54 protein-coding genes, 1 tRNA gene and 2 pseudogenes (2 of these 57 only partly in view) are annotated in these 55,302 nt (G+C 67.8%); 36 read left to right on the top strand and 21 right to left on the bottom strand.

The features are described from left to right. Nucleotides 1–754 carry the 3' portion of an SDR family oxidoreductase gene (locus J7528_RS12485; RefSeq protein WP_291874665.1) on the top strand. The gene continues 47 nt to the left of window position 1, outside the view, so 754 of the gene's 801 nt are visible here — the last part of the coding sequence; its start codon lies beyond the left edge, outside the window; it ends in the stop codon at nt 752–754. An 84-nt stretch (nt 755–838) separates the two neighbouring features. After that, nucleotides 839–2,068 carry a 23S rRNA (adenine(2503)-C(2))-methyltransferase RlmN gene (rlmN, locus tag J7528_RS12490; protein ID WP_291874921.1) on the top strand — a complete coding sequence of 410 codons (1,230 nt, stop codon included), beginning with the start codon at nt 839–841 and terminating at the stop codon, nt 2,066–2,068. 87 nt (nt 2,069–2,155) lie between these two features. On the opposite strand, the gene J7528_RS12495 is transcribed toward rlmN, so the two are convergent. Then, nucleotides 2,156–2,533, bottom strand: coding sequence for a helix-turn-helix domain-containing protein (locus J7528_RS12495; RefSeq protein ID WP_291874668.1), 378 nt, complete (start codon nt 2,531–2,533; stop codon nt 2,156–2,158). 51 nt (nt 2,534–2,584) lie between these two features. Here J7528_RS12495 and J7528_RS12500 point away from each other — a divergent pair, with 51 nt between their 5' ends. From J7528_RS12500 to J7528_RS12510, 3 genes are all read left to right on the top strand, one after another. Further along, nucleotides 2,585–3,034, top strand: a complete 450-nt coding sequence (locus tag J7528_RS12500; protein WP_291874671.1) for an SRPBCC domain-containing protein — start codon at nt 2,585–2,587, stop codon at nt 3,032–3,034. A gap of 93 nt (nt 3,035–3,127) precedes the next feature. Beyond that, nucleotides 3,128–3,556: a DUF350 domain-containing protein gene (locus J7528_RS12505; protein ID WP_291874673.1), complete on the top strand. Its 429-nt coding sequence runs from the start codon at nt 3,128–3,130 to the stop codon at nt 3,554–3,556. A 25-nt stretch (nt 3,557–3,581) separates the two neighbouring features. Further along, on the top strand, nt 3,582–4,415 hold the full coding sequence (locus tag J7528_RS12510; protein WP_291874675.1) for a serine protease: 834 nt from the start codon (nt 3,582–3,584) through the stop codon (nt 4,413–4,415). On the opposite strand, the gene J7528_RS12515 is transcribed toward J7528_RS12510, so the two are convergent. Together J7528_RS12515 and J7528_RS12520 are read right to left on the bottom strand one after the other, a co-directional pair. Beyond that, nucleotides 4,412–6,100 (bottom strand): MFS transporter, encoded by a 1,689-nt coding sequence (locus J7528_RS12515; RefSeq protein WP_291874678.1) that lies wholly within the window; start codon nt 6,098–6,100, stop codon nt 4,412–4,414. The two genes, J7528_RS12510 and J7528_RS12515, sit on opposite strands and share 4 nt — an antisense overlap. A gap of 35 nt (nt 6,101–6,135) precedes the next feature. Next, nucleotides 6,136–7,665 (bottom strand): response regulator, encoded by a 1,530-nt coding sequence (locus J7528_RS12520; protein ID WP_291874681.1) that lies wholly within the window; start codon nt 7,663–7,665, stop codon nt 6,136–6,138. Nucleotides 7,666–7,864: 199 nt separating this feature from the next. Here J7528_RS12520 and J7528_RS12525 point away from each other — a divergent pair, with 199 nt between their 5' ends. Then, a complete protein-coding gene (locus J7528_RS12525) occupies nt 7,865–8,437 on the top strand; it encodes a hypothetical protein (RefSeq protein WP_291874683.1) in 573 nt (190 codons plus the stop codon). Here J7528_RS12525 and J7528_RS12530 read toward each other — a convergent pair. The 10 genes from J7528_RS12530 to rdgB form a co-directional block, all read right to left on the bottom strand. Then, a complete protein-coding gene (locus tag J7528_RS12530; RefSeq protein WP_291874685.1) occupies nt 8,434–9,966 on the bottom strand; it encodes a YifB family Mg chelatase-like AAA ATPase in 1,533 nt (510 codons plus the stop codon). The genes J7528_RS12525 and J7528_RS12530 overlap by 4 nt on opposite strands. A gap of 109 nt (nt 9,967–10,075) precedes the next feature. Continuing rightward, nucleotides 10,076–11,029: a glutathione synthase gene (gshB, locus tag J7528_RS12535; protein ID WP_291874688.1), complete on the bottom strand. Its 954-nt coding sequence runs from the start codon at nt 11,027–11,029 to the stop codon at nt 10,076–10,078. Nucleotides 11,030–11,220: 191 nt separating this feature from the next. Next, nucleotides 11,221–12,690 (bottom strand): porin, encoded by a 1,470-nt coding sequence (locus J7528_RS12540; protein WP_291874689.1) that lies wholly within the window; start codon nt 12,688–12,690, stop codon nt 11,221–11,223. A 107-nt stretch (nt 12,691–12,797) separates the two neighbouring features. Further along, nucleotides 12,798–13,796 (bottom strand): alpha/beta hydrolase, encoded by a 999-nt coding sequence (locus J7528_RS12545; protein WP_291874693.1) that lies wholly within the window; start codon nt 13,794–13,796, stop codon nt 12,798–12,800. A 38-nt stretch (nt 13,797–13,834) separates the two neighbouring features. Beyond that, nucleotides 13,835–15,652: a methyl-accepting chemotaxis protein gene (locus J7528_RS12550; protein WP_291874695.1), complete on the bottom strand. Its 1,818-nt coding sequence runs from the start codon at nt 15,650–15,652 to the stop codon at nt 13,835–13,837. A gap of 485 nt (nt 15,653–16,137) precedes the next feature. Beyond that, on the bottom strand, nt 16,138–16,953 hold the full coding sequence (locus J7528_RS12555) for a transglutaminase family protein (protein WP_291874697.1): 816 nt from the start codon (nt 16,951–16,953) through the stop codon (nt 16,138–16,140). Between the two features lie 2 nt (nt 16,954–16,955). Beyond that, a complete protein-coding gene (locus J7528_RS12560; protein ID WP_291874699.1) occupies nt 16,956–17,333 on the bottom strand; it encodes a YraN family protein in 378 nt (125 codons plus the stop codon). Continuing rightward, the gene (gene rsmI / locus J7528_RS12565) at nt 17,333–18,205 is read right to left on the bottom strand and encodes a 16S rRNA (cytidine(1402)-2'-O)-methyltransferase (RefSeq protein ID WP_291874701.1); all 873 of its coding nucleotides are present in this window, start codon (nt 18,203–18,205) and stop codon (nt 17,333–17,335) included. The genes J7528_RS12560 and rsmI overlap by 1 nt, the downstream gene beginning before the upstream one ends. A 36-nt stretch (nt 18,206–18,241) precedes the next feature. Beyond that, nucleotides 18,242–19,384 (bottom strand): radical SAM family heme chaperone HemW, encoded by a 1,143-nt coding sequence (gene hemW / locus J7528_RS12570; RefSeq protein ID WP_291874703.1) that lies wholly within the window; start codon nt 19,382–19,384, stop codon nt 18,242–18,244. A gap of 151 nt (nt 19,385–19,535) precedes the next feature. After that, on the bottom strand, nt 19,536–20,138 hold the full coding sequence (gene rdgB / locus J7528_RS12575; RefSeq protein WP_291874706.1) for an RdgB/HAM1 family non-canonical purine NTP pyrophosphatase: 603 nt from the start codon (nt 20,136–20,138) through the stop codon (nt 19,536–19,538). A gap of 28 nt (nt 20,139–20,166) precedes the next feature. Here rdgB and J7528_RS12580 point away from each other — a divergent pair, with 28 nt between their 5' ends. From J7528_RS12580 to J7528_RS12600, 5 genes are all read left to right on the top strand, one after another. Further along, the gene (locus tag J7528_RS12580; protein WP_291874709.1) at nt 20,167–20,772 is read left to right on the top strand and encodes a glutathione S-transferase N-terminal domain-containing protein; all 606 of its coding nucleotides are present in this window, start codon (nt 20,167–20,169) and stop codon (nt 20,770–20,772) included. Between the two features lie 156 nt (nt 20,773–20,928). Beyond that, a complete protein-coding gene (locus J7528_RS12585; RefSeq protein WP_291874710.1) occupies nt 20,929–21,045 on the top strand; it encodes a hypothetical protein in 117 nt (38 codons plus the stop codon). 94 nt (nt 21,046–21,139) lie between these two features. Continuing rightward, nucleotides 21,140–21,673 (top strand): DUF2975 domain-containing protein, encoded by a 534-nt coding sequence (locus J7528_RS12590; protein WP_291874712.1) that lies wholly within the window; start codon nt 21,140–21,142, stop codon nt 21,671–21,673. A gap of 17 nt (nt 21,674–21,690) precedes the next feature. Beyond that, a complete protein-coding gene (locus J7528_RS12595; RefSeq protein WP_291874714.1) occupies nt 21,691–21,927 on the top strand; it encodes a helix-turn-helix transcriptional regulator in 237 nt (78 codons plus the stop codon). Between the two features lie 83 nt (nt 21,928–22,010). Further along, complete coding sequence (locus J7528_RS12600; RefSeq protein ID WP_291874715.1) at nt 22,011–22,328, top strand: hypothetical protein; 318 nt, start codon at nt 22,011–22,013, stop codon at nt 22,326–22,328. 20 nt (nt 22,329–22,348) lie between these two features. Here J7528_RS12600 and J7528_RS12605 read toward each other — a convergent pair whose 3' ends face one another. Together J7528_RS12605 and rph are read right to left on the bottom strand one after the other, a co-directional pair. Next, nucleotides 22,349–23,326 carry a S1C family serine protease gene (locus J7528_RS12605; protein WP_291874719.1) on the bottom strand — a complete coding sequence of 326 codons (978 nt, stop codon included), beginning with the start codon at nt 23,324–23,326 and terminating at the stop codon, nt 22,349–22,351. 68 nt (nt 23,327–23,394) lie between these two features. After that, nucleotides 23,395–24,111 (bottom strand): ribonuclease PH, encoded by a 717-nt coding sequence (rph, locus tag J7528_RS12610; RefSeq protein WP_291874722.1) that lies wholly within the window; start codon nt 24,109–24,111, stop codon nt 23,395–23,397. A 114-nt stretch (nt 24,112–24,225) separates the two neighbouring features. Between rph and hrcA the strand changes: the two genes are divergently transcribed. From hrcA to J7528_RS12680, 14 genes and pseudogenes are all read left to right on the top strand, one after another. Next, a complete protein-coding gene (hrcA, locus tag J7528_RS12615; protein WP_291874724.1) occupies nt 24,226–25,302 on the top strand; it encodes a heat-inducible transcriptional repressor HrcA in 1,077 nt (358 codons plus the stop codon). A 12-nt stretch (nt 25,303–25,314) separates the two neighbouring features. Beyond that, nucleotides 25,315–25,941: a nucleotide exchange factor GrpE gene (grpE, locus tag J7528_RS12620; RefSeq protein ID WP_291874726.1), complete on the top strand. Its 627-nt coding sequence runs from the start codon at nt 25,315–25,317 to the stop codon at nt 25,939–25,941. A 134-nt stretch (nt 25,942–26,075) separates the two neighbouring features. After that, the gene (gene dnaN, locus J7528_RS12625) at nt 26,076–27,194 is read left to right on the top strand and encodes a DNA polymerase III subunit beta (RefSeq protein WP_291874728.1); all 1,119 of its coding nucleotides are present in this window, start codon (nt 26,076–26,078) and stop codon (nt 27,192–27,194) included. Between the two features lie 147 nt (nt 27,195–27,341). Continuing rightward, nucleotides 27,342–29,273, top strand: a complete 1,932-nt coding sequence (locus J7528_RS12630; protein ID WP_291874730.1) for a S9 family peptidase — start codon at nt 27,342–27,344, stop codon at nt 29,271–29,273. 25 nt (nt 29,274–29,298) lie between these two features. Next, on the top strand, nt 29,299–29,586 hold the full coding sequence (locus J7528_RS12635) for a metalloregulator ArsR/SmtB family transcription factor (RefSeq protein WP_291874925.1): 288 nt from the start codon (nt 29,299–29,301) through the stop codon (nt 29,584–29,586). A 76-nt stretch (nt 29,587–29,662) separates the two neighbouring features. Continuing rightward, nucleotides 29,663–30,034, top strand: a complete 372-nt coding sequence (locus J7528_RS12640; protein ID WP_291874733.1) for a VOC family protein — start codon at nt 29,663–29,665, stop codon at nt 30,032–30,034. A gap of 89 nt (nt 30,035–30,123) precedes the next feature. After that, nucleotides 30,124–30,279 (top strand): hypothetical protein, encoded by a 156-nt coding sequence (locus tag J7528_RS12645; protein ID WP_291874736.1) that lies wholly within the window; start codon nt 30,124–30,126, stop codon nt 30,277–30,279. 43 nt (nt 30,280–30,322) lie between these two features. Further along, the gene (gene recF, locus J7528_RS12650) at nt 30,323–31,486 is read left to right on the top strand and encodes a DNA replication/repair protein RecF (RefSeq protein WP_291874738.1); all 1,164 of its coding nucleotides are present in this window, start codon (nt 30,323–30,325) and stop codon (nt 31,484–31,486) included. Then, nucleotides 31,483–33,924 carry a DNA topoisomerase (ATP-hydrolyzing) subunit B gene (gyrB, locus tag J7528_RS12655; RefSeq protein ID WP_291874741.1) on the top strand — a complete coding sequence of 814 codons (2,442 nt, stop codon included), beginning with the start codon at nt 31,483–31,485 and terminating at the stop codon, nt 33,922–33,924. The genes recF and gyrB overlap by 4 nt, the downstream gene beginning before the upstream one ends. Before the next feature lie 121 nt (nt 33,925–34,045). After that, nucleotides 34,046–35,195 (top strand): annotated as a pseudogene (locus tag J7528_RS12660) (methyl-accepting chemotaxis protein). Between the two features lie 373 nt (nt 35,196–35,568). After that, nucleotides 35,569–36,174 (top strand): hypothetical protein, encoded by a 606-nt coding sequence (locus tag J7528_RS12665; protein WP_291874743.1) that lies wholly within the window; start codon nt 35,569–35,571, stop codon nt 36,172–36,174. A gap of 71 nt (nt 36,175–36,245) precedes the next feature. After that, the gene (locus J7528_RS12670) at nt 36,246–37,511 is read left to right on the top strand and encodes an outer membrane beta-barrel protein (protein ID WP_291874746.1); all 1,266 of its coding nucleotides are present in this window, start codon (nt 36,246–36,248) and stop codon (nt 37,509–37,511) included. A gap of 56 nt (nt 37,512–37,567) precedes the next feature. Then, nucleotides 37,568–39,787: a polysaccharide biosynthesis tyrosine autokinase gene (locus J7528_RS12675; RefSeq protein ID WP_291874749.1), complete on the top strand. Its 2,220-nt coding sequence runs from the start codon at nt 37,568–37,570 to the stop codon at nt 39,785–39,787. Between the two features lie 52 nt (nt 39,788–39,839). Next, nucleotides 39,840–41,720 (top strand): O-antigen ligase, encoded by a 1,881-nt coding sequence (locus J7528_RS12680; protein WP_291874751.1) that lies wholly within the window; start codon nt 39,840–39,842, stop codon nt 41,718–41,720. Nucleotides 41,721–41,733: 13 nt separating this feature from the next. Here the strand turns inward: J7528_RS12680 and J7528_RS12685 are convergent, their stop codons facing one another. Beyond that, nucleotides 41,734–42,387 (bottom strand): sugar transferase, encoded by a 654-nt coding sequence (locus J7528_RS12685; RefSeq protein ID WP_291874753.1) that lies wholly within the window; start codon nt 42,385–42,387, stop codon nt 41,734–41,736. A 199-nt stretch (nt 42,388–42,586) separates the two neighbouring features. On the opposite strand from J7528_RS12685, the gene J7528_RS12690 reads away from it, so the two are divergent. Further along, nucleotides 42,587–42,739 (top strand): hypothetical protein, encoded by a 153-nt coding sequence (locus J7528_RS12690; protein WP_291874755.1) that lies wholly within the window; start codon nt 42,587–42,589, stop codon nt 42,737–42,739. 188 nt (nt 42,740–42,927) lie between these two features. Here the strand turns inward: J7528_RS12690 and J7528_RS12695 are convergent, their stop codons facing one another. Then, on the bottom strand, nt 42,928–43,767 hold the full coding sequence (locus J7528_RS12695) for a transglutaminase-like cysteine peptidase (RefSeq protein ID WP_291874757.1): 840 nt from the start codon (nt 43,765–43,767) through the stop codon (nt 42,928–42,930). A 261-nt stretch (nt 43,768–44,028) separates the two neighbouring features. Between J7528_RS12695 and J7528_RS12700 the strand changes: the two genes are divergently transcribed. Both J7528_RS12700 and J7528_RS12705 read left to right on the top strand, forming a co-directional pair. Next, nucleotides 44,029–44,817 carry a metallophosphoesterase family protein gene (locus J7528_RS12700; RefSeq protein ID WP_291874759.1) on the top strand — a complete coding sequence of 263 codons (789 nt, stop codon included), beginning with the start codon at nt 44,029–44,031 and terminating at the stop codon, nt 44,815–44,817. Nucleotides 44,818–44,904: 87 nt separating this feature from the next. Continuing rightward, nucleotides 44,905–45,504, top strand: coding sequence for a polysaccharide biosynthesis/export family protein (locus J7528_RS12705; protein WP_291874761.1), 600 nt, complete (start codon nt 44,905–44,907; stop codon nt 45,502–45,504). 116 nt (nt 45,505–45,620) lie between these two features. On the opposite strand, the gene J7528_RS12710 is transcribed toward J7528_RS12705, so the two are convergent. The 3 genes from J7528_RS12710 to J7528_RS12720 form a co-directional block, all read right to left on the bottom strand. After that, a tRNA-Arg gene (locus tag J7528_RS12710) sits at nt 45,621–45,697 on the bottom strand. A gap of 66 nt (nt 45,698–45,763) precedes the next feature. After that, nucleotides 45,764–47,086 (bottom strand): NCS2 family permease, encoded by a 1,323-nt coding sequence (locus J7528_RS12715; protein WP_291874764.1) that lies wholly within the window; start codon nt 47,084–47,086, stop codon nt 45,764–45,766. A 70-nt stretch (nt 47,087–47,156) separates the two neighbouring features. Continuing rightward, nucleotides 47,157–48,119 carry an ABC transporter ATP-binding protein gene (locus tag J7528_RS12720; RefSeq protein ID WP_291874766.1) on the bottom strand — a complete coding sequence of 321 codons (963 nt, stop codon included), beginning with the start codon at nt 48,117–48,119 and terminating at the stop codon, nt 47,157–47,159. Between the two features lie 130 nt (nt 48,120–48,249). On the opposite strand from J7528_RS12720, the gene J7528_RS12725 reads away from it, so the two are divergent. The 7 genes and pseudogenes from J7528_RS12725 to J7528_RS12755 all read left to right on the top strand — a co-directional run bounded on the left by J7528_RS12725 (nt 48,250) and on the right by J7528_RS12755 (nt 52,967). Then, nucleotides 48,250–48,519: a zinc-finger domain-containing protein gene (locus J7528_RS12725; protein ID WP_291874768.1), complete on the top strand. Its 270-nt coding sequence runs from the start codon at nt 48,250–48,252 to the stop codon at nt 48,517–48,519. 1 nt (nt 48,520) lies between these two features. Further along, the gene (locus J7528_RS12730) at nt 48,521–48,958 is read left to right on the top strand and encodes an acyl-CoA thioesterase (protein ID WP_291874772.1); all 438 of its coding nucleotides are present in this window, start codon (nt 48,521–48,523) and stop codon (nt 48,956–48,958) included. 231 nt (nt 48,959–49,189) lie between these two features. Next, nucleotides 49,190–49,344: pseudogene (locus tag J7528_RS12735) on the top strand (hypothetical protein); the annotation flags it as partial. Between the two features lie 380 nt (nt 49,345–49,724). After that, nucleotides 49,725–50,987: a polyhydroxyalkanoate depolymerase gene (gene phaZ / locus J7528_RS12740; RefSeq protein WP_291874775.1), complete on the top strand. Its 1,263-nt coding sequence runs from the start codon at nt 49,725–49,727 to the stop codon at nt 50,985–50,987. Between the two features lie 168 nt (nt 50,988–51,155). After that, complete coding sequence (locus tag J7528_RS12745; RefSeq protein WP_291874778.1) at nt 51,156–51,890, top strand: M48 family metallopeptidase; 735 nt, start codon at nt 51,156–51,158, stop codon at nt 51,888–51,890. 73 nt (nt 51,891–51,963) lie between these two features. Further along, entirely contained in the window at nt 51,964–52,611 is a 648-nt protein-coding gene (locus J7528_RS12750; protein ID WP_291874780.1) for a hypothetical protein, read from the top strand. Beyond that, a complete protein-coding gene (locus tag J7528_RS12755; RefSeq protein ID WP_291874782.1) occupies nt 52,608–52,967 on the top strand; it encodes a hypothetical protein in 360 nt (119 codons plus the stop codon). Before J7528_RS12750 ends, J7528_RS12755 begins: the two co-directional genes overlap by 4 nt. On the opposite strand, the gene J7528_RS12760 is transcribed toward J7528_RS12755, so the two are convergent. Then, the gene (locus tag J7528_RS12760) at nt 52,964–54,925 is read right to left on the bottom strand and encodes a penicillin-binding protein 1A (protein WP_291874783.1); all 1,962 of its coding nucleotides are present in this window, start codon (nt 54,923–54,925) and stop codon (nt 52,964–52,966) included. The genes J7528_RS12755 and J7528_RS12760 overlap by 4 nt on opposite strands. A gap of 260 nt (nt 54,926–55,185) precedes the next feature. Here J7528_RS12760 and recQ point away from each other — a divergent pair, with 260 nt between their 5' ends. Next, on the top strand, nt 55,186–55,302 hold the beginning of the coding sequence (gene recQ, locus J7528_RS12765) for a DNA helicase RecQ (protein ID WP_291874785.1). Its footprint extends 1,725 nt past the window's final position; 117 of the gene's 1,842 nt are visible here — the first part of the coding sequence; it begins with the start codon at nt 55,186–55,188; the stop codon falls past the right edge of the window.

Raw genomic sequence — 55,302 nt, forward strand, 5'->3', positions numbered from 1 at the left:
GGCCGCCTCCGCCCGCATCTATGCCAGCCACGGCTATGACGTGGCCCTGACCGCGCGCCGGGTCGACCGCCTTGAGGGTCTGGCCGCCGAGATCAAGCTGCGCTCGGGCGTCGAGGCCTATGCCATTCCCGCCGACCTGGCCGAGCCGACCGGCGTGGATGCCGTGCTGGCCGCCATCGCCGAGCAGGGCCGCGTCGTCGACGCCCTGGTCAACAACGCCGGCTACGGCCTGCCGGGGACCTACGATTCCACCAGCTGGGCCGACCAGGCCAAGTTCCTGCAACTGATGCTGACCAGCGTCACCGAGATGACCCACAAGGTCCTGCCGGGCATGGTCGAGCGCAGGTTCGGCCGCATCGTCAACGTCTCGTCCCTGGCGGGCCTGGTCCCCGGCGCGGCCGGCCACACCCTGTACGCGGCGACCAAGGGCTTCCTCGTGAAGTTCTCCCAGAGCCTGCACCTGGAGAACCTGGCCACCGGCGTCCACGTCTCGGCCCTGTGCCCCGGCTTCACCTATTCGGAGTTCCACGACGTCAACGGCACCCGCGCCCAGGTCACCCAGGGCGTGCCCGAATGGCTGTGGCTGGGCGCTGACGAGGTCGCCGCCGCCGGCTACGAGGCGGCCGAGGCCAACCGCTCGATCTGCGTCCCCGGCGCCCCGAACAAGGCCATCGCCGCCATCGCCAAGATCGTCCCCGACGACTGGGCATTGGCGCTGATCGCCAACCAGGGTGGGAAGTTCCGGAAGGTGTGACGAGAGGTCCCCGGCGGGGTTTTTGGAAAACCGCCTCGGACCTGCTATATGTCCGCCTCGACCCCCGAGCATCCGGAAACCCCCTTGAGCGTCACCCTCGACCTGTCGCGCGTCTCCACCGACGCCGCGTCTTCCCTTAGTGCTTCTGGCACCCCCGTCGCCAAACCCATGGTCAACCTCTCGGGCCTCACGCGCCCGCAGCTGGTCGCGGCCTTGGTCGAGAGCGGTGTGGTCGAGCACGGCAAGGCCAAGATGCGCGCCACCCAGATCTTCCGCTGGATGCACCATCGCGGCGTCACCGACTTCGCCCATATGAGCGACGTCGCCAAGGAAACCCGCGCACGCCTGGCCGAGACCTTCACCATCGCCCGCCCCGAGATCGTCGAGCGCCAGGTGTCCAAGGACGGCACCCGCAAGTGGCTGATCCGCATGGCCCCGGGCATCGAGGTCGAGAGCGTCTATATCCCCGGCGTCGGTCGCGCCGGCGCCCTGTGCGTGTCCAGCCAGGTCGGCTGCACGCTCAATTGCAGCTTCTGCCACACGGGCACCCAGCCGCTGGTCCGCAACCTGACCACGGCCGAGATCGTCGCCCAGGTGCAGGTGGCCAAGGACGACCTGGCCGAATGGCCGTCGGACAAGGAAGACCGCGTGCTCTCGAACATCGTGTTCATGGGCATGGGCGAGCCGCTGTACAATCTGGGCCAGGTGGCCGACGCCATCGAGATCATCAGCGACAACGAGGGTATTGGCATCTCGCGTCGCCGGATCACGGTCTCGACCTCGGGCGTCGTGCCGATGCTGGAAAAGCTGGGCAACACGACCCAGGCCATGCTGGCGATCAGCCTGCACGCCACCAATGACGAATTGCGCGACGTCCTGGTGCCGCTGAACAAGAAGTACCCGATCGCCGAGCTGATGGCCGGCATCCGCGCCTATCCGGGCCTGAGCAACGCTCGTCGCGTGACCTTCGAGTACGTGATGCTGAAGGGCGTCAACGACAGCCCAGAAGAGGCTCGCGCCCTCGTTAAGCTGATCAAGGGCATTCCGGCCAAGATCAACCTGATCCCGTTCAATCCGTGGCCGGGCAGCGACTATCTGTGCTCGGACTGGTCGACGATCGAGGCCTTCGCCGCGATCCTCAACAAGGCCGGCTATTCCTCGCCGATCCGCACCCCGCGCGGGCGGGATATCCTGGCGGCCTGCGGTCAGCTGAAGAGCGAGAGCGAGAAGGTCCGGGCGTCGGCGCTGAGGAAGCTGTCGCTGGCGGCGATGGCCGGCGTGCTGTCGGATGATGACGAAGACGAGGCGGCTTAGGTCCTCTTCCTCCGCCGCACCCCAATCCGACTATCCCCGCGAAGGCGGGGATCCAAGCAGACTTTCGTGGTGTGGCGCGGCGTTAGACTAATCCGCCGACTCGGCTTGGGTCCCCGCTTTCGCGGGGATGATCGGTGTTTGGGGTTTCTCCACCACCTTCTTCAGCCGGCTCAGCATCCCTGCCGCATAGGCCGCGTACGGCCCGATCCACCGCTCGTGTATCGCGTGCACCGGCAGGGCGTCCAGGTGGTTCCAGCGTTCGCGGCCGCGCCGTTCGGCCACGACCAGGCCGGCCTCTTCCAGCACGCCCAGGTGCTGCATCACCGTGCAGCGATCCAGTTCCGGGAAGCGCGCGCATAGCATGCCGGTCGTCAGCGACTCGGCCTTCAGCAGATCCAGAATGCTCCGCCGCACCCGGTGGCCCAGGGCCTTGAAGATCAGGTCCGCTTCGTCCTCGCTTGACATGTTATAAGATTATAACACATGGTCGCCTCCAGCAAGTGAGGAGAGTGTCCCATGGCGCACGAATTCACCGTCAGTGGCCGGATCGGCAAGCCCGTGTCCGAGGTCTTCGAGGCCGTCGCCGATCCCAAGAAGCTGTCCGGCTATTTCACCACCGGCGGGGCGCAGGGGCGGCTGGAGACCGGCGCGACCGTCACCTGGGATTTCCACGACTTCCCCGGCGCCTTCCCGGTCGAGGTGGTCGAGGTCGTCCAGAACGAGAAGATCGTCCTGCGCTGGGGCTCGGCCGAGCCGAACGCCACCCACAACACCGAGGTGACCATGACCTTCGCCGACACCGGCGATGGCCGCACCCTGGTCAAGATCCACGAGGCCGGCTGGACCGACAGTGCGGCGGGCGAGAAGGCCGCCTTCGGTAATTGCGAGGGCTGGACCGGCATGCTGTGCGCCATGAAGGTCTTCGTCGAGCACGGCCTGAACCTGCGCGAAGGCTTCTACAAGTAGGCGCGTTTTCGCCAGGTGCGGGCGCCCCCTACGCAAATCTCGCCGACCCGTGTTAGTCAGGTCGACGAACACTTCCCAGGGTAGTCCGCGTCCATGCCGTCCCAGCTCCAGTCGCCCGAGGTCCAGGCCTTCGCCACCGGCTTCCCGGTCACCCTGCTGCACGCCAGCGTGACCCTGGTCATGCTGATCCTGGGCACGACGCTGTACGCCCTGCTGACCCCGCACAAGGAAATCGCCCTGATCCGCGAGGGCAATTCGGCCGCGGCGCTGTCGCTGGGCGGGGTGATGGTCGGCCTGTCGATTCCGCTGGCCATCTCGCTGACCGCCTCGACCTCGGTGATCGAGATCGGCATCTGGGGCGCGGCGACCATCGCCGTGCAGCTCTTGGTGTTCCGGGTCACCGACATGGTGCTGAAGGGCCTGCCCGAGCGGATCCAGGACGGCGAGATCTCGGCCGCGGTCCTGCTGGTCGGCGCCAAGCTGGCCACCGCCCTGATCCTCGCCGCCGCCGTGGCCGGCTGATCCGGCGCGGTCGGGGGACCTCCCAGTGCATTTCCCCAAGCTTCCCGATTGGCTGGTCTATGCCGCGGCGGTCAGCGCCCTGGTGATCGTCGCCGTTGGCCGCCAGGAGCGTTCCGACGCCCCGCCGCCCCCGCCGCCGGTGCCGGGCGAGGAAGGTTTGCCTTTGGGGCCGTCCTCGCCGTTCGATCCGTCGATCGTGGTCCAAGTGCCCGACCGTCCCGAGCCTGGCTCGGGCACGGCCTTCTCGGTCGGGGATGACGGCACCTGGCTGACCGCCCGCCACGTGGTCGACGGCTGCAAGTCCGCCGCCATCGTCGTCGCGGACGGCCGCGGCGTGGCGGCCAAGGTGCATGTCGATCCCAAGGCCGACGCCGCCATCCTGACCACCGAGGGCGGCGCGCCGTCGGTGCCGCTGGGCCTGGACATTCCGCTGCGCCGGGGTGCGCGGGCTTATCATCCGGGCTTCCCGCAGGGCCATCCGGGCGAGGCCGCCTCGCGCCTTTTGGGCCGCGAGAACCTGGTCGTTCACGGGCGCGGGGCGCGCACCGAGCCGGTGCTGGTCTGGGCCGAGGTCGGTCGCACCGACACCCTGAAAGGCACGCTGTCGGGCCTGTCGGGCGCGCCGGCCCTGGACGCCGCCGGCCGGGTGATCGGCGTGACCGTCGCCGAGGCCCCGCGTCGCGGCCGCATCTACACGACCGCGCCTGAGACCTTGAAGGTCCTGCTGGGCCCGCACCGCCGGCCCTCGCCTTCGGAGTTCGCGCCCAGCGAACCGATCACCACCGAGAACTACGGCCGGGTGGCCGATGGACTGCGGCGCGACCTGCGGGTGGCGCAGGTGGTGTGTTTGGCGGTCTAAGCCGCCGCCGCTTCCTCGACCTTCTCCTGCCGCGCCGCCACCATGAACGACAGCACGATCGCCACCACGCCGATCAGCGCCGTGTAGATGAAGAAGGTCGTGTAGCCCGCCGCCATGGCCTGGGCGCTGACGCCCAGCTTGGCGCCGGCGGCGGTGAAGCTTTCGGGCGGCAGACGGGTGAAGAGGCCCTTGAGCAGGCCGATCGGTCCGCCGTGCTCGGCGGCCTGGGCCGAGGCCTCGACGATCCGCCCCGACTGCGAGGCCACCAGCTTGCCGGGCAGGGCGTACAGCGATGAGAAGAGGGCGTACTGGGTGGCCGTGAAGCCCGCCGAGGTCAGGCTGGACATGTAGGCGATCAGCGCCGTGCCGGCGATGCCGCCGGCGATGTTGTCCAGGCAGATCGAGGTGAACAGCATCGGGATGCTGTGGCCGCTCATGGCCAGCAGGGCGAACATCAGGTTGCTGATCGGCTGAGCGAAGGCGCCGATGACCAGCGCCTTCATCAGGCCCAGGCGCGAGACGACCACGCCGCCCAGGAATACCCCGATCATCGAGGCGATGATGCCGAACACCTTGCGGATCTCGGCGATCTCGGTGAGCGAGAAGCCCATGTCCCGGTAGAACGGGTTCATGATGTTCAGCACGAAGTCCGAGACGCGATAGACGCAGATCGCCGCCAGGATCAGGCCGGCCACGCCGTGGAAGCGGGTCAGGAACTCGCCCAGCGGCTCGCCGAACGCCTTGGACATGTAGACGCCGGGCTTGGTGCGGACCTTGGGGATCGGCCAGGCGGCGACGACCACGATGGCCAGGCCGATGATCACGCCCAGCAGCTGCAGCCAGACGCCGTTGGGCTTGGCGGTCCAGGCGTCGGCCAGGGCTTCCCCGCCGACCAGCTTGGAGAGCAGGGACGCATCGCCCGCCAGGCCCGAGCCCAGCACCAGGGCGCCCAGCACCAGCACGGCCAGGCGGACCAGCCATTCGAAGACCTCGAGGGCTTTCGGCTGGTTGACGTCGTCGGTCGGGATCGGGCGGATGGTGTGCTCGGCCTCGCGCGGGGCCCACAGGGTGGCCAGCACGCCGATCCCGACGACCGCGCCCATCACCGCGTACGAGAAGTTCCAGCCGAAGCGCTCGGCCAGCAGCAGCGGGCCGGCGCCGGCCGCGATCATGGCGACGCGGTAGCCCCACTGGTAGGCCACGACCATCGGGCCCTGGTCTTCCTTGTCGGCCACCTCGATGCGCCAGGCGTCCAGGACGATGTCGTGCGAGGCGGTGGCGAAGCCGACGGCCACGGCGGCGGCGGCCAGCACGCCCAGCTGGTTGACCGGGTTCATGGTCGAGATCGCCCACAGGCCCAGGATCATCGCGCACTGGAACACCAGCAGCCAGGCGCGGCGATGGCCCAGGATGTTGTGCAGCACCGGCACCTTGGTGCGGTCGATCAGCGGGGCCCACAGGAACTTGAACGAGAACGACAGGGTGGCCAGGCTGAAGAAGCCGATCACCGCCAGCGACAGGCCCGCATCCCGCAGCCACAGCGACAGGGTGTCGAAGATCAGCATGAACGGCAGGCCGGACGCGAAGCCCAGGCCCAGCATCACCAGGCTGCGGCGCTCCAGGAAGAAGGCCAGGGTCTGGAGAAGGGTCTTCTTCTCGGGCGCGGCTTTCGCGTCGTCGGTCATGGCGGTTCCCCCTGCGGGGAAACCGACCCCGCCTGCTAGCCGGCGACCTTGGCTCGCGTCGCGGTTTTCGTCCAGCCGGAGCTGGCGCCGCCCGTGGTCCAGCGCTTGAGGGCGTCGCGCAGGGCTTCTTGCGTGAGGGGCTTCACCAGGAAGTCGTCCATGCCGGCGGCCAGGCAGGCGCGCTTGTCCTCGTCGAAGGCGTCGGCGGTCAGGGCGGCGATCGGGGCGGCGACGCCCTTGGCGCGAAGGGCCTTGGCCGCCTGCACGCCGGACAGGCCGGGCATGCGCAGGTCCATCAGGATCAGGTCGTAGGCCCCGGCCACGGCGGCGGCCACGGCCTGCTCGCCGTCGGCGACGCGGTCGACCTTGCAGCCCTCGCGCTCCAGCAGGGTGCGGGCCAAGAGGGCGTTGATCGGATTGTCCTCGGCCAGCAGCACACGCACGCCCTGGGCCACGGCCCCGGCGATGCGGTCGTCGTGGATGGGCGCTTCAGTCTGGGCGGTTTCGGTCTCGCCGGCCCGCAGCACTTGCTCGACCAGCGAAGCGGCGCGCAGCGGCTTGATCAGATAGCCCGAGAAGCCGGCGTTCTTCAGGCGGTCGATGCGGTCGCGCTGCTCGGGGGTGAGCAGCACCACGGCCTTGCGGCCCGCCGGGGGCTTGAAGGCGCCGCGGCCGGACAGGGCCTTGTCGATCAGCAGCACGGCGTCGGCCGGCGCGCCCGACAGGGCCGAGGCGATATCGACGGCGGCGAAGGCGCGGCCGCCGGCGGCCTCGATCTGGCGCACGGTGGCGGCGCGGACAATGGCGTTGGGCGAGGCGATGGCGACGCTCTTGCCTTCGAGGGGCGCCGCGCGAACGGCGGGAGCGGCGATCTCGAACGGCGCCTCGAACCAGAACTCGGCGCCCTGGCCCAGCTCCCCGCCGACCCCAACCTCGCCGTCCATGGCGTTGGCGAGGCGGGCGACGATGGCCAGGCCCAGGCCCGCGCCGCCCAGCTGGGTGGCGTGGGTGATGTCGGTCTGGACGAAGGCCTCGAAGATCCGCTGGCGAGCCTCGGGCGCGACACCCGGCCCGGTGTCGGCCACCGAGAAGCGGATGCGGCCGTCGGCGGTGGCCGTGGCGGTCAGCAGCACGCCGCCGGCCTCGGTGAACTTCACGGCGTTGCCGGCGAAGTTCAGCAGAATCTGGCGCAGGCGGCCCTCGTCGGCCTGGATGGTCGGCAGGGTATGGGGCACGGCCCAGGCGATCTCGACGCCCTTCTCATGGGCGCGGGGGCTCATCAGTTCGGCGACCTGGCGCAGCAGGCCCTCGATATCGACCGGGGCCAGCGACAGCTCGATCGAGGCCGCGCCCAGGCGGGCGAAGTGCAGGACGTCATTGACCAGCGACAGCAGGTGGTCGCCGCTCTCGCGCAGGGCGGTGACATAGGACCGCTGCTCGGCCGTCAGCTTGGTGTTCTCGAGCAGGCGCGCCATGCCCAGCACGCCGTTCAGCGGGGTGCGGAACTCGTGGCTCAGGGTGGCCAGCTGCTCGGGCGTGACGCCGGGTCTCTTTTGGTCGCTCATGGAGATCAAGGTTACCCGGCGCGGCTTAACGGGCAGTCAAACCCGGAACCCGCGTCGAGCGGCGCCGTTTTGCGTGGACAAGCTCAAATAGGGAAGCTCACGCCATGCGATCGATCCTTCTGATGCTCCTCGGAGTGCCGCTGCCGATCATCCTGCTGCTCGCCTTCTGCACTCACCATTTCTGAGAAAGGGGACCGCCATGGCTCTTTCCCCTGATATCGTCGCCGTCGACATCGGCGAGGAAAACCAGTCGGCCGTCAGCTGGGACGCGGTCCTGGCCGGCGCCGTCGCCACGATCGCCCTGCTGTTCGTGCTGCTGTCGCTGGGCGCGGGCTTTGGCCTGAAGATGTCGCCGCGTTGGCCAACTGGGCTGACGGCTAGCGACTTCACCCCGATGCTGGGCGCGGCCTTTGTCGCCTGCCAGGTCGTGGCCAGCATGCTGGGCGGCTATGTCGCCGGGCGGATGCGCACCAAGTGGCTGAACGTTCACGACCACGAGGTCCATTTCCGCGACACCGCCCATGGCCTTCTGGCCTGGGCCGCCAGCGTGGTGGGCCTGCTGGTTCTGGGCGCGCTCGCCGCGCCGGCCGCGCCCGCGCCGGTCGGTGAGCTGTCGCCGGCCGAGGTCATCCGCGCCGCCCAGATCGGCGCGCAGCTGTCGCTATTCCTCGGCATCGGAGCCCTGACCAGCGCCTTCGCCGCCAGCGTCGCCGCCGCCATCGGCGGGATGCGTCGCGACGACATGCACCGGCTGCACCGCACGAAGGCCTAGGCTGGAACGCCTTCTTCGCCGGGCGCATTGGCCCGCCGATAGGCCAGGGCCTCGGCGACGTGGACGCGCTGCACGCGATCCGCACCCTCCAGGTCGGCGATGGTGCGGGCCAGGCGCAGGGTGCGGGTCCAGCCCCGGGCGCTGATCCGGCGCGCCTCCGCCGCCTGGGTCAGCAGGGCGCGGCCGCGATCGTCCAGGGCGGTGATCTTCTCCAGGAAGGCGCCTTCCGCACGGCCGTTCAGGCCGTCCTCGGCGTCGAGCGCCTCGGCCCGCGCCTGCTGCAGCGTCCGCGCCCTGGCCACCCGCGCGGCGACCTCTGTCGAGCCCTCGACCGGCGGCGGCAGGGAGAGGTCGGCGGCGGTGACGGCGGGCATGTCGACGGCCAGGTCGATGCGGTCCAGCATCGGCCCCGACACCCGACCCTGATAGTCCAGCTGGCATCGTGGAGCCTTGCCGCACGCCCCGCGCCCGGCCCCGCCGTGGCCGCAGCGACAGGGATTCATAGCGGCGACCAGTTGCACCCGCGCCGGATAACGGATGTGGAAGTTGGCCCGCGCCACCATCACCTCGCCGGTCTCCAGCGGCGCGCGCAGGCTGTCCAGGGCCTGGCGACTGAATTCGGGCAGTTCATCCAAGAACAGCACCCCATTGTGCGCCAAGGAGACCTCGCCCGGCTTGGCCTTCAGTCCGCCGCCGGTCAGCGCGGCCATCGAGGCGCTGTGGTGCGGAGCGCGATAGGGCCGGGCGCGGGTCAGGGCGCCACGGGCAATGAGCCCCGCTACCGAATGGACCATCGAGGTCTCCAGCAGTTCGGACGAGGTCAGCGGCGGCAGCAAGCCCGGCAGCCGCTGGGCCAGCATCGACTTGCCCGAGCCGGGCGGGCCGACGAACAGCAGGTTGTGGCCGCCGGCCGCGGCGATCTCCAGGGCGCGCTTGGCGTGTTCCTGGCCCTTCACGTCGCGCAGGTCCTTGGCCGCCTCGCCCTCAACGATGGGGCCGGGCGCTGGAGCTGACAGGATCTGGCTGCCCCGGAAATGGTTGATCAGCGACACTAGCGAGCGCGGGGCCAGGATTCGGGTGTCGCCAGCCCAGGCCGCCTCGGGACCGGAAGCTTCCGGGCAGATCAGGCCCAGGCCCATCGCGCCGGCCGCCATGGCCGCCGGCAGGGCTCCAGCGACAGGCATGATGCGACCATCCAGTGAGAGCTCACCGATCGCGGCCCAGCCATCCAGCGCGTCCATAGGAATGACGCCCAGCGCCGCCATCACCGCCAGGGCGATCGGCAGGTCGAAATGGGCGCCTTCCTTGGGCAGGTCAGCCGGCGCCAGGTTGGCGACGATGCGCTTGCCGGGCAGCGAGAGGCCCAGGCCCGCGAATGCGCCGCGCACCCGCTCGCGACTTTCGGCCACCGCCTTGTCCGCGAGGCCTACAATGACGAACACCTGGGCGCCGGTCGTCAGCTGGACCTCGACGTCGACACGTCGAGCTTCCACGCCCTCGAACGCGACGGTGACCACGCTGGCGGCCATCGCAAACCCTCATGGACAATGAACTTTATCCACAAGTCACAGCATAGCTTGCGAAATGGAGCAAGAACAAAAAACGAACGTTTCGCGAAACGCTCGACTTTACGCAGAGTTACCCACCGTTCCGGCGAATGTCCTCGATACGATCCCAGAGTACGGCCGCGGCGTTGATACCGGTAAAGCGCTTCAGCTGTTGTGCGCCGGTGGGCGACGTAACGTTGATCTCGGTCAAGTACTCGCCAATGACGTCGATGCCGACAAAGATCAGTCCACGGCGCTTGAGTTCGGGGCCGATGATCTTGCACAGCTCCATGTCGCGGGCGGTCAGGGCCACGGCTTCGGCGCGACCGCCGACCCGCAGGTTCGAGCGCACCTGACCGGCCGCCGGCACACGATTGATCGCGCCCACCGGCTCGCCGTCGACCAGCAGGACGCGCTTGTCGCCCTTGCTGACGGCCGGCACGAACTTCTGGGCGATGACCTGCTCGCGGCCGATCATGGCGTGCAGCTCCAGCAGGGCGTCCAGATTGGGATCGTCCGCCAGCAGACGGGCCACGCCCGAGCCGCCGCCGCCATAGAGGGGCTTCAGGACGATGTCGCCGTGGCGGGCGCGGAAGTCATAGATCGCCTCGTGGTCCGAGGTGATCAGGGTCGGCGGCTGCACGCCGGGGAAGTCGGTGACGAACAGCTTTTCGGGCGCGTTGCGCACCTCGGTCGGGTTGTTCACCACCAGGGTGTGGGGGTGGATCTTGTCCAGGAAGTGGGTGGCCGTGATGTAGGCCATGTCGAACGGCGGGTCCTGGCGCATCAGGACGACGTCGATATCGTCCTTCATGTCCAGCACGACGGTCTCGCCCAGCTTGGCGTGGGCGCCCTTCTCGGCGAAGACTTCCAGCGGCCGGGCGCGGGCGAACACCCGGCCGTCTTCCTGCGACAGCTTGTCGGGCGTGTAGAACCACAGCTTATGGCCGCGCTCCTGCGCCTCCATCATCATCAGGAAGGTCGTGTCGGTGTCGATGTTGATCCCCAGCACGGGGTCCATCTGGACGGCGACTCTCAGCGACATGGGGCTCGATCCTTCGGCGTGTCTGTGCGCCGTCTAGTTAAGGCGATTTCCGGCGATTGCGAGGGGCTGAAAAGGCGACGCCCGCCCCGAGGGATGGGGCGGGCGTCTATACGCGGCGAAAAGAAGGGCGGCCGGTGGGGCAAGCCGCCCTCCTTCTTGTCCCTTTTTGGGGGGAGGAAACGCGTGTCCGGTTAGAACGCGATTTCGCCGCGAACGCTGAGGCTGTCGCCCGTGTCCAGGCCCTTGAACGAGCCGACCTTGTTCTGGGTCTTCCAGTGCACGAAGTTGGTCATCACCCGCGCCCAGTCGTTCAGATACCAGTTCAGGCCGACCGTGTAGGCGTCGCCCTCGCCGCCGTTGGCGACGTTGGTGAAGTCGATCTTGTCGTAGCGGGTGGCGATTTCGAACGCGCCCGTGCCGCCGCTGGTGACCGGGTGGTTGACCTTCACGCCGCTCCAGATGCCCGAGCGGGTCGAGAAGCCGGGGCGCTCGCCGGTCAGCAGGTAGCCGGCGTAAACCGACCTGGCCTTCTGCTTCACGTTCGGGCCGACCTGCAGGCTGATGTCGCGCGTGCCTTGCTCGCCGAAGATCCAGAACGAGCGATAGGCGCCGCCCAGCTCGAAGCCGTAGCCATTGTCATGCTCGGGATTGGCCAGCGAGCTGGCCGAGACCTTCAGGTTGTCGTTGAAGCCCGGGCCGATATAGCTGGTCTTGTTGATCGTGGCGGTGGCCGGGGCGAGGTCTTCCGAGAAGCCCCAGACGCCCAGGTGAACGAAGCCGTCCTTGGTCTTGACCGGGTTCCAGTGGGCGCGGCCGGCCAGGGTCAGCGGGCTGCGGTTGTCGCCGACCTGACCGATCGGGCCGCCGGTCAGCGAGACGCTGGCGTGCCAGTTGCCGCCATAGATCTTGGCCATGGCGCCCAGGCCAAAGAAGCCCTTCTGCGGGGCGGCCACATTGGCCACCACATTGCGCTCCATGAACGGCAGCGACACGCCCGAGGTCGAGCCGTCGATCGTGCGGTCGTTCAGCTTGTTGCCCAGATAGTACTCGACCACGTGGCCGGCGATGCTGGAGTCGTAGGAGATGTAGACCTCCTTCAGCGACACGGCCTCGTCGGCGAAGTCGGCTTCGATCTTGTAGCCCAGCTTGCCCATCATGCCCTCGGCGCCCAGGCGGACCGCCGGCGCCTCCGTGCCGCTGATGTTGCGGGCGTCGAAGTTGGAGCCATGGGTCGTCGAGGCGTCGATCTGGACGCGGCCGCGCGGGTGGAAGGTGAAGAAGCCGTTCGAGCTGACGAACTCGGGACCGCCGTCGGCCCACTTCACCTTGAGGGTGTCTTGCTGGGCGTCCTGCAGCTGGACGATCTGGGCCTGGGCGGCTTGCAGCTCGGCGGTGGTGGTCTCCAGGGCCTGGGTGTTGGCCTGGACGGCGGCCTGCGTCTCGGCCGGGACGGCCGGGGTCTGGGCCTTGGCCTCGACGGCCGACAGGCGCTGTTCCAGGGCCTCGATCTTGGCCTGCTGGTCCTTGACCAGCTGGATCAGGGCGGCGTTGGCGTCGGCCTTCTTGGTCGGGGCGGCCGAGGCGACGCCGCCGGTGGCGAGGGTGAGCGCGAGAGCGCTGATGGTCACGGCCAGGCCGGTCTTGAAGCTACGCTTAGGCATGAGTTTTCCCTTCGCGTCGGGCAGCCCCCCTGGGCCCGCCGGTACGCGTTCGTTTCGATTGGATGGATGGGTTTGAAGGCGGGGGCTGTTGGACCAGCCCGCTCGGTTTAGTCCGTGGTCGCGGCGCGGGCCGCGATGGCCTTGCCGCCGAAGAAGCCGTGCGACTTGGCCCAGTTGGCGAACAGGGCGGGCCAGCCGGAGGTCGGACCGCCGGGCACGCCCATGTTGAAGCTGTGGCCGCCCTGCTCGAACACGTGGAGCTCGACCGGGGCCTTGGCCGCCCGCAGCGCGCTGAACATGATCAGGCTGTTGTCGATGGCCGAGACGCCGTCATCGACGCACTGGGCCAGGAAGGTCGGCGGGGTTTTATTGCTGACGTGGGTCTCGACCGACATGGCCGCGCTCTCTTCGGGCGTCGGCTTCTCGCCGGCCATCATGCGGCGGGTCTGGGTGTTGTCGAACGGCGGCTTGACCGTGATGACGGGGTAGATCAGGCCGGCGAAGTCCGGGCGGGCCGAGACCTTATCGGCGGCGTCGATCGGGGCGTAGAAGGCCTCGTCCGAACGGCTGGAGATCATGCCGACCAGGTGGCCGCCGGCCGAGGCGCCGACCGCGCCGATCTTGGCCGGATCCACCGCGAACTCGGCGGCGCGGGCGCGCACCACGCGCACGGCGCGCTGCATGTCCTGCAACGGGGCCTGCGGGGCCCAGCCATCGACCGGCATGCGGTAATAGAGGACGAAGGCGGTGACCCCCATCATGTTCAGCCAGCGGGCCATGGCCTCGCTGGTGGCGCGGATGTTGATGCGGCGATAGCCGCCGCCGGCCACCACGATCACGGCCGTGCCGTTCGGCTTGGCGGCGCGGAAGACGCGCAGGCGGGGCTGGCTGACATTGGTCACCGAGCCGTCGTGCGAGCCGTCCTGCAGGACGATCTCGGCGCCGCCCTTGCCCTTGCCGGCGGCCGGCATGGCGCCGTTCCACAGGTCGATGACTTCAGGTTCGGCAGGCGGGGTAGTGGGGGCGGGGGTCTGGGCGGCGGCGACGCCGGCGGTCGAGGCGACAAGCGCCGCGCCGCCGAGCAGGGCTCTGCGATCGAGTTGCATGGGAGGTCTCTGAGCAGTGGGAGGAGGGGAGAGCGCCGCTAGGCGGCGCGTTGACCGGGGCGGGAAACGCTCGGTCTTGAGACCGATGGCGCGTCGCCGACCTGGAACTGGTTCATCAGGCGGGAAAGATCCTCGGCCTCGCGGGCCAGGGCGTGGCTGGCGGCCGTGCTTTCCTCGACCATGGCGGCGTTCTGCTGGGTCACCTGATCCATCTGGTTCACGGCGACATTGACCTGCTGCAGGCTGGCGGCCTGCTCCTGGGCCGAGGCGGCGATCTCGGCGACCAGGGTGTTGACCTCCAGCACCTGCCTGACGATGCGCTGGAGCGCTTCACCGGTCCGGCCGACCAGGGCGACGCCGGCGCCGACCTGCTCGGTCGAGCCGGCGATCAGCTGCTTGATCTCCTTGGCGGCTTCGGCGGAGCGCTGGGCCAGGGCGCGGACCTCTTGCGCGACGACCGCGAAGCCCTTGCCGGCCTCGCCCGCGCGGGCGGCTTCGACGCCGGCGTTCAGGGCCAGTAGGTTGGTCTGGAAGGCGATCTCGTCGATGACGCCGATGATCTGGGCGATCTGGGTCGAGCTGCCTTCGATCTGGGTCATGGCTGCCACCGCTTCGGCGGCGATGGTCCCACCCTGTTCGGCGTCGGTCTTGGCGGCCGAGACGATCTGGCGGGCGTGCAGGGCGCCCTCTGCGGTGCGCTTGACGGTGGCGGTGATCTCTTCCAGCGCCGCGGCGGTCTCTTCCAGGCTGGCGGCCTGCTGTTCGGTGCGCTTGGAGAGGTCGTCCGAGGCCTGGCTGATCTCGTGGCTGCCCGACTTGATGCCGCTGGTGTTGCCCGAGATCACCGACATGGCTTGGCGCAGGCGGGCGATGGCGGCGTTGAAGTCGTCCTTCAGCTGGCGGTAGTCGGCCGCGAACGGGGCCTCGATGCGGTGGGTCAGGTCGCCCTCGGCCAGGCGCGACAGGCCGCCGGCCAGCTGCTCGACCACCATGGCCTGCTCGCGGGCGGCCTCGGCGCGGGCGGCTTCGTTGCGGGCGCGCTCGGCCTCGACGTGGCGGCGGGTCTCGGCGGCTTCCGCCTCCATCCGCACCTTCTCGATGGCGGCGTCCTTGAAGGTCAGCACGGCGTTGGCCATCAGGCCGACCTCGTCGCGGCGCGCGGCGCCCGGAACCTCGACGGCGTGGTCGCCCTGGGCCAGGCGGGTCATGGCGGTGGTCATGCCCAGGATCGGACGGGCGATGACGCGCGACAGCATCCAGGCCATGCCGATGGCGATCAGGATGGCGGCCGCGCCGCCGATCGCTAGAGCCCAGGTCGCGCTGGCCAGGGCCTCGTCGCGCTCGGCCAGGCGGACGGCCGAGCGCTTGTCGGCGGCGTCGTTGATCTCGCGTTGCAGGGCGCGGATGCCGTCCAGGCCGCCGCGGCCGATCATGGCCAGGGCCTGCGGACGGGTGGCCGGATCGCGAGCCAGTTCGATCTGGCGATCGGCGCGGGTCGTCCGCCACTCTTGGGCCAGGGCCTGTAGATGCCTGGCGCGCTCGATCTGGTCGGCGCGGGTGCTGCGGCTGATGAAGGTGTCCAGGTCGCGGTCGAAGTTCGCCGCGCTCTCGCGATAGGCGCGGACAAAGCGCTCGTCGCCGGTGACCAGGAAGCCGCGCACGGCCGACTGCTGTTCCAGGACCAGGGTCTCGGTGTGGGCGGCGTACTTGGCCAGCTTGAAGCTGCGCTCCACGGCCACCGCGTTGTCGCGGATGACGCCCAGGCTGACGAACACGACCGTGCTGGCGACGGCGAACGCCCCGATCAAGGCGACGAAGGCCAGGACGATCTTCCCGGTGATTTTCAAGCGAAGCATAACGCCCCCATAGCGTTGAACGGCCGAGGCCGAGCAAGTGCAATCGAGGTTTCGTTTAAGCTGTACCTTATTACCTATTGGTTACTCGCCAAATCATCAAAAGTAATGGTCGAAATGAGCTAAAATATAGATCGAAAAATAGCTGTCGCATCCGCAAGGTAAATCGAGCGGATGTTCAATTTCGATTTGATTGATTGCCGCGCCAATTCTCTTCGTGGATCGCGAGGCGACCCGTGTCGGCGTCGAGCGAAATCCAACACGGACACGACCGGTCGAAAACGCCTTCAGTCGAAATCGTGAAGGGCGTTGATATTGTTGGATTAAACGAGATTTCGGCGCGTCACGGCGCGGGATGTTCGCGCGGACCGTCGCTCTCTCGAGGGGCATTTTGTGCGGAAAGCCGCTCAGATGCGGCTCAATCTGCGTCGAATCGATTCGATCAGCTGCTCTTCGTGCGTGGTCTCGCGCTGAAGGGCAGTTTTTTATCAGTTGAGGCGAAGGCGCATCCGCTCGCGGGCCGCGCGGGCGGCGATCGCGGCGCCGCCGTCGAGCGTCTGAGCGCGCGAAAGCGCCTGTAGCGCCCCCGCGAGCGCCCCCTGACCCTCGCGGGCGGCGGCGACGTCCAGCCAGGGGCGGTGGTCGGCGGGGTTGAGCAGGGCGCGGCGCAGGGCCGAGCGCTCGGCGCGGACCCAGTCCTTGGCCTGCTGGGCGCGGGCGAAGATGTTGTTCTGCAGGCGGATCAGCACGGCGCGATCCGAGATCGGCGCCATGAGCAGCTCCAGCCGCGAGGCGACGTCGGGCATCAGGCCGGTGCGCAGGGCCCGGCGCGACAGCTCGGACGGCAGCACCACCCGGCCTTCGCTGAACGGGTCCAGGGCCAGCGGGCCTTCCTCGGTCTCGATGCGCAGCAGGAAGTGGCCGGGGAAGTCGACGCCGTGCAGTTCCAGCCCCACCTGGCGGGCGGCGTGCAGGTAGAAGACGCCCAGCGCCACCGGCAGGCCCTTGCGGCGCTCGGCGATGGCGATGACGTCGGCGTTGTCGGGGTGGTCGTAGGTCAGGACGTCGCCGGTCAGGCGCAGGTCGCCGGCCAGGGTCTCGGCCACGGCCTCCTCGGGCGATTCGGCTTCGGCGCGGCGGCGCAGGCGCTCGACGGCGTCGCGGGCCAGGTTGATGGCCGGCGCGGTGTCGCGGCTGGGATCGTCGTGGACGGCGCAGGCCAGGGCCGCCTCGAACAGCGGGAAGTCCTGGTCGGTCCCTTCGCCGGCTTTCGTCAGGATCTCTTCGGCGTCCTCGCGGGTCATCGTCAGATCCCCCGCCAAGCGTCGGGGAGGTGGCGCGGCGCGCGGCCGGGGGCCAGGGCGATCAGGTCCAGGCGCACCAACAGATCGCGCAGGCTGGCGCGGTGCGCGCTGACATGGGCGGCGGCGCGGCGCAGGCGGTCGCGCTGAGTGGGCGTCACGGCGTCCAGGGCGTCCTCGATCGTCGTCCGTTGCTTGACCTCCACAACGGCCAGCACCTTGCCGCGTTGCGCCAGAAGGTCGATTTCGCCCAGCGGGGTGGCCAGGCGGAAGCCGATGATCCGATACCCCTTGGCCATCAGCCACAGCGCCGCCCACACCTCGGCCCGCCGTCCGACCTTGCGCGCGGTCGCGCCTCGGATCTGACGAGCTCCAATCGCCATCAGGCCTGCTCCTTCAGGGCCAGGGCCTGGCGGTAGAGGTCCTTGCGCGACAGGCCCAGGGCCTTGGCCACTTCCGAAGCGGCCTCGCCCAGGGGCAGGCGGGTCATGGCTTCGCGCAGGGCGGCCTCGGCGTCGTCGGCGGTGGCGACCTTCTCGGCGCCCGGGCCGACCAGGATGACGATCTCGCCCTTGGGGGCCTCGAAGCGCGGGTCGGCGGCGAGGTCGCTCAAGGGGCCGCGCACGCAGGTCTCGTACAGCTTGGTCAGCTCGCGGCACACCGCCGCCGGGCGGTCGGCGCCGAACACCGCGGCCATGTCGGCCAGGCAATCGGCGACGCGCGAGGCGCCTTCGTAGAAGATCAGCGTGGCGCGGGTGGTGGCGAATTCCTCGAAGAAGGTCCGGCGCGCGGCGCTCTTGGGCGGCGGGAAGCCGGCGAACAGGAAGCGATCGGTCGGCAGGCCGGCCAGGGTCAGCGCCGCGAGGGCGGCCGAGGCGCCGGGGATCGGAATCACGGCATGGCCCGCCGCGATGGCCTCCTTGGCCAGGCGATAGCCGGGGTCGGAGACCATCGGCGTGCCGGCGTCCGAGACCAGGGCCACGCGCTCGCCGGCCTCCAGCCGTTCCAGGATGCCGGGGATGGCGCGCTCGGCCACATGCTCGTCGTGGCGTTCCAGCTTGGTCTTGATCCCGTAGGCCGACAGCAGCTTGCCGGTCACCCGGGTGTCCTCGGCGAGCAAGAGGTCGCAAGCGGCCAGCACATCCAGGGCCCGCAGGGTGATGTCGCGCAGGTTGCCGATCGGCGTCGCCACCAGATAGAGGCCGGGCGCCAGGGGCGCATCGGACAGGGCTGGCGGAGGAAGCTGGCGGCTCAACGTGTGGATGTCCCTAGTGCTCGAATTGAAGGCATATCAGGTCGCGAGCGTTCCTGTCAGCCGGTCGAGGAGCAGGCGCCCCGCGCGAGTGACGCGCAAACGATTGGGGTCGTTAACCAGCAGGCCCGTATCCACCAGATCGCGCACCTTTGGCGCGTCAGGGGTCAGGCCCAGCGGCGTCATCTCGTCGAATCGCACGCCGTCGTCGATGCGCAGGCCCAGCACCAGGCGCTCCTCGGCGGCCTCTTCGGGGGTCAGGATCTCGCGCTCGAAGCCGACGCCGGTCGCGTTGACGGCGGCGATGTAGTCCTTGATGGCCCGGTGGGCGACCGTGGCGGCGCGGCCTTCGGGCAGGGCGAGGCGCCCATGCGCGCCCGGACCGACGCCAATATAGTCGACGCCCCGCCAGTAGACGAGATTGTGTCGCGACCGCGCGGCCTCGCCTTTGGCATGATTGGAGACCTCGTAGGCGTCGAAGCCGGCGGCCTCCAGCAGTTCCTGGGTGGTCTCGAACAGCGTCGCGGCCAGGTCCTCGTCGGGCACGACCAGGGTTCCGCGACCCACCGCCCGGTCGAAGGCGGTGCCGTGCTCGATGGTCAGCTGGTAGGGCGAGACGTGCTCGGGGCCCAGCGCGATGGCTTCGGCCAGCTCGGCGCGCCAGGCCGCGTCGGTCTGGCCGGGGCGGGCGTAGATCAGGTCGATCGACAGGCGCGGAAAGGCCTTGGTCGCCGCCGCGATCGCCCGCCGCGCCGCGCCGGCGTCGTGGTTGCGGCCCAGGGCTTTCAGGGACTCGTCATCGAGCGCCTGAACGCCCAGCGACAGCCGTTGCACCCCGGCGTCGGCCAGGGCGGCGAAGCGGTCGGCCTCGGCGTCGGTGGGATTGGCCTCGAGACTGATCTCCAGGTCGGCGACGGGCGACCACAGGCGCTTGGCCGTGTCGATCACCCGCGCGACCTGCGCCGGATCCATCAACGAAGGCGTGCCGCCGCCGAAGAAGATCGACAGCAGCTCGCGTTCGCCCGTCAGTTCGCGTTGGGCCTCCAGGTCGGCGACGATGGCGTCGGCCAGGGCCTGCTGCTCGGCGATCTTGCCCCGATCACGCACGACGTTGAAGTCGCAATAGGGGCAGATGCGCGAGCAGTAGGGCCAGTGGACGTAGATACCGAGGGGAGAGAGCATCTATCGACCTCCCCCATACCGCTCATCCCCGCGAAAGCGGGGACCCAAGCCGAGTTGGCCGATAGAAGCGCAGTTCTTTCGCGCTCGCCCGAGCTTCATCTCGAGAGTCAGCTTGGGTCCCCGCTTTCGCGGGGATGAGCGGATTTTATATTCAGTCAAACAGCGCCGCCTTCAGCTTGGCGAAGGCGCGGGCGCGGTGGCTCATGGCGTCCTTGGCGGTCGGTTCCATCTCGCCGAAGGTCGTGTCGTGGCCCTCCGGGACGAAGATCGGGTCGTAGCCGAAGCCGCGCGTGCCGCGACCGGGGAACACCAGGGTCCCGTCGACCCGGCCCTCGACCACCACGGCCGGACCGTTGGGCCAGGCGACGGCCAGGGCCGAGGTGAACCAGGCCGAATAGTCCTCGGTCCCGGTGGCCTCGATGCGCTCGGCGACCTTGTCCATGGCCATGGCGAAGTCCTTGCCCGGGCCGGCCCAGCGGGCGGAATAGATGCCGGGCGCGCCGTCCAGCGCCTTGACCGACAGGCCGCTGTCGTCGGCGATCGCCGGCAGGCCGGAGAGGTCGGCGGCGTGGCGGGCCTTCAGCAGGGCGTTGCCGACGAAGGTGCTCTCGGTCTCGTCCGGCTCGGGCAGGCCGAGCTGGCCGGCGGTGACGATCTCGAAACGGCCGTCCAGCAGGGCGGTGATCTCGGGCACCTTGCCGGGATTGTGGGTGGCAGCGACGAGCTTCGATCCCATTTCAAGCTTCAGCGCCATGTCATCACACTCCGGGGGAAATCACCTGATGCGGCTTCTTTACGCTCCAATTTCGCCGTTTGCCCGCAAGGTTCGTGTGCTGGCCTTCGAAAAAGGTCTGTTCGACCTGTTTTCCCTGGAGATCGCCATGCCGTTCCAGGACGAGACCCTTCGCGCTCAGAACCCGCTGTGCAAGGTGCCGGCCCTGATCCTGGAGGACGGCGAGGTCATCTTCGATTCCAGCGTCGTCGCCGACTATGTCGACGGCCTGGCCGAGCCGCGCCTGATCCCGGCGCAGCAGCCGGCCCGCCGCCGCGCCCTGACCTTCGAGGCCGCCGCCGACGGCATGGGCGACGCCTCGGTGCTGGTCGTGCGCGAGCGCATGCGGCCGCCGGAGGAGCATCGCCAGGACCTGTTCGAGCGCCAGCTGCGGGCGGTCAATGCGGCGCTGGATCTGTTCGAGGCGGCGGTCGCCGACGGCAGCCTGTCATCCGATCGGTTCGAGATCGGCGAGATCGCGGTGGCGGTGCAGCTGGCCTATCAGGACGTGCGCCAGGTCAGCGACTGGAGGACCGGTCGCCCGGCGCTTTCGGCCTGGTTTGAAAAGGTCTCGAAGCGCACCTCAATGGTCTCGACCCACGCCAGTGTGACCTAAGGGCAACTGTTCCAAACCCCTGTGCATCATTACGGTAGTTTAATATCGTTTTTCGATAATCGAGATTGGCGGAACGGAAAGCGGCTCCTATTTGTTGACTGTGGCGAGGGGTCGAATGGCTCGGCCCCAACCACGTCTCTCAAACTGGAAAACAAGATGTCCGCCGCCCGCCTGTTCCGCATCGCCGATAAGGTCGTCATGACCGCCATCACCGCCGCCCTGATCGTGGGTGTCCCGGTGTCGGCCGTGGCGTTCGTGGTGCAGACGCTTTAAGGCGAGCCAAGAGTTTCCAGGGTTTTCAAGCCCGAGCTTTTGACGTCTCCTCGCGACGCGGGGCATGTTTGAGCGTCGCTGTTGGGGAGCAGCCATGCGCGCGTTGGGGCCCGGCTCCGTATCGAGTTTCCTGAAGATCATCCTGGACGTCATCTACGTCGGGCTGTGGATCTTCGTGAGCCTTTTGTCGCTGTTCACGCTGGTCGCCCTGCTGTTCAGCTTCAATCCTGAACTCCTGGCCTCGATGTTGCCGATCAGCGACGCCGTCGAGGCCATCAGCCGCAACGGCGCCCTGTTCGCCGGGGCCCTGGCGGCCTACGCCCTGCTGCTGGGCGGCTGGATGATCATCGTCGAGCGGCTGCGTAAGATCTTCGCCACCCTGACGGCCGGCGACCCCTTCCATCCCGACAATGTGGTGCGCCTGCGCCTGATCGGCCTGGTCCTGGCCGGGCTGGAAGTCGGCCGCTACGTCTTTTCGGGCATGGCCCGCTGGCTGGCCCCCAAGGCCAAGGTCATCGACGACAGCTTCACCCTGACCGCCTGGTTCTCGGTGCTGGTCGTCTTCGTCCTGGCCGAGGTCTTCCGCGAGGGCGCGCGCCTTCGCCGCGAAGCCGAACTCACGATCTGAACCGGAGCGATCGCCGCATGCCTGTCCGCGTGAACCTCGACCGCGTTCTGCTGGAGCGACGCATGTCGCTGACCGAGCTGTCCGACCGCGTCGGCGTGACGATCGCCAATCTCTCGATCCTGAAGACCGGCAAGGCCCGCGCCGTCCGCTTCTCGACCCTGGACGCCCTGTGCCGCGAGCTGGAGTGCCAGCCGGGGGACTTGCTGACCTTCGAATACGGCCCGGCGGACGGGCACGACGAGGACGAAGCTTAAGTTTCGCTGGCGATGAAACCGCCGGGACGGCGAGGCGTTTCAGCGGGGAGGCGGGGGCGCCTCGACATCCCAAGGAACATCCATTGTCCGTGACACGCGTAATCTTCGCCTCGGTTCTCACCGTCGGCGCCATGGCCGCCGCTTCCGCCCAAGCCTCCAGCCCGGGCGCCTGGGCCGAGTTCAATCAGCGCGTCACCCGCAGCTGCATCGCCGCCTCCGGGTATCGCAACGCCCGGCCGTCTCCGATCATCGGCTTCGACGATCGTGTCGGTAAGGTCGCGGTGCTGGTGTCCGACAAGTCGCGCGGCTCCAACAACGCCAAGCTCTGCCTGTACGACAAGGTCAAGCGGAAGGCCTATATCGATAGCGCCGACGGCTGGGTCGCCCCGCCGCAGCGCTAATCGATCGCGAGGAGCGGCGGCTAGTTCAGCCGCCGCTTCTTCAGCAGGCTCGCCCGGTCCATCGATCGCACCTCCAGCTCGAAGGCGTCGCCTTCGCGGAGGATCTTCAGGGGCACGCTGACGCCGGCGTCGCCCAGGCTCCACATCCGATCGTAGAACTCGGCGAGGTCGGAGACCGGCATGCCGTCGACCGCCAGGATCAGGTCGCCGGCGCGCAGCTCGGCGCGGGCGGCCGGGCCCTTGGGCGAGATGCCGACGATGACGACGTGGTTCTCCATCTCCTGGGCGAAGATCCCCAGCCACGGACGCGGCGGATGCGGGCTGCGGCCGCGGGCTAGTTCGTCCAGGATCGGCGGCAAGAGCTCGGCGGGGACGAACATGTTGATCGGCTTGGCGTCGCCGTTCTGGTCGCGGCCTTCCAGGGTCAGCGAGCCCAGGCCCACGAGGTCGCCCTTGGGGCCGATCAGGGCCGCGCCGCTCCAGTGCGGGTGGGCGGGGCCGGTGATGATCGCGTCGTCCAGCAGGTATTCCCAATAGCCGGCGAAGGGCATGCGGGCCAGGACCTTGCCCGCCACGGCGTGGGCCCGGCCGCCGGCGCCGGCGGCGATGACCGGCGCGCCGACATCCAGGTCCTTGGCGCTGCCGATGGTCATGACCGGCAGGTCCAGGGGCTCCAGCGCCTGGACCAAACCGAGGCCCGAGCGGACGTCCAGGCCCAGCACATGGGCGGGCACGCGTCGGCCGTCGTTGCGGGTGAGGGTGACCTCTTCGGCCTCGGTGATCAGATAGGCCATGGTCAGGACAAGGCCGCCAGGACCGACCACCACGCCGTTGCCGACGCGCTCGGTTCCCAGGATCGACGCCGTATAGGCGTCGGCCGGGACCTGGGCCTCCAGCGCCACCATCGAGGCCAGCGCCTGGTCCAGGTCGAAGCGATACGCCTCGGCCGACGGGCGCAGGCGGGCTTCGACTTCATAGCCATCGAACGGGGTGGTCACGCGAAACTCCTATCTCAGGCTAGGAATCTGGGACCGTTACCCCGTTCGGACAAGTGCGGCGGTGTGGCTTAAGCCCCGATCGCCGCGCGTTGCATGGCGAACAGCTCGCCGATGCCCTTTTCGGCCAAGCCGTACAGGCTTTCGAACTCGGCGCGGGAGAAGCCGCGCTTTTCACCGGTGGCCTGGATCTCGACGATGTCGCCGCCGTCGGTCAGGACGAAGTTGCTGTCGGCCTCGGCGTTGCTGTCTTCCTCGTAGTCGAGGTCCAGCACCGGCACGTTGTTGAACACGCCGCACGAGACGGCCGCCACCTGGCCCAGGATCGGGTCGGTCTTCAGCACGCCTTCGTCCAGCAGGTACTTGGTGGCCAGGCGCAGGGCGACCCAGGCGCCGGTGATGGCGGCGGTGCGGGTGCCGCCGTCAGCTTGGACGACGTCGCAGTCCAGGGTGATCTGGCGCTCGCCCAGGGCCTTGAGGTCGACGACGGCGCGAAGGCTGCGGCCGATCAGGCGCTGGATCTCTTGCGTGCGGCCGGTCTGCTTGCCGGCGGCGGCCTCGCGGCGGCCGCGGCTGTGGGTGGCGCGGGGCAGCATGCCGTATTCGGCCGTGACCCAGCCGGCGCCCTTGTTGCGCATCCAGCCTGGGACGTTTTCCTCGACCGTGGCGGTCACCAGAACCTTGGTGTGGCCGAACGAGATCAGGCACGAGCCTTCGGCGTAGCGGTTGACGCCGGTTTCCAGCGTGACGGCGCGCAGCTGGTCGGGGGCGCGTTCGGACGGACGCATGGCTTATCTCCGGCTATTTGAATGTCTGTGGATGGCCGCTTATCCTATTGGGAGGCGAAGTTTAAAGAGGCCCACGCCTTTTGTTCGCCGACCGGGTCCCAAACGACACGCCATATGACGCATCTCTTTCCGGGTCCGATCGTCCGCGCGCCGGGCCTCACCGAACTGGACACCCGCGCCCGCGACATCTTCCGCCGGGTGGTGGAGTCGTATCTGGAGACCGGTGAGCCGGTGGGCTCGCGCACGCTGTCCAAGGCCGGGCTGGCGCTGTCGCCGGCCTCGATCCGCAACACCATGCAGGACCTGGCGCAGCTGGGTCTCTTGGACGCGCCGCACACCAGCGCCGGGCGGCTGCCCACCCATGCGGGCCTGCGGATGTTCGTCGACGGCCTGCTGGAGGTCGGCGACCTGGCCGAGGACGACAAGCGGGCCATCGAGGCCCGCCTGGCCGTGAAGGGCCGCTCGTTCGAGGAGGCGCTGTCGGAGGCCTCGTCCGTGCTCTCCGGCCTGGCCGGCGGGGCGGGCATCGTCGTCACGCCGGTCCGTGAGGGCGGGGTCAAGCATGTGGAGTTCGTGCCCCTGGGCGGCGGCCAGGTGCTGGCGGTCATGGTGTTCGAGGACGGCCAGGTCGAGAATCGCCTGATGCGCCAGGCGCCGGGCGTCACGCCCTCGGCGCTGCAGGAGGCGTCCAACTTCCTCAATGCCCGCCTGCGCGGCCGCACCCTGACCGAGGCCCGCAGTGAGATGGGCTCCGAGCTCGATGTAGCCCGCCGGCAGCTGGACGAGACCGCCGCCCGCCTGGTCGAGGACGGCCTGGCCGCCTGGAGCGGCGGGGAGGGCGACGCCCGCTCGCTGATCGTGCGCGGACAGGCCAACCTGCTAGCGGACGCGCGGGCTCGCGAGGACATCGACCGCGTGCGCCAGCTGTTCGACGACCTGGAGCAGAAGGGCCAGCTGATCGGCCTGCTCGACGACGTCCGTGACGCCGAGGGCGTACGCATCTATATCGGGGCCGAAACGCGCCTGTTTTCGCTTTCGGGTTCCTCGGTGATCGCGGCGCCCTATATGACGGGCCGACAGAAGGTGCTTGGCGCGATCGGCGTGATCGGCCCGGCGCGATTGAACTACGCCCGAGTCATTCCGTTGGTGGACTATACCGCCCGGGTGCTGGGGCGGATGATGGATGGATAAGGACTGTACGAGATGACCGACGAGCAAACGCCGGCTGAAGACGTGGCCTTCGAAGCCGATGACGCTTCGCAAGAGATCGAGGCGCTGAAGCTGGAAGTGGCCGCTCTGAAGGAGCAGGCCCTGCGCTACGCCGCCGAGGCCGAGAACACCAAGCGCCGCGCCGAGCGCGAGATGAACGACGCGCGCGCCTATGCGATCCAGAAGTTCGGCCGCGACCTCTTGGGCGTCGCCGACAACCTGTCGCGCGCCACCGCCCACAGCCCCCGCGAGTCGACCGACCCGGCGGTGAAGAACTTCATCATCGGCGTCGAGATGACCGAGAAGGAGCTTTCGGGCGCCTTCGAACGCAACGGCCTGAAGAAGATCGATCCGGCCAAGGGCGAGAAGTTCGACCCGCACCTGCATCAGGCCGTGACCGAGCAGCCTTCGACCGAGGTCGCCGCCGGCGGCGTGGTCGCCGTGCTGCAGGCCGGCTACGAGCTGATGGGGCGCCTGTTGCGTCCGGCCATGGTCGCCGTGGCGGCCAAGGGCTCGACGGGTCCGTCGACGGGGGAGCCTGCGGGCGCTTCGGCCAACCCTTATGCCGGCGCGGCTACGGACGGCGACAGCTCGGGCGGTTCGTTCGACACGAAAGCCTGACTTTAGGCCTTGAGGGCGCGGAAATGACCGCCGCGCCCCCTTCCCCCGTTCGCGCATTGCGATAATGTCGGCGGTCCATTCTCAACGGGGGTAGCGGTCGATTCCATCGACCGACCGCGCGATCTGGACCGACTATGAAGCTTACCATCGAACGGGCGGCGCTCCTGAAGGCGCTGGGTCACGTGCAGAGCGTCGTCGAGCGCCGCAACACCATCCCGATCCTGTCGAACATCCTGCTGTCGGCCGAAGGCGACCGCCTGGCGTTCTCGGCGACCGACCTGGACATGGAGATCATCGACGAGGGCTTCGCCCAGATCGACGTCCCCGGCCAGATCACGGCCCCGGCCCACACCCTGTACGAGATCGTCCGCAAGCTGCCCGACGGCGCCGACGTCTCGCTGACCTTCAGCGGCGATGATCCGCGCCTGGTGATCCAGGCCGGCCGCTCGCGCTTTAACCTGCCGGTGCTGCCGGCCGGCGACTTCCCGGTGATGAGCAGCGACGGCCTGTCGGGCCGCATCGCGGTCGACACCAACGAGCTGATGCGCCTGATCGACAAGACGCGCTTCGCGATCTCGACCGAAGAGACCCGCTACTATCTGAACGGCCTCTATATCCACACGGTCAACGAGGGCGGCGAGACCAAGCTGCGCGCCGTGGCCACCGACGGCCACCGGCTGGCCCTGGCCGAGATGCCGGCCCCCGAGGGCGCGGTCGGCCTGCCGGGCGTGATCGTGCCGCGCAAGACCATCGCCGAAGCCCGCCGCCTGATGGAATCGGCCGGCGAGACGGTCGACGTCCAGCTGTCGCCGCAGAAGGTGCGCTTCGAGTTCGGCGCGGCCGCCCTGACCTCCAAGGTCATCGACGGCGCCTTCCCGGACTATCTGCGCGTCATTCCGCGCGACAACGCCAAGATCCTGACGCTCGACAACGACCTCTTCGCCAAGGCCGTCGACCGCGTGGCCACCATCTCGGCCGAGAAGAGCCGCTCGGTGAAGCTGGCCGTCGAGCCGGGCCGCATCACCCTGACCGTCCGCAACATGGAAGCCGGCCAGGCCGTGGAAGAGGTCGAGGTCGATTACGACGGCGAGCCCTTCGAAATCGGCTTCAACGCCCGCTACCTGCTGGACGTCTGCGGCCAGATCGCCGGCCCGCAGGCCGAGTTCCGCTTCGCCGACCCGGCCTCGCCGACCCTGGTGGTCGATCCGGTCGATCCGGGCGTGAAGTACGTGCTGATGCCGCTGCGGGTCTAAGCAGACCTTCTGCCTCCCCATAATCCGCTCATCCCCGCGAAAGCGGGGACCCATGCTGAGGATCGTGGGGACGTGCGGCGCGAAATCCCGAGCTCGGCTTGGGTCCCCGCTTTCGCGGGGATGAGCGGTATTGGGTTGGAGGGGACTATGAAAACTGGCCTGTTCGTCGGCGCGGCTCTGCTTGCGCTTACCTTGACGTCACCCGTCCTCGCCCAGGCCGTCGATCGCCGCGAGATGGGCGCCCAGATTCTGGAGAACGTGCCGGTCGCCTCGCCCGCGATCCGCGAGAGCCTGTCGCGTTACCAGAACGCCCGCTCGGCGACGTTTGGCGACTGGGCGCCGGACGGCGGGGTGATCATCACGACCCGTTTCGGCAACACCAACCAGCTGCACACGGTGGCCGCGCCCGGCGCCGACCGCAGCCAGATCACCTTCTATGACGAGCCGGTCGGCGGCGCCCACACCCTGCCCGGCGGCCAGATCCTGTTCTCCAAGGACACTGGCGGCGACGAGTGGTTCCAGCTGTTCCTGCGTGGCCCCGACGGCAAGGCCGTCCAGCTGACCGAGACCGGCACCCGTAACGGCTCACCGGCATGGTCCAAGGACGGCTCAGTTCTCGTCTGGTCGCGGTCGACCAAGGGATCGGCCGATTCCGACGTCCTGATGCGCGACGCCTCGGGTCAGGCGAAGGTGATCTACAAGGGTCAGGGTCAGGTCTCGCCGCTGGCCGTGTCGCCCGACGGCAAGACGGTGCTGCTGGGCCGCTACTTCTCGATCTCGGAGTCCAAGCGCTGGCTGCTGGACGTGGCGACCGGCAAGTTGACCGAGCTCAATCCGTCCAGGACCAAGATCGCCTATGCCGGCGGCAAGTTCACGCCGGATGGCCGCAGCGTGCTGCTGCTTTCGGACGAAGGCTCGGACTTCCAGCGCCTGACGGAGATCGACTTGGCCACCGGCGCCAAGGTTATTCTTTCGGGTGAGCGTCCCTGGGATATCGAAGACTTCGCCCTGTCCGACGACGGCCGCATCCTGGCCTATGTCGTCAACGAGGACGGCTATTCGAAGCTGGTGGTGCAGGACTTCCGCACCCGCCGCGCCCTGCCGCAGCCGGAGCTGCCTGCCGGGGTGGTCAGCGATATCGCCTTCTCGCCCGATGGTTCGAAGCTGGGCTTCAGCCTGGCCACGCCCACGGCGGCCAGCGACGTCTGGAGCTGGGGCGTCACCGACGCCAAGCTGGAACGCTGGACGGCCTCGGAGCTGGGCGGGCTGGACGCCAAGGCCTTGGTCAGCCCGTCGCTGGTCCGCTACCCCTCGTTCGACAAGCGCTCGATCCCGGCCTTCATCTACAAGCCCAAGCTGGCCGCTGGCCAGCGGGCCCCAGTAATCATCGACATCCACGGTGGTCCGGAAGGCCAGTCGCGCCCGACCTTCAGCGCCCTGCATCAGCACACCGTGGCCGAACTGGGCGCGGCGGTGATCGTCACCAACGTCCGTGGCTCGACCGGCTACGGCAAGACCTACCTGAACCTGGACAACGCCGAGAAGCGCGAGGACTCGGTCAAGGACATCGGCGCCCTGCTGGACTGGATCAAGACGCAGCCGGACCTGGATCCGTCGCGGGTGGTCGTCTACGGCCAATCGTACGGCGGCTACATGTCGCTGGCCGTGATGACCCACTATTCCGACCGCCTGGCCGGCGGGGTCGAGCGCTACGGCATCAGCAACTTCGTCTCGTTCCTGCAGAACACCGAGGCCTATCGCCGCGACCTGCGCCGCGTCGAATATGGCGACGAGCGCGATCCGAAGATGCTGAAGGCCTTCGAGACGATCTCGCCGATGAACAATGTGGGCAAGATCACCAAGCCGATGCTGGTCATGCAGGGCTGGAACGATCCTCGGGTGCCCAAGTCCGAGTCCGACCAGGTCGTCGCCAAGTTGCGCGGCCAGGGGATCGAGACCTGGTATGTGCAGTTCAAGGACGAAGGCCACGGCTTCCTGAAGAAGGCCAACAACGACCGCCGTCGCGAGGTCGAAACCCAGTTCCTGCAGAAGGTGCTGGGAATCTCCCTGGCGAAATAGATGTTTACGCGGCATGCTTAGCCGTATGGATAAGCATGCCGCCGCCCTCGACGACACCTTCCTGGCCCTGGCTGACCCGACGCGGCGAGCCATTCTGAGCCGGCTGGGCCAGGGTCCCGCCAGCGTCGGCGAGCTGGCCGCGCCCTACGACATGGCGCTGACCTCGTTCATGAAGCATCTGAAGATCCTGGAACGCTCCGGCTGGATCACCAGCGCCAAGGCCGGCCGCGTGCGGACGTGCGCGATCGTCACCGACCGCTTCGCCGACGTCGGCGCCTGGGTCTACGGGCACCGGTCGCTCTGGGAACGTTGACCCTTACGCAAGGGTCATATTGCGGCAGCTCATAAGCGCGGTAAGGTCCGTTTCATATCGAAACGGGAGGCGGCCCATGGCCAAGGTGAACTATGTGACGGTCGGCTCGAACGACCTGGAGAAGGCCAAGACCTTCTACGACGCCCTGCTGGGCTCGATCGGTTTCAGGCCACTGTTCGAACACCCCTCGGGCGGCCGCCTCTATCGCGGCGAGGGCTGCATGTTCGGGGTGCTGGGTCCGTTCGACGGCAATCCCGCCTGCATCGGCAACGGCATGATGGGCGGCTTCGCCTTCGACACGATCGAGGAGGTCGACGCCTTCCACGCCAAGGCCATCGAACTGGGCGGCAAGGATGAGGGTCAGCCCGGTGCGCGGATGCCCAAGGCCTATTTCGCCTATTTCCGCGATCTGGATGGCAACAAGCTCTGCGGCTACAAGCTGGGCTAAAGCCTCACGTCGAAATTCCGCCCTGATCTGGGCCGCTTGCGGTCGCGATTGGGGCGCACCCACTCGTCCTCGCGATATGGAGACATGACATGCGTATCGCCTGGGAGCGCATCGGCGCCGTGCTGATGAGCGTGGGGTTCTGGACTGTCCTGCTGGTCTGGGGGCGACACGGCTTGCACCTGATGCGGGGCGAGGTCCACACCCTGGCCAACCTGGCACTGGCGCGGCGCGGGCCGCTCGCCTGAACTCGGGGGCTGCGCGACGGCGGCGAAGTGCTATTAGGCGCACATGGCGTCGGCCGCTTTGCTTTCCCTGACCCTGACGGACTTCCGCTCGTACGAGCGCGCGCGCCTCGAGACCGAGGGGCGCAGCGTCTACCTGTTCGGGGCCAACGGAGCCGGCAAGACCAATCTTCTGGAAGCGATCAGCCTGCTCACCCCCGGCAAGGGCCTGCGCGGGGCCAGCATGGCCGAGGTCGGCCGCCGGTTGCCGGGTGAGGCCGTGGGCCGGGCCTGGGCCGTGGCGGCTGAGGTCGAGAGCGGTGACGATGCGCCGATCCGCATCGGCACCGGGGTGGAGCAGGGCGGGGCGGCCCGTCGCACCGTGCGCATTGAGGGCGAGACCGTATCGCCAGGGCGCCTGGCCGACCATGTGCGGCCGATCTGGCTGACGCCGGCCCAGGATCGCCTGTTCCTGGAGGCCGCCTCCGAGCGCCGCCGGTTCTTCGACCGCCTGGTCTTCGCCGGCGAGCCGTCCCATGCCGCCAACGCCAACGCCTATGACAAGGCCCAGCGCGAGCGCATGCGGCTGCTGACCGACGCCGCCGACGCCGGGACCGCGCCGGACGCGACCTGGCTGAACGCCCTGGAGGCGCGCCTGGCCGAGGCCGGCGCCCTGATGTCCCAGGCCCGCGCCCGCACCCTGTCGGCCTTGCAGGGCGAGATCGACGGGCGCGGCGACCGACCCTTTCCGCAGGCGCGCCTGACCCTGACCGGCGAATGGGAGAAAATGGCCCTGGATGGGGCGCCTTTTGCCGAAATCGAGGAACGGTTAGCCGCGGCGCTCAGTGTTGCGCGCGCCCGTGACGGGGCTGCTGGGCGGGCCCTGACCGGCCCTCACCGAGGCGATCTGGCCATCTTCCACGTCGAGAAGGACCGTCCGGCGGCGGAATGCTCGACCGGAGAGCAAAAAGCGCTGATTTTGAACCTGGTTTTGGCCCAGGCGGCGCGACTTTCGCGTGCGGAATCCGCGCCGAATCCTGTAATATTGCTCGACGAAGTCGCCGCGCATCTCGACCTTACCCGTCGGGCCGCCTTGGCCGACGAACTCACGGCGCTCAAGCTCCAGGCCTTCCTCACCGGCACGGACGAGTCGCTGTTCGACCATCTCAAGGGTCGGGCATTAGGCGTTCGCGTGGGCGACGCCGGCCTGACTACTCTGGAAGACGAATGACCGAGAACACCGAAGACCAAGTTCCCGAAGAAGTCGTCGCCGCCGAATACGGCGCGGACTCGATCAAGGTGCTGAAGGGCCTGGACGCCGTCCGCAAGCGTCCCGGCATGTACATCGGCGACACCGATGACGGTTCGGGCCTGCACCACATGGTCTACGAGGTGGTCGACAACGCCATCGACGAGGCCTTGGCCGGTCACGCGACGAAGGTCCAGGTGATCCTGAACGCCGACGGCTCGGTGACGGTCACCGACGACGGTCGCGGCATCCCGACCGCCATCCACGAGGGCGAAGGCGTTTCGGCGGCCGAGGTCATCATGACCCAGCTGCACGCCGGCGGTAAGTTCGACCAGAACAGCTACAAGGTCTCGGGCGGCCTGCACGGCGTGGGCGTTTCGGTCGTCAACGCCCTGTCGGACTGGCTGGAACTGCTGATCCACCGCGAGGGCAAGGTCCACCAGATGCGCTTCGAGCGCGGCGACGCGGTGACCTCGCTGGCGGTCACCGGCGAGTCGCCGGTGCGCGAGGACGGCCCCAAGGCCGGCGAGATCCTCACCGGGACGGAAGTGACCTTCTTCCCGTCCAAGGACACCTTCGCGTTCATCGAATTCGACCGGAAGACCCTGGAACACCGCCTGCGCGAGCTGGCGTTCCTGAACTCGGGCGTGACGATCTGGTTCAAGGATCACCGCGACGCCGAGCCGTGGGAAGAAAAGCTGTTCTTCGAAGGCGGCATCGAGGCCTTCGTCCGTCACCTGGACAAGGCCAAGACCCCGCTGCTCAAGGCCCCGATCCTGGTGCGCGGCACCAAGGACAAGGTCGAGGTCGATCTCGCCATGTGGTGGAACGACAGCTACCACGAGCAGATGCTGTGCTTCACCAACAACATCCCGCAGCGGGATGGCGGCACGCACCTTTCGGCCTTCCGCGCGGCCCTGACCCGGATCATCACCGGCTATGCCGAGAGCTCGGGCATCATGAAGAAGGAAAAGGTCAATCTGGGCGGCGAAGACGCCCGGGAAGGCCTGACCTGCGTGCTGTCGGTCAAGGTGCCGGACCCCAAGTTCAGCTCGCAGACCAAGGACAAGCTGGTCTCGTCGGAAGTGCGTCCGGCCGTGGAAAACCTGGTCTCGGAAGGCCTGGCGACCTGGTTCGAAGAGCACCCTAACGAAGCCAAGCAGATCGTCAGCAAGATCGCCGAGGCCGCCGCGGCCCGCGAAGCCGCCCGCAAGGCGCGCGAACTGACCCGCCGCAAGAGCGCGCTGGATATCACCAGCTTGCCCGGCAAGCTGGCTGACTGCTCCGAACGCGATCCGGCCAAGTCCGAGATCTTCATCGTCGAGGGTGACTCGGCCGGCGGCTCTGCCAAGCAGGCCCGTAACCGCGACAACCAGGCCGTCCTGCCGCTGCGCGGCAAGATCCTGAACGTCGAGCGGGCGCGCTTCGACAAGATGCTGTCGTCCGACCAGATCGGCACGCTGATCACGGCCCTGGGGGCCGGCATCGGCCGCGACGACTTCAATCCGGACAAGGTGCGCTACCACAAGATCGTGCTGATGACCGACGCCGACGTCGACGGCGCCCACATCCGCACGCTGCTGCTGACCTTCTTCTACCGGCAGATGCCGGAGCTGATCGAGCGCGGCTACATCTACATCGCCCAGCCGCCGCTCTACAAAGCCGCCAAGGGCAAGTCTTCGCGCTACCTCAAGGACGACGCCGAGATGGACGCCTTCCTGGTGGACGAGGGTGTCGACGGCGCCGAGCTGGACCTGGCTTCGGGCGAGCGCATGACCGGCCAGGACCTGCTGGCCCTGGTGCAGACCTGCCGCTCGGCCAAGGGGAATATCGACCGCCTGGCGGCCCGCGCGCCGGCCTCGGCGATCGAGCAGGCGGCCCTGGCCGGCCTGCTGGGCGATACGCCCAATGTCGAGGCGGCCGCCATGCGCCTGGATCTCTACGCCGAGGAGGGCGATGGCCCCTGGAGCGGCGAGCGCGGCGACACCGCCTTCGTGTTCAGCCGCGTGCGTCGCGGGGTGTCCGAGCGGATCGTGCTGGACGACGTGCTGCTGCACGCCGCCGACGCCCGCCGCCTGGCCGAACGGGCCGTCAAGCTGGCCGAGATCTTCTCAGGCCGCGCTGTTTTCCGTCGCAAGGACAAGTCGACCACGGTTCGTGGTCCCCTGGACCTGGTGAACGCGGTGCTGGACGCTGGCCGCAAGGGCCTGACCATCCAGCGCTACAAGGGCCTGGGCGAGATGAACCCCGATCAGCTGTGGGAGACCACGCTGGACGTCGAGGCGCGCACCCTGCTGCAAGTGCGGGTGAATCATGCCGACGACGCCGACGACATGTTCAGCCGCCTGATGGGCGATCTGGTCGAGCCGCGCCGCGAGTTCATCCAGGAAAACGCCCTGGACGCCGAGGTCGACGTCTAGAACACTGTTCTAAGTGCTTGTTTTTGAAGCGCCGGGCGCCCGTTTCGCGGGCGTTCCGGCGCTTTTTCGTGTTTGGAGGGCCTTGCGGCTTGGGTGTGACCTTCGGTGTCATCGCGCGGACGTGACGAGGGCGTCATCTTGCTCGGATAGGGCCGATTCGCCCGAAAGTTTGCTTCGCTAGTTTGCGTGGGGGCGCGACAGGGATGGACCACGACGCCAGTCTCCGTCCGGAACGGATTCTCGACCTGTCCGAGCGGTTGTCCAGCGTGGCCGGGGCCAAGATCGGCGAGATCGCCCGGGTCAATCGCGCGGCCAAGATGCTGTCGATCAACGCCCTGATCGTGGCCGCCCGCGCGGGCGAGGCCGGCAAGGGCTTCGCCATCGTCGCCGAGGAGTTCAAGAAGATCTCGACCGAGATCGACGCGGTGGCCGCCGCCCTGGACAGCCAGGTGCGGGCAGACCTCGACGAGCTGTCGGCCATTGGCGGGGCCATCCTGGGCCACATGCGCGGCCAGCGCCTGGCCGACCTGGCGCTGAACGCCATCGAGATCGTCGATCGCAACCTCTATGAGCGCACTTGCGATGTGCGTTGGTGGGCGACGGACTCGGCCGTCGTGGCTTGCCTGGCCGACGACGACGCGGGCGCGACCCGTTACGCCAGCGAGCGCCTCGGCGTGATCCTCGACGCCTATACGGTCTATCTGGATCTCTGGATCTGCGACACGAAGGGGCGGGTGGTCGCCAACGGCCGGCCTGGCAAGTATCCGGGCGTGGTCGGCCAGTCGGTCGCCGACGCCAAATGGTTCCGGGACGGCATGCGCACGGCCACCGGCGACGACTTCGTGGCCTGCGATATCGAGAAGAGCCGGGCCTTGGGCGACGCTCCGGTCGCCACCTACGCCACCGCCATCCGCGAGGGCGGCCAGGCCAAGGGCAAGGTGCTCGGTGTGCTGGGCGTGCACTTCGACTGGCGACCCCAGGCCCAGGCCGTGGTCGACGGCGTGCGCCTGACGCCGGAAGAGCGCGAGCGCTCGCGCGTCATGCTGCTGGACCAGAAGGGCAGAGTATTGGCCTCGTCCGACAATCAAGGGGTACTCAGCGAGATCTTTCCGCTGGATGTCTCGGGGGGCGCGATGGGCAGCTACGCGGACGGCGACGTCACCATCGGCTATGCGCTCACTCCGGGCTACGAAACCTATGCTGGACTAGGCTGGTACGGGTGTTTGGTGCAGCGCCAGCAAGTTCCCGCGGCGACTTCGGCGGCGGCCTAGTCCTATTTCTGCTGAGTCTTAACCAAGCCGATTGCGAATTAATCGAACTATTTGGTCGCCTATAACGCGAAATCGACCAGATTCGCGGCATTAACCACGGATTCTACGCGAGCGGCGTTGCCATGCGCTGCCGTACATGGTTTTTTAGGCCTAACCAAACCGCCGATAAAACTCTGCGTACAGCCCACGGCGGGGCAGGCTCGTCATATTTCAAGTCTATAAGTCCGGTTGCGTTGTCTTATTCGCGCGAAGATTGCGGCGGTGTGTGATCTTCAAGAGACGCTCTCGCCGAGAAATCGACGAAAAAGCGTAATCCGGGCTAGAGCATTCGTTTACGTTGTCCTAAAGGGACCCCGTTCAATTGGAGGGAGCAATGGCTTCTAACCGCGTTCGCGCCATCGCCATTAGCCTGGCTGTTGCGCTCGCCCCGATCGGCGCTGGCGCCGTCTGGGCTCAAAACACTCAAGCCGCGCCGACGGCGCAATCGCTGCAAGCGACGATCCAGCAAGCCGCCGCTTCGGCCGCTGCTCAGCCGGGCTTCGCCCGCCTGTCGGCTCAAGCCAAGCTGGCCGCCATCCAGGCCGCTGTCTCGAACGCCCTGGCCGCCTCGGGCGCCTCGCCGGCCGTGATCAGCGCCGCCCTGGTGCAAGCCGTCGCCAGCGGCACGGTCAGCGCCGGCGTCGCCATCCAGGTCGCCGCGGGCGTGTCGCCGGAAGCTGCCCAGCAAGTCGCCTCGGCTCCGGCCGTGACGCAACAGCTGGCTCAAACCGGTCAATCGGCCACGGTCACCACGGCGTCGACCAACGGTGACGCTGGCGGCGCTCCGAGCGTGCTGGTCAGCCTGCAAGGCGTGTCTTCGACCGCTCCGGTCGACGGCGGCGCTGCTGCCGGCGCTGGCGCTGGCGGCAACACCCAGACGAACCAACCCGCGCCGTACGATCCGTGCGCCGGCGTTGTCGCTGCGTACTGCGGCAGCTAAGCGACTAAGAACCCGGGGTGGACCGGCGCGTCACGACGCGCGTCGGCCACCGCTTACTGGTGGGGATAACCATGCGAATTCTAACGTGCTCGGCCATCGCGGCCTGTATGGCGCTGACCGCGCCGCAACTTGCCCAGGCGCAAGATCTCGGCTCCAACTTCAAGCGCGACAAGAACGTCTCCGTTCGTCAGCGCCCGCGTCCGGACTACGAAGCGACCGGCCAAAAGGCTGGCGGCTTCACGCTGTATCCGCGCGTCACGGTCGACTTCGAGCATAACGACAACATCTACGCCGTCGCGACCGCCAAGACCGACGACAACATCTGGCGCGTGAAGCCGGAACTGGCCGTCCGTTCGGACTGGTCGCGCCACGCGCTCGGCTTCTTCGCCGGCGGCAACGTCATCCGCTACTCGGACAAGGGCACGGAAGACACCGAAGAGTACACCCTGTCGGCCAACGGCCGCCTGGACGTGGCCCGCGGCTCGAACATCACCGCGTCCGGCCAGTACCAGCGCCTGACCGAACCGCGCACGTCGATCACCGCCGGTTCGCCGGCCGGCGCGACGCCGAAGCCCGTGCAATATGACCTGGTCACCTCCAGCCTGGTCGGCACGAAGGAGTTCAACCGTCTGCGCGTCACCGCTCGCCTGGACGACAAGGACTTCAACTACAAGGACCAAGGCAGCCCGCTGTTCAATCAGAACACCCGGGATCGCAACGAGCTGTCGTACGGCGCCAAGGCCGAATACGCCGTCAGCCCGGACACCGCGCTGTACGTCTCGGCCACGGGTAACAAGAAGGACTACGACACCAACCTGGCCGCGTTCGATCGCAGCTCGGATGGTTACGTGCTGGGCGTCGGCGCCAACTTCGACGTGTCGGAGTTGGTTCGGGGCGACCTGCAGGTCGGCTACATGAAGCAGTCCTATGACCGCGCCGCGTTCAAGGACATCGACGGCGTCAACGTCCTGGGCCGCCTGGAATGGTTCCCGACCCAGCTGACCACGGTCGGCGTCAACGGTTCGCGGACCATCGAAGAGTCGGTCGCGCCGGGTTCGCCGGGCTTCGTGTCGAGCAACATCGGCGCGTCGATCGACCACGAACTGCTGCGTAACGTGCTCCTGTCGGCGTCGTATACCCACGGCAAGGATGAGTACGAGCAGATCGCTCGTGACGACAAGCGCGACAACTTCGCGGCCACCGCCACGTACCTGCTGAACCGTCGTGTGGGTCTGTTCCTGACCTACAACTACCTGAAGCAGGACTCGACGGGCGCCGCCAAGGGCGCTTCGTTCAAGGACAACAAGCTGATCGCTTCGGTCGCTCTGCAGTTCTAAGAGCTATCTAATTACGTCCACGAAACGGCAAGGTTTGCCGGATACTGAGAGTACCTATGGACGGCTCCGGTTTTGAAACTTCGAACGCTCCGGTGAATGACACCGGAGCGTTGTCTTTTGACCTGAACATCGCAATCGCGACCTTCAGGCGACGCTTCCGGCTATTCGCGGCCGTGGCTGTGGTGGTGTTCGCGGCCGTCGTGCTGTTCACCCTGCAGCAGACCCCAAAATACACCGCCGTGGCCCAGGTCATGCTGGACGTGCGGAAGGAACAGGTCACCGACATGAGCGCGGTGCTCTCGGGTCTGCCGGCGGATTCTTCCGTCGTCGACACCGAGGTCGAGGTGCTCAAGTCGCGCTCGCTGGCCAGCCGGGTCGTCAAGGACCTGAAGCTCGAGCAGGACCCGTACTTCAACCCCTATCTGCCGGACGCCAAGGGCGCTTCGGCCTGGCTGTCGTCGATCAAGAAGGCCGCCGCGCCGACCGCGACGACGGACCCGATCGAGCTGCAGCGTCAGCGCGAACGCATCGTCGACAACGTGCTGAACGGCCTGAAGGTCCGCCGCGCGGGCCTGACCTATCTGATCTCGGTCGAGTACACCCACACCGACGCCAAGCGCGCCTCGGAACTGGCGAATGCCTTCGCTAACCTCTACCTGACCGAACAGCTGGAAGCGAAGTTCGACGCGACCCAGAAGGCCAACGAGTGGCTGGACACCCGCGTGTCCGAGCTGCGCGGCCAGGTGCAGGAAGCCGACGCCGCGGTCCAGCAGTACAAGATCGCCAACAACCTGCTCAGCGCCGAAGGGGCGACCCTGACCGAGCAGGAGATCTCCGGCCTGAACCAGCAGCTGGCCCTCAGCCGCGCCTCGCAGGCCGAGACCGACGCCCGCCTGAACATCGCCCGCCAGCAACTGGCGCGCGGCAGCACCGGCGAAGACGTCGGCGAGTCGCTGAACTCGCCGGTGGTGCAACAGCTGCGCCAGCAGCGCGCCACCAAGAGCGCCCAGGTCGCCGATCTGGCCGGTCGTTATGGCGAGCGCCACCCCGACCTGCTGAAGGCGCGTCGCGAGCTGGCCGACATCGACGGTCAGATCCAGGCCGAAATCCGCCGGATCATCTCGAACCTCGAAGCCCAGGCCCAGGTCGCGCGTCAGCGCACCGGTTCGGTGGCGTCGAGCGTCTCGGCCTCGAAGGGCACCCTGGCCGGCAACAACCGCGCCGCCATCGGCCTGGCCGAGCTGGAACGCAAGGCCCAGTCGGTCAAGACGCTGTACGAAAGCCTTCTGGCCCGCTTCAAGCAGACCACGGCCCAGGACGGCATCGAGCAGGCTGACGCCCGCGTGGTGTCGCCGGCCAAGATCCCGACCCGTCCCAGCTATCCCAAGCCCTCGCTGAACCTGGCCCTGGGCCTGGTGCTGGCCCTGGGCGCGGGTGTCGCGGCGGTCGTGCTGGCCGAGATCCTGATGGCTGGTCTCTTCACCGAGGACGAAGTCGAGCGCCGTCTGGGCCTGCCCTATCTGGGCGCGGTTCCCAGCCTGGGCACCACGGTCGACGACTCCAAGACCCTGAAGGGCCTGACGCCGCCGGACTACCTGCTGGCCAAGCCGCTCTCCAGCTTCGCCGAAAGCCTGCGCAAGCTGCGTGCGTCGATCCTGTTCTCCAAGGTCGGCGAGCCGGTGAAGGTCATCGCGGTCACCTCGTCCCTGCCGGGCGAAGGCAAGACCACGACGACCTTCTCGCTGGCCCGCACCCTGGCGACCTCGGGCGCCAAGGTCATCGTGGTCGACTGCGACCTGCGCCAGAGCGCGATCAGCCAGTTCCTGAAGGAACCGGTTCCGGTCGGCCTGCTGGAAGTGCTGAACGGCGTCGCCACCCTGGACCAGGCGCTGATCAACGACGAAAGCGGCTGCCATATCCTGCCGCTGGCCAAGTCGTCCTATACGCCGCGTGACGTGCTGGGTTCTTCGGCCATGCACCGCCTGCTGCAGGAACTGCGTAACCGCTACGAGATCGTGCTGCTGGACACCGCGCCGCTGCTGGCGATCGCCGACACCCGCATCCTGGCGCCGCATGCCGACGCCGTGGTCATGCTGGTTCGTTGGAAGAAGACGCCGGTCAAGGCCGTGCAGTCGGCCCTGGCGCTGCTGCAAGGTACGCGGGCGTTCATCGCCGGTGTCGCCCTGACGCAGATGGACCTCAAGGCCCAGTCTCGCTACGGCTACGGCGACTCCTATTATTACTACGCCAACTATCGAAAGTACTATGCGGACTAGGACGCGGACGGGCGGGGGCGCGCCGTCGCCCGACGCTTCCAAGACACGCAAGTTGAAAGTCTCCGAGGGCGTCGCGATCGGCGCCCTCGTTACTTTGGTGCTGGCCGAAGTCGTCGCCTTCGGGGCCAGCGACGTGGCGGTGGCCGCCGTCTTCGGCGCTCTGCAAGCGGCCCTGCTGCTGGGTCTGTTGGCCTTCTGTGGTTGGGCCCGCAAGCTGCCCGGCAATCTCATCTCCATCTGGCCCAGCCTGATGTTCCTGGCCGTGCTGGTCGCGACCGCCTGGAGCCTGACCTCGTTCGGTCCCGGCGGCGCCCATCCGGTCTGGGCCTATGTCGGCCCGCATGGCGGTTCGATCACGGTCGACCGCTCGTCCCTGCTGCTGAACCTCCTGCGCCTGATCGGCCTGGCCTGCCTGTTCCTGGCCGCCCAGATCATCGGCGCCTCGGAAAGTCGCCGGCGGATTATGATCTGGTGGCTTCTGCTCGGCCTGGGCGCCTATGCGGCCCTGGCCATCATCGACCATGTCAGCCTGCGCGCCGGTCGCCGCCTGGTCGGCACCCTGCTCAGCCCTAACAGCGCCGCGACCCTGATGGGCATCGGCGTCGTCTTCGGCGCGACCTTCTTCTCGCAGGCGCTGCAACGGGCCGGCGGCTCGCTGCGGCTGGAGCGCTTGGGGCTGGACGCCAGCCTTAGCCTGGGCTTGACCGCTGTGTTCGGCGTCGCCCTGGCCATGACAGCGTCGCGCGGCGGCATCTTCGCCACGGTCGTGGGCCTGGCCATCCTACTGACCTGGCAGGTCATCGCCCAGGGTCGCAAGGCGCGGACCATCGCCATCATCGGCGGGGCCGCCGCCCTGCTGGTCGTGGTCGGGGTGGCCATGCGCAGCGCCGAGCTGACGGCCGCGCGCCTGGAGAACCTGGATAACGACGTCGCCGTCCGCCAGATGATCTTCACGACCCACTGGGAGGCCTTCAAGACCTCGCCGTGGTTCGGGTTCGGCCTGGGCTCGTTCCCGGTCGTGAACCAGCTCTTCACCAACACCGACAATCTGCGCGTCCTTTTCGACGTCCGCGCCACCCACAACCTCTATCTCCAATGGCTGGAGGAGGGGGGCATCGTCGGTAGCGTCTTCATGCTGGCCTGGCTGCTGGTCACGCTGTGGCGCGTCGGCGCCGAAGGGGTGAAGCCCGGCACGATTGGGGCCCTGGCTCGCGCGACCATCGCCGCGATGGTCCTGGTGCTGCTGCACGGCCTGTCGGACTTCGCCGTCCAGGTGCCGGCCCTGCAGGCCGTGTTCGCCGTGGGTCTGGGCGCCATGACCGCCACGGCCCCGCTGCGTCGTCGCGGCGCCAAGCCGACGACGCCGTGGGGCACGATCGCCTTCTCGAGCGTCGCTCTTCTGCTCTCGATCCTCGTCGCCACCCCGCTGGTCGCGGCGCGGTTCGGCGGCGACCTCTCGGCCATGCCCACCGCTTCCGCTGAAGTCCTGGCCACCAGCATCGAGGCGGGTCTGAACCGCAACGACGCCGATCCGGCCGCCAAGGCGCGCCTGGCGGCCCTGAGCCAACGCGAAGTCGCCATGCGTCCGGGCTCGGGCGCGGCGTGGTTGCGCAAGGCGGCCGTGGACTTCCAGCGTAACGACGTCACCGCCGCCAATGAGGCGCTCGCGCACTCGCTGTCGGTCGCGCCGCTGCAGACCAGCCTGTTCGTGAGCCGCGCCCGGCTGGCCTACGAAAACTGGCCGGCCCTGACCCCCGACGTGCGCCAGCAGGTCATGTACCAGGTGCGCGCGGAGTACGGGCGGCGTGGCGAACGGCCCCTAGCGATCCTGGCCAACAGCCTGAAGAACCCGTCGGGCCGCATGGGCCTGGCCTTCCTGATCGTGGCCGAGCGCAACACTCGCGCCCTGGCCAAGCTGCAGCCGACCCAGTAAGGCGCGACCGCGCCTAGTAGGCGTTGTCCGTGACCAGCAGGCTGGGAATAGTCAGCAGGACGATCTTGGCGTCCTTCAGGATCGACCAGGTCTGGATGTAGTCGATATCGGCCTCGACCCGCCGGCGCATGGCCTCGACCGTTTCGGTGCCGCCGCGCAGCCCCTTGACCTGAGCCCAGCCGGTCAGGCCCGGCCGGGCCTGGTAGCGGGCGTAATATTCCGGGATCCGCATGCCGTAATAGTCGTCATGGGCGGCCGCATGCGGGCGGGGACCGACCAACGACATGTCTCCGCGCAGCACATTCAGCAGCTGCGGCAGTTCGTCGATGCTGGTGGCGCGCAGGATGCGTCCGATGCGGGTGACGCGGTTGTCGCCGCGCTGGGCCTGGACCAGGTCGGGCCCGTCCTCGCGGCAGTGCATGGTGCGAAGTTTCAGGATCTGGAACCGCCCGCCGGCCAGGCCGCCGCGGGTCTGCCGGAAGAGGGCGGGGCCAGGCGACTCGAGCTTGATCAGCAGGGCCGCCAGCAGCAGCAGTGGCGCGAACAGGGCCAGCAGCAGCGCTGACGCAACGATATCAAGAGTGCGCTTGCGCAAGTCCACGGCAACCGGGGGGAGCGGTCTGCTCAATCCTGGCGCGAGAAGTTCGGTATACGATCCCCCGTCCACCAGATCACCCTCGTATTTCCCCACCACGTCGCGGACTGGTTTCCAGTTCCGACGGCGCCACGCTAGCGCAAATGACTCACAGCGTCGCGGGGAAAAATCCACAACCCGGCGGCTGTATGCTTAACGTGTAATAGACTCTGTTTATTCAGGCGTCCTTATTTGTAGTGACGTTACATCGGGGCATCAGGAGTGCTGCTCGATGATCGACGCCAAGATGTCCTTCGCCCAGATTGAAGTCGCGCCAGCTACGCGCGGCAAGCGCCTGCCGCCCCTCGTCGGGTTGGGCCTGGGCGCCATGGTCTCGATCGGCCTGTGGGCCGGCTTGGCCCTGACGGTCTCGCACCTCTTCTAAGATTTACGCCGGGCGGTTCGACCGCCAGACGAACATTCGACTTTCGCGCCCGCTCCGGTCCGTCCGGGGCGGGCGCGAACGCATTCGAGGATCGGTTTTCGGGGCTGGGTTTCGAGCAAGGAAAAGCCCCGGACCTCGGGTCCGGGGCTTTGGTCGTCGATCGGGGGAGCGATCGGACGAGTATCTGATCAGACCGTGGTCCAGAGGGCGGTGCCCGGGACCTGACGCTGAACCCAGCGGTAGTTCAGGTCTTCCCAAGGCGTGGCCCAGGGGGTCAGGTTGTCCAGCACCATGTCGCCGCTCTTCAGCGAGATCATCAGCACCGCGTGGCTTTCGCCGCGGGCGGTGACGGCGACGGCCAGCGACATCGCCGCTTCCGGAACGCCAGCCGCGATCAGGCGGCGGCGCTTTTCCAGGGCGTAGTCCTCGCAGTCGCCATACAGCTTGCCGTCGATCAGGCGGGGCAGCGACCAGTATTCGGGCATGCCGTACAGATCCAGGTCGCTGGCCTTCTTGACCTCGCGGTTCACCGTTTGGTTGACCAGGTTCAGAAGCTTCATCTGGTCGCGTTGGTCGCGCGTGCTCCAGGCCGACGGGGCCGGTTCGGCGGCGGCCATCTGCACCGGGGCGGCTTCGGCGTCAGAAGCCGTCAAGCTGGGCGCGCCGGCGGCGACGAAGTCTTCGACCTCGGCCACCACGATGGCTTGCAGGCTGTTAACGGAAACCAGGTTCAGACCGTCGTCCTCGGTCGCGGTCTCGGTGGTCTGGGCGACATGGTGCGGGGCGACGGCGCCGATCGACGAGGTCGGGGCGAAGCTGGCGCGCGGGCCCAGGCCCATCAGGGCCAGCTGGCTGCTCGGCAGACCACAGGTCTGGGTGTCGCGACGGCACAGTTCGGCAAAGCCCATAGGGGCCTGGACGCCTTCGCCGCGCGGCTGGAACGGCATCGAGCCGGCCTGGGCGTTGGCGCCGGTCATCATCGCGGCGGCGCTGATGATTCCGATAACAATGTTGCGCGTGTTGAACATGCTGACCCCGCTGTGTTCGTGGGGTCAGTATTCATTCGGGCGCCGAATTTGAGCTGAATTTAGATGGTTTAATTCAAATATTGAACCGTGGTTATTTCGGAATTAACTCAAATGACAACTAAATATACTTGGTAAATTGCAAGAAAAGGATCGTCCTAAATTGTAGGTTAACGCTCGCGGTCGCCGTTGAACCGCGCCGCTACCTGGGGCAAAATCAGGGAGTTCCAGTCCCGGCGACCTTTCGCCGCTTCGGCGAGTGCGATGTTCAAATCCCTGTTCCGTCCCAAGCAACAGCCCCGCCGCGCCTCGTCCACCGAGGGCCGTGTGGTTTACGCCGTGGGTGATGTTCACGGCCGGCTGGACCTGCTGGACGGCCTGATCGAGCGGATGACCGAGGACTATCGCGCCACCGGCCGCCAGGATCCGCCGGTGCTGGTGATGCTGGGCGACTATGTCGATCGCGGCGCCCAGTCATCGCAGGTGATCGACCGCCTGATCTCGCTGAAGGCGCAAGGCGCCGAGGGGCGCTTCGAATTCCGCGCCCTGATGGGCAATCACGAAGAGACCCTGCTGCACTTCCTGGACGACCCGATGGCCGGGCCGTCGTGGGTGGAATACGGCGGTGGCGAGACCATGGCCTCGTACGGCGTCCAGCGTCCCGTCGGCCGCGCCGAGCCCGAGGTGTGGGAACAGACCCGCCAGGCCTTCCGCGCCGCCTTCCCGCCGGCCCACGAGATGTTCCTCAAGCAGCTGGAGCTGCTGGTCGTCTATGGCGACTACGTCTTCGTCCACGCGGGCGTGAAGCCTGGCCTGCCGCTGGAGCGCCAGACGGCCGCCGACCTGCTGTGGATCCGCAACGAATTCCTCGATAACCCGCACGGCCTGCAGGCCACGGTGGTTCACGGCCACACGCCCACCGAAGAGGTGTTCGTCGGCCGCCAGCGGATCAATGTCGACACCGGCGCCTATGCGACCGGCGTTCTGACCGCCGTTAGACTTGATGGCGGCGAGCCGAAGATCATTCAGTTCAGTAAAGCGCGAGTGAGCTGAGACTTCGCCTTGTTCATCTCGCGGTCACGTGCGATGTGGCATTTCAACTTCCAAGATCGACAAGTCACTAAGGTGAGAAGCTTCGCCATGATCGGTGTCTCGAAACTCTCGCGCGCGCTGGCGATGCTGGCCCTGGCCGTCAGCGTGATGGTCGGCGCTTCGACCGGAGAGGCCCGCGCCCAGCAGGCCGCGATCGGCAACACGCCGGTCAGCGCGGCGGCCCAGCCGGCCGACTACCTGCTCGGCCCGGCCGACAAGGTGCGGGTGACGGTGTACGGCGAGCCCTCGCTGTCGGGCGAGTTCTTCATCTCGGGCAGCGGCGTGATGTCCCTGCCGCTGATCGGTGAGATCAAGGCCGGCGGCATGACCCTGGGCCAGTTCCAGACCGCCGTGCAAAAGTCGCTCAGCGACGGCTATCTGAAGGATCCGCGCGTCAGCGCCGAGGTCCTGACCTTCCGTCCGTTCTACATCCTGGGCGAGGTCGAGAAGCCGGGCACCTATCCCTATACCGCGGGCCTCACCGTGCTGAACGCCGTGGCCACCGCCGGCGGCTTCACCTATCGCGCCGACAAGAAAAACGTCTGGATCAAGCACAACGGCGAGACCACCGAGCAGAAGTCCGAGCTGACCCCGTCGATCGTGGTCGCCCCGGGCGACACCATCCGCCTGGGCGAGCGCTTCTTCTAAGCTTTCTCGCCGAGCGATGCGAAAAGAGGCCCGGCGGACATCCGCCGGGCCTTCTTCGTTTCAGCGCGCCTGAGCTAGGCCGAGCCTGGTCCAGAAGATCTGATTTTCAGGAGAAATGGCGCACCCGACACGATTCGAACGTGTGACCTTTGCCTTCGGAGGGCAACGCTCTATCCAGCTGAGCTACGGGTGCGTATCGCCCTGGTTGCCCAGGGCGGAAGCGGGTCTTAGCCGAAAGGCGGCCTATGCGCAAACGGGTTCACGCCGCCCCCATGTAGATGAAGCGGACCACGAAGAGGGCGGCCAGGACGAAGAGCAGCCAGTCGCCCGGCTTGGCCTGGCCGCGCACCAGCTTCAGCACGGCGAAGGCGGTGATGCCGAACGCGAGACCATTGGCGATCGAGAAGGTCAGCGGGATGGCGATCACCGTCAGGAAGGCGGGGATGGCCACGCCCGGGTCTTCCCAGTCGATGTCGGCCAGGGCGCCGATCATCAGCGAGCCCACGATGATCAGGGCCGGGGCCGTGGCGGCGGCCGGGATGGCCTGGACCCAGGGGGCGAAGAACAGCGTTAGCAGGAAGAGCACGCCGACCACGATCGCCGTGAGGCCCGTGCGGCCGCCAGCGGCGACGCCGGAGGCGCTCTCGATATAGCTGGTCACGGTCGAGGTGCCGGCCAGGGAGCCGCCGATGGTGGCGATGCTGTCGGCGGTCAGGATGCGGTTCAGGCGCGGGATCGTGCCGTCCGGCTGGACCAGGCCGGCCTTCTTGGTCACCGCGACCAGGGTGCCGACATTGTCGAACAGGTCGACGAACAGGAAGACGAAGATCACCTCGGCCAGGGCCATGCCCATGCCGCCGTTCAGGTGCAGGGCGGCCGGGACGTCCAGCTTGAAGGCGGTGGCGGTGAGGGCGGCCAGGCCCGACTCGCCGGGGACGATCTTGGCCAGGCCCAGCGCCCAGCCGGCGGCGGCGGCCACCAGGATGCCGATCAGGATCGCGCCCTTCACCCGCCAGGCCATCAGCCCGCCGATGATGACCAGGCCCAGGATGGCCAGGATCGCGGTCGGCTGGGTCAGGTCGCCCAGCGCCACCGTCGTGGCCGGATTGGCGACGATGATGCCGGCCTCCTTCAGGCCGATGAAGGCGATGAAGAGCCCGATGCCGGCGGCGATGGCCGAGAACAGCGGACGCGGGATCGCGCCGACGATCAGCTGGCGGATGCCCGCCACGGTCAGCACCAGGAAGGCGACGCCCGACAGGAAGACGCAGCCCAGGGCGGTCTCCCACGGCAGGCCCATGCCCTTGACGACGGTGAAGGTGAAATAGGCGTTCAGGCCCATGCCGGGGGCCAGGGCGATCGGGTAGTTGGCGATCAGCCCCATCAGGATCGAGCCCAGGCCGGCGGCCAGGCAGGTGGCGGCGGCGACGGCGGCGATCGGCATGCCGGTCTGGCCCAGGATCGCCGGATTGACGATCACGATATAGGCCATGGTCAGAAAGGTGGTGAAGCCGGCCAGCACCTCGGTGCGGACGCTGGTCCCCTGGGCTTTCAGCCCGAACTGCTTTTCCAGGAAACTCATCTTACGCCCTTATCCCCGATCCGAAGCGGGAGTGTTGGCGAGGGGTTTCCTGGAAGGCAAGCGTCTACCGTCAGTCCTTGGTCGGATCGGCCGCGTTTGGGTCGCCATAGGTCAGGGCCAGGAAGACGTCTTCCAGATCCGGGTCTTCGGTGGCGATGTCCTTGATCTGGACGCCGGCGCCGCGGACCGCCGCCAGCACCTGCTCGACGCTGGACTGGCCCGTGCGATAGCTGACCTGGAAGGCGCCGCCGGCCCGCAGCTTGGTGTCGAAGCCCGCCAGGGCCGGGGCGGTCGTCACCGGCGTCTCGGGCGTGACCACGACGTTGCGGCTGTCCATGCGGCTGAGCAGCTTGGGCGTCGGTTCGCAGGCGACCACCTCGCCGCGATTGACGATGGCGATCTCGTCGCACAGCTCCTGGGCCTCTTCCAGGTAGTGGGTGGTCAGGACGATCGTCACGCCCAATTCGTTGAGGCCCTTCACATAGTGCCAGAGCTGGCGGCGCAGCTCGACATCGACGCCGGCGGTCGGCTCGTCGAGGATCAGCACCGGCGGCTGGTGGACCATGGCTTTCGCCACCATCAGGCGACGCTTCATGCCGCCCGACAGCTGGCGGACATAGGCGTTGGCCTTGTCGCCCAGGCCCAGGGCGTTCAGCAGCTCGTCGGTGCGGCGCTCGTTCTTGGGCACGCCATAGAAGCCGGCCTGCACCTCCAGCGACTCGCGCGGGGTGAAGAAGACGTCGGCGGCCAGCTCCTGCGGCACCACGCCGATGGCGGCGCGGGCGTCGCGCGGTCGCTGGTCGATGTCGCGGTCCCAGATCTTCACCGTGCCCGAGCTCTTGCGCACCAGCCCGGCCAGGATGTTGATGAAGGTCGACTTGCCCGCGCCGTTGGGTCCCAGCAGGCCGAAGATCGAGCCGCGCGGGATCTTCAGGTCGACGCCGTTCAGCGCCTTCTTCTCCGGCGAGGTCTTGGTGGCGGCGTAGGTCTTGTACAGGCCTTCGGCCTCGATGGCGTAGGCGGGCAGGTCCATTGAGCGTCCAGATGGGGCTAGAAACGCCGGATGAGGCGCGCGTCGATTGACGGCGCCTTTCGGCGTCGCATAGGTATGCCTCGTTCGCGGCCGCGCCAAGGCCACGATCCGATTTAAGGACTCGCCGACAATGGCCAAGACCCCCGCCACCGCTCCGACCGCCATGGACATCGACGCGATCGCCGGCGCCGCGCCGGAAACCATCGCCGTCCGCTCGCACCGCATCGCCTGCGACGGCGTCGGCGGAGCCCTGGGCCATCCGCGCGTGTGGCTGGAGATGGGCGCGGCCGGCTTCGTCGACTGCTCGTACTGCGACCGCCGCTTCGTGGCCGCGACCGGCGAGGGCGACGAGGACGAGCGCCTGGCCCCGGGCGTCTACGAAGGCGCCGGCGGCCACTAAGTTGACCGACCAGGTTTCGCCGGCCCAGCGGGCCGAGACCCTCGCCAAGGCTTGGGAAAAGGCCGAGTGGCCGCACGAGGCGCCGGTGCTGCGCGCCATCGCCATGCCGTCCGACACCAACCCCGAAGGCGACATCTTCGGCGGCTGGCTGCTGTCGCAGATGGACTTGGCGGCCGCCTCGATCGCCTTCCACCGCGCGGCCGGCCGCTGCGCCACCATCGCCGTCGACAGCATGACCTTCATCAGCCCCGTCCTGGTCGGCGACGAGGTCAGCCTGTTCGCCCGCATCGTCCACACCGGCCGCACCTCGCTGAAGGTCCAGGTCGAGGCCTGGCGCCGCCGCCGCGACGCCGAACAGGCCCACAAGGTCACCGAAGGCGTCTTCACCTTCGTGGCCATCGGCGAAGACCGCAAACCGCGCCCGTTGCCGGTTTTCTAAAGGCGCGCCGCCGCGGCTTCACGCGGCGGGCCGCTGAAGGTGGAAAGGGACGCGGAGCGCCGGACAGCGTCCGGAGTGTTTGAATAGAATACCGTTTCGACGAAGCCTGACGCTCCGCGCGGTCGTTGTTCGCCAGCGTCCCGGGAAGGTGGCCCTATTCAGGCCTTACCGGGATCCGGGCGCTTCCGTTTCCGGAAAAGCCCGGTGATCAGGGAGGGACGAACCCTTTCCCCCAACCACGCCGACGGCGGGCGGGCCTGGCAGCGAACCAGGTCCCCGGACCGTCCGAGTATCCCCCTCGGACCTTCACCGCTCGACCACACCCCGCCGCCACGTTTGGTCGCTGGCCACGCGCCCTTTCCTCGCGACGAGGTGGCATCATTGTCCAGCAGATCTGAGTGCGGATCATTCAGGGCTGCGTAATATCGACAAGGTGTTGATTTTGCTGAAGTCGACCTCGCGAATTCCGAGCGCATAGGCGGCCCAACGCCCATAAAGCTCCCTCTCTCTTGGAGAGAGGGTTGGGGTGAGAGGTTACGAGGTTCGACGGCGTGCCGGCACTCCGGTTACCGCTGTAACCTCTCACCCTCCCACGCTTCGCGCGGGCCCCTCCCTCTCTCTATGAGAGAGGGATCTCATGGCGAGCCCTGCGACCGCTACCACCCGCGCGCGAAGCGACGCTGTGACGCGGTGCAAAAAGCTTCCGTAGGGTAGACTCCGTTAGGGTCTGGCGTGTTATGTTGCGATGCAACATCGCGGATGCGCCATGCTCTACGCCATGCATGAGGCGGCTTATTACGCCTCCACTCCGATGCGCCTCGCGGCGCTGGCGGCCCGGGACTTCTGGGGATCGCCGTTGAACCCGGCCGCGGACTCGGCCCTGGGGCGCCGCATGCACGCGGGCGCGGACCTGTTCGCCAACGTCACCCGGCGCTACGGCAAGCCGAAGTGGAACATCGACACGGTCAAGATCGGCCAGGTCGATGTCCGCGTGCGTGAGACCGTGGTCTGGCAAAGCCCCTGGGCGCGCGTGATCCAGTTCGATCGCGACATGGCCGACATGCGCCGGGCCGGCAAGTTCAGCCTGGACCCCGCCGTGCTGATCGTCGCGCCCCTTTCCGGTCACTACGCCACCCTGCTGCGTGGCACGGTCGAGGCGTTCCTGCCCGATCACTCGGTGTTCATCGTCGACTGGATCAACGCTCGCAACGTCTCGGTGCTGGAAGGCCGTTTCGACTTCCACGACTATATCGACCACATCATCCAGATGCTGGCCGTGCTGGGTCCGCGTCCGAACGTCGTGGCCGTCTGCCAGCCCGGCCCGCCGGTCCTGGCCGCCGCCGCCCTGATGGCCGAGCAGGATCATCCCTCGCGCCCGGCCAGCATGACCTTCATGGGTTCGCCGATCGACGCACGCCTGTCGCCGACCGTGACCAACCAGCTGGCCGAGGAAAAGCCGTTCACCTGGTTCCAGTCGAACATGATCTACACGGTGCCGCCGCCCTATCCGGGCGCGGGCCGGCGCGTCTATCCGGGCTTCGTCCAGCTGGCCAGCTTCATGAGCATGAACGCCGAGCGCCACCAGGAGGCCCACCGCCGCTACTTCACCGACCTGGTGAAGGGCGACGGCGACAGCGCCGACAAGCACCTGGAGTTCTACGACGAATATCTGTCGGTCCTGGACCTGACGGAGGAGTTCTATCTCCAGACCATCGACATCGTCTTCCAGCAGTACCTGCTGCCCAAGGGCGAGCTGATGCATCGCGGCGTGCGGGTAAAGCCCGAAGCCATCACCGACATCGGCCTGATGACGGTCGAGGGCGAGAACGACGACATCTCCGGCATCGGCCAGACCCAGGCCGCCCACGGCCTGTGCTCGAACATCCCAGGCAACCTGAAGCTGGACTATGTGCAGCCCGGCGTCGGCCACTACGGCGTGTTCAACGGTCGCCGCTTCCGCGAGGAGATCTATCCGCGCGTGCGCAAGTTCATCCGCAAGTGCGACCCGCACTTCGAGGAAGAGGCTTAGTTCCCCTCATCCGACCATCCCCGCGAAAGCGGGGACCCAAGCGGCCTTGCGGGCTTGGATGCGGCGCGAACTCACGGACTCGGCTTGGGTCCCCGCTTTCGCGGGGATGATCGTGGTGGGGTGAAGCAGCCTTGCGAGGTGGGACGATACACCCGATCTTAGGGCTCGATGTTCGCGCTCAAGGCCCAACGTTTTTCCGACGGTGATCGACTGGAGATCGGCGGTTGGCCCGTTCGCCTGAAGGTGGACGGCCGGGCGCGGCGCATTTCGCTGCGCGTCGACCGGGCCAAGTCCGAGATCGTCGCCCTGTCGCCCACCGCTCGCCGCCTGAACGAGGCCGTCGCCTTCGCCCAGGAGAAGTCCGGCTGGATCGCCAAGCAGCTGGCGGCCCTGCCCGAGCGGATGAGCCTGGCGCCGGGCGGGGTCCTGCGCCTGAACGGCGTTCCCTATCGCCTGGAGGTCGGGCCGGGCCGCGCCCGCATCGACGGCGCCAATCCTGAGGGACCGCGCATCGTCGCGCCCGATGACGCCAACTGGGGGATGAAGGTCGTGCGCCTGGCCAAGCGCGAGGCCCTGGCGATCCTCACTGAACGCACCGCCGTCCACGCCGCCGCCCTCAACCGGCCGATGCCGTCGGTGGCCGTCGCCGATCCTAAGGCCCGCTGGGGCTCGTGCCGCCCGGCGACGCCGCGCACGCCGGCGGCGATCCGCTACAGCTGGCGACTGATCCTGGCCCCGGCGGCGGTGGCCGACTATGTCGTCGCCCACGAGTGCGCCCACCTGATCGAGGCCAATCACGGGCCCCGGTTCTGGGCGCTGTGCGAAGAGCTGGTGGGGGATCCCGCGCCGCATCGGGCCTGGTTGCGGGCGCACGCGGCCGAGCTGCACGCGATCGGGGCTTAGCACTGTCGCGTAACGCGGGTATTTAAAATCTCCTCTTCCGGGTGTACTGGGATGGTGCAGCCGGGGGGCGAAGATGACCAAGAGCCGTTCGAACGTGGAGCGCTGGTCGCATAGCGTTGCGATCCTGGTGCTGGGCGTCGTGTTTCCGATCCTGGTGCTGATCCAGGCCTATGGCGCGCTCTCGAAGCTGACGCCCGCGATCGTGGGTTGGCGAGACGGCAACGGCGCCGAGGAGATCTTCGCCAAGGTTCAGCCTCAGCTCAAATCGGCCAACGACTACGCGCTCTATACGGTGATGCGGCTGGAGGCGACCAACAACGCGGTCGTCACCAACAAGCAGATCATGAAGGTCGTGATCATGCACCTGGGCTTCGCCGTCGTCAGCGTGGGCTTGATGTTCATCGTGCTGGGCATCGAGACCAAGGTGGGCGGCGGCGAGGGCGTCATCGAGGCGGTGGGCTTGAAGGTGGACTTCAGGACGGCCTCTACCGGCGTCCTGGTCTTCGTCGTCGGCGCGACCATGGTCACGCTCGGCGGCGTGCTGCGCAACGAATACAGCACCGTTGGGGTGCCGGGCTATGTCACGACGGCCGGGCCGGACGCCAAGGCCCAGGAGAGTCTGGCGCGGTTCAAGTTCTGCGAAAAGAACCACCCTCCGGAGGATTTGGCCGCCTGTTTCGCGCCCAGCTATTACGAGATCAACGAGGAGGCGCTGAAATGAGGCGTCTGGCCTGGATGGCCGCGGTCGCGGTCACGGCGTTCGCGACGCAGGCGGCGGCGCAAGGTCCTTTCGGCCCGCGCAGCGAAGCTTGCTATGTCTCCCTGGAGAAAGACCTCAAGCTCAGCCGGAGCGACTACCACTGTTGGGTGAACTCCAAGCGCGTGTGTCAGTGCGATCCGCGCGAAGGCGTCATCGGCAAGGAGCCCGTCACGACCACGCCGACGGACGGAGGGTGGAACCTGCATCCGTTGTCGCCGCGTTCGGATTTTGAGGCGTCCGAGAAGAACCTCGCCGTGACGCCGAGGCTCTCCAAGGACCTTTCCAAAGTCGCCGGGCGCAAGGCCGCCCGGGACTAGTAGGGCAGCTGATCCGCCGGCGGCGTGGTCCCGGCGGGCGTCTCGGCCGCGGGGCCTTCGGGCGTCGGGGTCGGGTTGATCAGGTCGCCGATCGGGTCCGTCGGCGCGACCGGCGGGGGCTCGACGACGCCGCCTGGGATCGGGGTGGCTTTCAGGCGGGGCAGGGCGGCGGCCATGAAGGTGCGCCAGACCTCGGCCGGGGCGCCGCCGCCGGTGACCCGCTTCATCGGGGTGTTGTCGTCCTTGCCGGTCCAGACGGCGGTGACGAAGCCGCCGGTGTAGCCGACGAACCAGGCGTCCTTGTAGTCGCTGGTCGTGCCGGTCTTGCCGGCGATGTCGTAGCCGGCGACCTTGGCGCGGGCTCCGGTGCCCGAGGCGACGACCTCGCGCATCATCTGGTTCATGTACTGCAGGGCCGGCGAGCCGATCACGGCCGCGCGGGCGGTCTTCTCGACGCCGTGGTCGTAGAGGACCTTGCCGCTGGCGGTGCGGATGCGCTCGATGCCGTAGCCCTTGGCCAGGAAGCCGCCGTTCGAGAACGGGGCGTAGGCCTGGGCCATCTCCATGGGGCTGACCTCGACCGCGCCCAGGGCCATCGACGGGTCCAGCTGGATCTTGGAGGTGATGCCCAGGCGGCGCGCGGTGGCGGCGACGTTGCTGGTGCCGACCTCGTTGGCCAGGCGCGCGGCGACGGTGTTGATCGACTGGGCCAGGCCCGTCTGCAGGGTCATCGGACCCAGGTACTTGTTGGTGTAATTGCGCGGCTCCCAATTGCCGATCTTGACCGGCTCGTCGACGACCATGACCGACGGATTGCGGCCGGCCTCCATGGCGGTCAGGTAGACGAACGGCTTGAAGGCCGAGCCGGCTTGGCGGCGGGCGGTGGTGGCGCGGTCGAACTGGCTGTCGGAATAGTCGGCGCCGCCGACATAGGCGCGGATGCGGCCTTCGCCGTCGATGGCGACCAGCGCGGCCTGCTGCACGCCCTGGGCTCCGTGACCCTCGACGCCCAGCTTCACGGCGCGCTCGGCCGAGACCTGGATCGGCAGGTCCAGCGTGGTCTCCACGACCAGGTCCTCGGTCGGTTCGCCGACCAGCGAGCGGACCTGGGCGTCGATATAGTCGGTGAAGTACTGGGCGCGCTGGTTGGCCAGGGTGGCCGAGACCTGCACCGGCGTCTTGAAGGCTTCGTCGCGCTCCTCGGCGGTGATGGCCTTGATGCGCACCATCTCGTCCAGGACGATCGTGGCGCGGCGGGCGGCGCGTTCCTTGGCCGAGACCGGCGAGTAGCGGGCGGGGCCCTTCATCATGCCGGCCAGCAGGGCCGACTCGCCGATGGTCAGCTCCTTGGCGGGCTTGTTGAAATAGCGCTGCGAGGCGGCCTCGATGCCGTAGGCGCCGGCGCCGAAATAGACCCGGTTCATATACAGGGCCAGGATCTGCTTCTTGCTGAACTTCAGCTCCAGCCAGACGGCCAGGATCAGTTCCTGAGCCTTGCGGCGATAGTTCTGGGCCGGGCTCAGGAACAGGTTGCGGGCCAGCTGCTGGGTGATGGTCGAGCCGCCGCGCTGGGGACCGTCATGGGTGGCGTTCCACGCCAGCGAGCGGATGATGCCCCAGGGGTTGAAGCCCAGGTGGTGATAGAACTGGCGGTCCTCGATCGCCACGAACGCGGCCGGCACGTATTTGGGCAGGGCGTCGATATCGACCGGCGGCGCGTACTGGCTGCCGCGTACCGCGAGCAAGGCGCCGGAGCGGTCCAGATAATTGATCGAGGGCTGGCGCTTGACGTCGTACAGCTTGGACGTGTCGGGCAGGTCGCTGGCGAACACCGCGAAGAAGGCGACGACGAAGATCAGGCCCCAGACGCCCAGGACCGTGCCCCAATAGACCAGGGCCTGGAGCGGGGTGCGCTGCGGCTTGGCCGCCTTGTTCCCGCCGAAGGGTCCGTTCGCCATGGTCGTCCTTGAATTCCTGAAATGCCGCGCGGACGCGCGTGCTGGCACACGTTCCGTTTAGCCGAAGCCCACAGAACGCGCGACAAGATTGACGAGAAGTGAACGCGCCATGCGGCGCTCTTGTGGCAGCGGTTTCTTGGCGCCATGTTGCCACCTGGAATTGAGGAAACAAACGGCGAACGACCATGGCGTTTCTGGCCGCGTCCGAGGATCCACCGTCACGCTTGGCCTCGCCGCTCCGGGCTGCCAAAAGAGCGCCCGTGTACGTTCCTCCCGAATCCCCCGAACTCGACCACGCCCGCGACGTTCTGCGGCGCACGTTTGGCCATGCCGACTTCCGGGGCATGCAGGCCGGGGTGATCAACGAGATCCTGGCC

This window comes from Caulobacter sp. (assembly GCF_017744445.1).
In the GTDB taxonomy this organism is placed as follows: domain Bacteria; phylum Pseudomonadota; class Alphaproteobacteria; order Caulobacterales; family Caulobacteraceae; genus Caulobacter.

Excerpts from the sequence above, each read along its gene's own strand:
- rdgB (WP_291874706.1), bottom strand. The coding sequence starts at position 20,138 with ATGGCGCTGAAGCTTGAAATGGGATCGAAGCTCGTCGCTGCCACCCAC.
- recF (WP_291874738.1), top strand. The coding sequence starts at position 30,323 with ATGGCGTCGGCCGCTTTGCTTTCCCTGACCCTGACGGACTTCCGCTCG.
- J7528_RS12595 (WP_291874714.1), top strand. The coding sequence starts at position 21,691 with ATGCCTGTCCGCGTGAACCTCGACCGCGTTCTGCTGGAGCGACGCATG.
- J7528_RS12755 (WP_291874782.1), top strand. The coding sequence starts at position 52,608 with ATGAGGCGTCTGGCCTGGATGGCCGCGGTCGCGGTCACGGCGTTCGCG.
- J7528_RS12640 (WP_291874733.1), top strand. The coding sequence starts at position 29,663 with ATGGCCAAGGTGAACTATGTGACGGTCGGCTCGAACGACCTGGAGAAG.
- J7528_RS12590 (WP_291874712.1), top strand. The coding sequence starts at position 21,140 with ATGCGCGCGTTGGGGCCCGGCTCCGTATCGAGTTTCCTGAAGATCATC.
- J7528_RS12665 (WP_291874743.1), top strand. The coding sequence starts at position 35,569 with ATGGCTTCTAACCGCGTTCGCGCCATCGCCATTAGCCTGGCTGTTGCG.
- J7528_RS12495 (WP_291874668.1), bottom strand. The coding sequence starts at position 2,533 with ATGTCAAGCGAGGACGAAGCGGACCTGATCTTCAAGGCCCTGGGCCAC.
- J7528_RS12675 (WP_291874749.1), top strand. The coding sequence starts at position 37,568 with ATGGACGGCTCCGGTTTTGAAACTTCGAACGCTCCGGTGAATGACACC.
- gyrB (WP_291874741.1), top strand. The coding sequence starts at position 31,483 with ATGACCGAGAACACCGAAGACCAAGTTCCCGAAGAAGTCGTCGCCGCC.
- grpE (WP_291874726.1), top strand. The coding sequence starts at position 25,315 with ATGACCGACGAGCAAACGCCGGCTGAAGACGTGGCCTTCGAAGCCGAT.
- J7528_RS12750 (WP_291874780.1), top strand. The coding sequence starts at position 51,964 with ATGACCAAGAGCCGTTCGAACGTGGAGCGCTGGTCGCATAGCGTTGCG.
- J7528_RS12585 (WP_291874710.1), top strand. The coding sequence starts at position 20,929 with ATGTCCGCCGCCCGCCTGTTCCGCATCGCCGATAAGGTCGTCATGACC.
- J7528_RS12690 (WP_291874755.1), top strand. The coding sequence starts at position 42,587 with ATGATCGACGCCAAGATGTCCTTCGCCCAGATTGAAGTCGCGCCAGCT.
- dnaN (WP_291874728.1), top strand. The coding sequence starts at position 26,076 with ATGAAGCTTACCATCGAACGGGCGGCGCTCCTGAAGGCGCTGGGTCAC.
- J7528_RS12630 (WP_291874730.1), top strand. The coding sequence starts at position 27,342 with ATGAAAACTGGCCTGTTCGTCGGCGCGGCTCTGCTTGCGCTTACCTTG.
- J7528_RS12505 (WP_291874673.1), top strand. The coding sequence starts at position 3,128 with ATGCCGTCCCAGCTCCAGTCGCCCGAGGTCCAGGCCTTCGCCACCGGC.
- hrcA (WP_291874724.1), top strand. The coding sequence starts at position 24,226 with ATGACGCATCTCTTTCCGGGTCCGATCGTCCGCGCGCCGGGCCTCACC.
- J7528_RS12745 (WP_291874778.1), top strand. The coding sequence starts at position 51,156 with ATGTTCGCGCTCAAGGCCCAACGTTTTTCCGACGGTGATCGACTGGAG.
- gshB (WP_291874688.1), bottom strand. The coding sequence starts at position 11,029 with ATGTCGCTGAGAGTCGCCGTCCAGATGGACCCCGTGCTGGGGATCAAC.
- J7528_RS12720 (WP_291874766.1), bottom strand. The coding sequence starts at position 48,119 with ATGGACCTGCCCGCCTACGCCATCGAGGCCGAAGGCCTGTACAAGACC.
- J7528_RS12715 (WP_291874764.1), bottom strand. The coding sequence starts at position 47,086 with ATGAGTTTCCTGGAAAAGCAGTTCGGGCTGAAAGCCCAGGGGACCAGC.
- J7528_RS12700 (WP_291874759.1), top strand. The coding sequence starts at position 44,029 with ATGTTCAAATCCCTGTTCCGTCCCAAGCAACAGCCCCGCCGCGCCTCG.
- J7528_RS12545 (WP_291874693.1), bottom strand. The coding sequence starts at position 13,796 with ATGCAACTCGATCGCAGAGCCCTGCTCGGCGGCGCGGCGCTTGTCGCC.
- J7528_RS12540 (WP_291874689.1), bottom strand. The coding sequence starts at position 12,690 with ATGCCTAAGCGTAGCTTCAAGACCGGCCTGGCCGTGACCATCAGCGCT.
- J7528_RS12705 (WP_291874761.1), top strand. The coding sequence starts at position 44,905 with ATGATCGGTGTCTCGAAACTCTCGCGCGCGCTGGCGATGCTGGCCCTG.
- J7528_RS12560 (WP_291874699.1), bottom strand. The coding sequence starts at position 17,333 with ATGGCGATTGGAGCTCGTCAGATCCGAGGCGCGACCGCGCGCAAGGTC.
- J7528_RS12515 (WP_291874678.1), bottom strand. The coding sequence starts at position 6,100 with ATGACCGACGACGCGAAAGCCGCGCCCGAGAAGAAGACCCTTCTCCAG.
- rph (WP_291874722.1), bottom strand. The coding sequence starts at position 24,111 with ATGCGTCCGTCCGAACGCGCCCCCGACCAGCTGCGCGCCGTCACGCTG.
- phaZ (WP_291874775.1), top strand. The coding sequence starts at position 49,725 with ATGCTCTACGCCATGCATGAGGCGGCTTATTACGCCTCCACTCCGATG.
- J7528_RS12760 (WP_291874783.1), bottom strand. The coding sequence starts at position 54,925 with ATGGCGAACGGACCCTTCGGCGGGAACAAGGCGGCCAAGCCGCAGCGC.
- J7528_RS12725 (WP_291874768.1), top strand. The coding sequence starts at position 48,250 with ATGGCCAAGACCCCCGCCACCGCTCCGACCGCCATGGACATCGACGCG.
- J7528_RS12555 (WP_291874697.1), bottom strand. The coding sequence starts at position 16,953 with ATGACCCGCGAGGACGCCGAAGAGATCCTGACGAAAGCCGGCGAAGGG.
- J7528_RS12645 (WP_291874736.1), top strand. The coding sequence starts at position 30,124 with ATGCGTATCGCCTGGGAGCGCATCGGCGCCGTGCTGATGAGCGTGGGG.
- J7528_RS12635 (WP_291874925.1), top strand. The coding sequence starts at position 29,299 with ATGGATAAGCATGCCGCCGCCCTCGACGACACCTTCCTGGCCCTGGCT.
- J7528_RS12695 (WP_291874757.1), bottom strand. The coding sequence starts at position 43,767 with ATGTTCAACACGCGCAACATTGTTATCGGAATCATCAGCGCCGCCGCG.
- J7528_RS12550 (WP_291874695.1), bottom strand. The coding sequence starts at position 15,652 with ATGCTTCGCTTGAAAATCACCGGGAAGATCGTCCTGGCCTTCGTCGCC.
- J7528_RS12500 (WP_291874671.1), top strand. The coding sequence starts at position 2,585 with ATGGCGCACGAATTCACCGTCAGTGGCCGGATCGGCAAGCCCGTGTCC.
- hemW (WP_291874703.1), bottom strand. The coding sequence starts at position 19,384 with ATGCTCTCTCCCCTCGGTATCTACGTCCACTGGCCCTACTGCTCGCGC.
- J7528_RS12525 (WP_291874683.1), top strand. The coding sequence starts at position 7,865 with ATGGCTCTTTCCCCTGATATCGTCGCCGTCGACATCGGCGAGGAAAAC.
- J7528_RS12580 (WP_291874709.1), top strand. The coding sequence starts at position 20,167 with ATGCGGCTTCTTTACGCTCCAATTTCGCCGTTTGCCCGCAAGGTTCGT.
- J7528_RS12530 (WP_291874685.1), bottom strand. The coding sequence starts at position 9,966 with ATGGCCGCCAGCGTGGTCACCGTCGCGTTCGAGGGCGTGGAAGCTCGA.
- J7528_RS12670 (WP_291874746.1), top strand. The coding sequence starts at position 36,246 with ATGCGAATTCTAACGTGCTCGGCCATCGCGGCCTGTATGGCGCTGACC.
- J7528_RS12520 (WP_291874681.1), bottom strand. The coding sequence starts at position 7,665 with ATGAGCGACCAAAAGAGACCCGGCGTCACGCCCGAGCAGCTGGCCACC.